This is a genomic window from Parabacteroides sp. AM58-2XD (assembly GCF_003463685.1).
Classification (GTDB): Bacteria; Bacteroidota; Bacteroidia; order Bacteroidales; family Tannerellaceae; genus Parabacteroides; species Parabacteroides segnis.
Genome location: NZ_QSDP01000015.1, coordinates 1 through 57671, shown reverse-complemented (window position 1 = coordinate 57671; position 57671 = coordinate 1). Strand labels below are relative to the sequence as shown.

The window sequence follows — 57671 nt, the reverse complement described above, 5'->3', positions numbered from 1 at the left end:
GGTCAACCAGGATAAACAGATAGAGGTGTTCTATAATTTCTCCAAAGACGTACAATCGTCGAAAGACCTGCTCGAGGGGTATCGCTCGGATATCGACCAGTTGGTTGCTAATTATAATCTGCCGTCGGGGGTTGCCGTGGAGGTGTTCCATGAAGAAGATGAGTTTGCAGACTTTAAGTTCCTGATACTGGCAGCTTTCATCCTTATCTTTATGATACTGGCCTCTGTCTTTGAATCGCTGGTGACGCCTTTTGTCCTGCTTTTCTCGATTCCGCTGGCTGCTATCGGTTCTTTGCTGGCGTTGTTGCTGACAAGCAATAGCCTGCTGAATGCGAATACGCTGACCGGTTTCCTGATCCTGTTGGGCGTGGTCGTGAATAATGGTATCATCCTGATAGACTATTCCAATATCCTCCGCAAACGAGGCTACAGGCGTAACAGGGCATTGATGACGGCTGGTTTGTCACGTATCCGACCGATCCTGATTACGTCGATAACGACAATTGTCGCCATGTTCCCGTTGGCGATGGGCGATTCGGAATATGCCGGTGCTATCGGTGCACCGTTTGCCATTACGGTGATCGGCGGGCTGACATTCTCTGCGTTGCTGACGTTGATCCTGATACCGACTGTTTGTATGGGATTGGAGAATACCTTGCAGTGGTATCGGGGCCTGTCTCCTAAAATATGGGTGTTCCATCTGATACTGTTCCTGTTGGGTGTTGTTGGTATCTGGTTGTATGCCGACGGGATGCTGTGGCAGTCTGTTTACATGGTTCTTCTGGTTTTCGGTATTCCGGGAGTGACTTATTTTGCTCAGACCAGTTTGAGGCGTGCCCGTTCGAAAGTAATCGATCCCGGGGAAGATATACATATCTCTGTCCGCAATCTGGTGAAGATATACGACTGGCCGGGACGTATCAGCCGTCAGTGGAATAGCGGCCTGAATATCCGCCGGCATCTGGGATTGAGCAATGAATATCGTTCGCTGAGAGACTTTGTCAACGTTCTGTGGCAGTTCGGTATGTTGCTTTTCGGTATGTATTTCACCTGGTTCTTCATCAATAACAGGCTGTGGATATTCCTGTTGTCGTTTGCCATCTATGCCACGATCCTTTATCTGTGGCGGAAGGTTCGTCAATACCTGTTCTACCGTTTCGGGGAAAATAAGCGGGTGAAATATATAAACCGTTTGATATTCTGGAGTATTCCTCCGATCATTCTGTTTGTTCTGTTCCGGAAGATGGATAATACCGGACTGATTTCCGTTGTGGGCCTTCTGTGGGCCTTCTGTATTGCCGTATATGTTTCTTCGCAATACTTGTATGAAAAGAATGTCAATATAGAACGTATCAAAGGACGGCTGGCCGGACTTCGCCGTTCCTGGTTCCGTATGGTCAAAGGGATTCCGTTGATCGGGAAACAGCGCAGGCCTTTCAAAGCCTTGCGAGGCGTATCTTTTGAGATCCGTACGGGAATGTTCGGTCTGCTGGGACCTAATGGCGCCGGCAAATCAACTCTGATGCGTATTATCTGCGGTATCCTGGAACAGAGTTACGGCAGCATCTGGATCAATGGACTGGATACCCGCATTTACCGGGAGGAATTGCAGAGCCTGATCGGTTTCCTTCCGCAAGAGTTCGGAACTTACGAGAATATGTCTTCCTGGGAGTTTCTCGATTATCAGGCGATCCTGAAAGGGCTTACCGATAATAGGTTGAGGGAAGAACGTCTGGAATATGTATTGAAAGCAGTTCATATGTATGAACGGAAAGACGACAAGATCGGTTCTTTCTCCGGCGGTATGAAACAGCGTATCGGTATAGCCCTCATCCTGCTTCATCTTCCCCGTATTCTGGTGGTGGATGAGCCAACAGCCGGTCTCGACCCGCGTGAACGTATCCGTTTCCGTACCTGCTGGTAGAGTTGAGTAAAGATCGTATCGTGATCTTCTCCACGCATATTATCGAAGATATTTCCAGTTCATGCAGCCAGGTGGTGGTTATCAACAAAGGCGAGCTGAAATACTTCGGCGATCCGACCGATATGGTAGACATGGCTACCGGTAAGGTCTGGCAGTTCCATATCGACCGTGAGTCGTTCGAACAGGTGCTGGATAAAACGATGGTGATTCATCATATACAGGATGGAGATACGATACAGGTGCGTTACTTGTCTGTCGGCTCGCCTTATGAGGGAGCCGTAGAGGTAGAGCCGAACCTGGAAGATGCTTATCTCTGCTTGCTGAAAAATATGGAAGGGAAGAGCGGACAATGAGCCTCATGCTAGTGTCAGGCGGTATGAGACTCAAGTGGTAGATTAATGTTGTAAAAAGATAGTTATGACGATAAAGCAATTGATACCTTTATTACCCAAGGTGGTAAAATATAACCTGAAGATCATCTTCGCCGGCAAGTTCATCTGGTTCTTGCTGGCGGCATTCGCATTCTTTGCCTATTTCATGTTCCAGGCAGCCTGGAATAGGGCAGAGATCAATGAAGGACTGATCTATAACCTTTTGATGTTCCCTTGTGTCCTGCTGGTATTCTATCCTGCCGTATTCGGCATCCAGAATGATGAGGATAACCGGATACTGGAAATCCTTTTCGGTATCCCTGACTACAAATATAAGGTCTGGGGAGTGCGCCTGTTGATGATTTATGTCGCTATATTTTTTATCCTGGTGGCTTTTTCTTATCTGGCTACATTATTGTTGTATCCGGTCAATCCGTTCGAGATGTCTGTCCAGTTGATGTTCCCCCTTGTCTTTTTCGGGAATCTGGCCTTTATGCTCTCCACCATCACCCGTAGCGGTAACGGCACGGCTGTGTTTACGATTATTCTGGCTATTCTCCTTCTGATAACGAGTGAGATGGAAATAATAGAACGTTCATTTTGGAATATTCTCCTGAATCCTTTTAAAGTACCTGATAACTTCCTGCCGGTAATCTGGGAAGGGTTGATCGTAAAGAACCGTATTTTCCTTTTGATAGGTGGCATTGTGTGGATGATGATCGGGTTGCTGAATTTGCAGAAGAGGGAGAGGTTTATATAAATAATCAGGCACGGATCACATGCGATAATAGATCGTGTGATCCGTGCCTGGAATCTTATTTGCCAGTTAACTATATTTGTCTAGCCAACGTTTGCCTGCTGGAGTTTTAACAAAAATAATAATTCCTATGGCAATCGCACCTAAAAGGAGATATAAAAATATAGCAGGTTCCATATTTATTTCTTTTTATAGGTTAATACTAAAAACCCTGCAATACATAAAAGAATTGCTATACTAACAGCTATTGTTATCACCAAAATCTTATCGGTATTGAGTTGTAAAACGGTAGTAATTACAGCACCTCCGATTACTAGTTTCGATATATCCAATAGATATTTTCCAAACTCTTTGAGAATGTTCGCTTCCTCTTTCTGTAGCTGTTGTACCTGTAGAGGTATGGACATTCTTTTTGTTTTACGCCTGTTCTTCATAGTTAAATAATTTTGTTACAGGCAAAGATAGGATATAATATTGAAAGAGTGCAGGAATAACTGCTAAAAATTATATCTCATCCGGCCAGGGGCAAGGTTTGCCGGTTGCCTTAAACGATGGGCGCTGTGCCTCCATCTTTCGTAACTGTTTGCCCAGGTCTTTGGATAGTTTTTTTATTAAGTCGGGACGGGAAGCGGACAAGTCATTCTTTTCGCCTATATCGTCGGGTATATTGAATAACTCTTTCTTTCCTGTCTCATAATAATAGATTAGTTTCCAGTCACCCTGGCGGATTGTGCAGGTGGCTCCGATACCCGGCCCTGTGTTGCCCCAAAGGTTCGGGAAGTTCCAGTATAGGCTGCGTCCTTTGGAGGGATCGCCGGTATTGGTTAGCAGCGGCATGAAGCTGACGCCGTCTATCGGCTGGATAGTCTCGTATTTCTTTATTTCGGCCATTTCAAGGATGGTCGGGAAGAAGTCTTCGATGATCAGGTATTTGTCGCATTTAGTCTGTGGTTGTACCTTGCCCGGCCAACTGACGATCATCGGTTCACGAACGCCGCCTTCGTAAGCGGAGCCTTTACCGCTGTTTAGCGGGGAGTTCTGGGTATGAGGTTTGCCGTCGCGCCATTCCGGTTCGGCAGCCAGACCGCCGTTGTCGGACATGAAGATGATGATCGTGTTATCCGCCAGCTTGTTCTTCTCCAGATAATCCATGATATCGCCCAGACTTTTGTCCATTCCCTCTATCAAAGCGGCATAAGCGGCTTCTTTCTCTCCCAGCCCTTTGTCGATATATTTCTGATAGAAACGCATATCCTTGTCTATCGGGACATGAATGGCATAATGCGACATGTAAAGGAAGAACGGCTGGTCGTATTGTTGCGCCTTATCCAGTGCTTTGGTCGCTTCCCGTGTCAGAGCTTCCGAGATAAAGATATCCTTTCCCCAGTATTTATCCAGGCCCGGAACGGCGAACCAGGGATTCGGCTTACCGTCTGTCCGGTTACCGAAATTGGCTTCTCCTAAATAACTGGCAAGGCCACCGCCGGCATGTCCGGCAATGTTTACTTCGAATCCGAAATGATACGGGTTCTCTCCCGGTGTATCTACCGCTCCCCAATGGGCTTTTCCGCAATGGATGGTATGATAACCGTTATCTTTCAGTATTTGAGCCATAGAGGTAACCTGGTAAGTATGTTCGATGCCTGCGACCTCACAGATACCGTTTACATTCCAGTCCGGCAATTCCAGCACATCGCTTTGCCGGTCTGTCGATTTGTTTTTGGGGTATGTCCAGTTCGTTACCCGGTGACGGCCTGCATTCATGCCGGTATAGAGGCTGCAACGACTCGGCGAGCTGATACTGAAGCATAAGCCTGGGTAAACATCATACCCTGGCGGGCGAGGCGTTCCATGTTAGGCGTTTCGTATACTTCATTATAATGTGTCTTTTCCTTCCAGAAAGGGAGGGAAGTATCTTGCCAGCCATATCATCTACCAAGAAGAGAATAATATTCGGCCGGTCTTGCGGTTTGGCCGCTTCAGCTTGCCCGGCTGTTCCCAATAACGGAAGTGTTGCCAGTGATAGAAATAGTCTCTTGTTCATACTCGTATCATTTTAGTTCATTTGTTTATTTATTGGACGTTGAAAACACTGAAGTTACGTATATCCGGTTGTGCTACCGATTGAGAGATTGTCAGGCGCAAAGCCGAAGCCTCTACCGTCGGGAATTGCTCGATACGCTTGTGCCCTACTGATTCGCCTTCGCAAACGGTTTGCCATTTGCCGTTTACTTTGGCTTCTATTTTATATTGACGGATACGCTCACCGTTCCGGATGTTCTCCTGGATAATGCAATGATTGACCGGTTGCGCCTTATCCAGTTTTAGTATCAGGCTTTTCTTTTGTCCGGAGGTAGAGGCAAGCGGGGAAGAGAAGCGGCGGTTTATCTCGTCGCCCCATTCTTTCAGTCGTTGTACGTCGCCGGATGGAATCAGGCCTGTTGTATCGGGTGTCAGACCGACAATCAGTGTTGCATTCCTGCCGACCGATTTATAATACATATTCATTAAAGATTCAACCGGGTAAACCGTATTTTCGTCATCCGGCTCCCAGAACCATTCATGCCGTCCGTTCATACCCCGCAAGGGAGTATCTGCCATAGCCGGAACCCAGTATTTTCCATCCTTGTCGCCCTGTTTCAACAGGTCGTTATGGTTTCGGCTCCCTTCCGTATTATTGCTGTGTGAGTAAGGGTAGGGGAAAGAAGACCAGCAGGGATAACCGACCGTACCTGTCTCGGAACCGCCCCAGCGGAAATCCGCCCGGTCTACGTTATGATAGAAAAGGCATTCCGGCTGATACTTGCTGACGATGGGTAATACGTCTGGCCCGTCGCCTTTCGGATCGTCTGCGCCACCGTCAAACCAGATCATAAACAAATCACCGTAGCGGCTGCAAAGTTCTTCAACCATGCGTTCGCAGAAATGCTTATACCATTGTTGACGGTTAGCGGCAAACTCTCCTTCTCCCTGTACCTTGAAATTATGAACGCCAAAAAGTGAGTTCCACCGGATACCGACATAGATCCCCGGCATTATATCGTATTTTCTACATGAATTGACAAAGTCGCGGATGATGTCCCCTTTCCCGTCGCGCCATTTCACGGCTTTCAGGCAATAGGGATTGATATCGCTCTGGTAAATGGCAAAGCCCGTCTCATGGGTGGCCGTCAGGACGGCAAACTTGGCCCCGGCTGCTTTTGCCGCCTGTACCCACTGGTCCGTATTTAGTTGGGTAGGGTTGAAGATATTGTAATCTTCTATCGGTTGGACGCGGTTGTTGCCCTGGCCATATTTGATGCCGTCAAAGACATGGAGGTCATAGTGGAAGACAACGCCCATTTCCGATTCGTGCCATTTCAACTGGTGGGGGGCTGGACGGGGGATATCCGCCTCTTGTCCCGTTGCCGGGAAAATACTTGCTATCAGTAAGATTGCCAGATAAAGATGTGTTTTCATGTGTATATAATTTACAGACAGTTCATAAATGGATCGTTAGTCTTCTTCAGCCAGTCTTTCAGCTGGCTTGTAAATTGTTTTATCAGTGCCGGCTGATCGGGGGCGATGTTGTTTCGCTGGAAGGGGTCCTGCTCGCGGTCGAATAATATCCATTCGTCAGTCCGGCCATTTGTGGCGTGTACCACGAATGTATATTTTTTCGTCCGTAACCCTCTGTATCCGGTCATTAAATTTTCAGGGAGAAGATAATAATAAGGCTGTACGACCTCCTGCGCCTTTTCCTGTGAGAGGATGGAAGCAGACAGATCGAAGGTCTGTACCTCTGCTGGTATCTGTTCTTTGAATCCCATTAATGACAAGAGGGAAGGATACAGATCGGCGAAAGCGATCATCAGGGTCGAATCCCGGCGCGGCGCGATCTTTTCCGGCCAGCTTATCATCATCGGAATGCGCATGGCTTCCTCGTAATAAATATTCTTACCGATATGCTCGTGCATCCCCATGCTGTCTCCATGGTCGGAAGTAAACACCACAATCGTATTCTCGAACAATCCCTGTTCTTTCAACTGGCGGATGATACGGCCGACCTGTTCGTCGACACCTGTCATACAGGCATAATAATCCAACACACTCTTGCGGTAGAAATCTCCCATTTTTGTCCCTTTTGGGGCAATGATAGGAGAGTTACATACTGTTTCGACATCTACGTCGCGGTAGATCTCTTTGTATTTATCAGGAACCAGCTCATATCCGGTATGAGGCGGGTTCATGGATACGACCAAAGCAAAAGGTTTGCCTGTGTCGCGAAACTTATTATCTTGATTGGCGATGTAGTCGATGGCCCGGTCGGTTTCATATTCCGGTCCCCATTGGTCGACGAAATAAAATTCGTCGCGCGAAGCTCCGTATCCCAGTACATGGGTTTCAGATGATAATCGTATGTGCCATAGGCGATCCAGTGACTGAAGCCGTGGCGGCGTTCTTTGGGACACCATTCGTTCCAGGCTATTTTTCCTTTGTTGTTACTGGTTTCAATGTAAGGCTGGTAGGGGGAGTCGAGATGCCATTTACCAATGTATCCCAGTTCATATCCCTGGTCTTTGAGGACATCCGACCAGCAACGGGCCGATTCGGGAAGTTCAACCCCGTAAGGAGCTGTTGCCGAATTACAATTTCCGGTAACTTTACTATGCACAGGATACATTCCTGTCATCAGCATACCACGTGCCGGAGAAGATACCGGATAGCTGCTGACTGCATTGGTGAAGTTAACCCCTTCTGATGCCAATTGATCCAGATGAGGTGTTTTTACGGCCTCTTTACCCAGGCATCCTAAAGCATCTCCGCGCCATTGATCAGCCATAATAAAGATCAGGTTTGGAGAAGACTGTTTCTCTTGTGCTTGTATTCCCATTGCTAATATAGGAAATAGCAATAATGTGTGAGTGATAGTTTTTTTCATGGTGCAGTAAAGTTACATAATTATAGTGGAATACAATATCTTTTTTGAAAGAACAAGACCTCCCAAAGAAAATAAGGAGGTCTTGTTTTATCATGAATAGATCATTAATCGCCTTCAGGAAGACTGCTGGTTTCTATCTTCCATCCCGGATTCTGATAAATTGTAGAGGAAGCATAATCAGTGGAACCCTCTGTCTCTGTTGTCAGTCGGAAATGGTCGAAAGCAATCGGATTCAGATATTTATTCTGGTTCCAATTGTAACCGTTGTAAGCAATATTATTCGTATTGATACGGAAAGGACGAAGATACTGGCTTTCTGATTTTGCAGATACGTTCGCATTTGTATTTCCGGATTCTATCAGATTAACGACCGAAAGAGTGACATCTGCTGCCGGAGTGGGAGTTGGTGTTGTATAACGTGCATAATTTTCACTCCATAAATCGAAACCTTCTACGTGATATCCTTGCATCATATCCAATGCACGCCAACGTTTCAGGTCATTCAGACGAAGTCCTTCAGCAGCAAACTCGATGCGGCGTTCGCGACGAATGTTATAGAGAGTCGTTGATACTAATTCAGAGCCGGAATAACGGGCAAAATCCAATTCTTTACTTAAATCCGTTGCATTTATTGTTTTCTGATAGTCAGTATCCATATTGGCACGTGCACGAAGAGCTCTCCAATACTTTCCACTGTTGGCATCCAGCGAACTGTTTAATTCGTAATCAGCTTCCATATAATTCAGATATGCTTCAGCAGCCCGGAATACGACACAAGCTGTGGTAGAAGGCAACGTCGGACCTTGTGCAGCATCTGTTGTCAGACCCTTTTTTACCGAATAACCGGTAGGGCATTTGTTCTCATTCTGGCCCAGCACGATAGGAGCACGATAATAATAACCATATCCGTTCACAAGATATTCAATATTGCTTCCTCCCTCTGATAATAATTCACCTGGTAAGATGGTATTGTATCCTAAACGTGGGTCACGATCGGCTGCTACGTCTTCATAGGTCTTATCACCTTGATAACCGGAGTTGTTCGCATAGATCGGTAATCCGTTTTCCATCAGGTAAGACTGCATCATACTGCGTGTCCATCCGGTATTTCCACCTCCGTTACGTTGTATATAGCCAACTACAAAATGGTTGACAGCAGGAGTAAGACTTGCATCATAGGCTCTCCATAATAATACCTCAGAAGTGCTACTTAACGATTGGCTGTTGAATAGGGACGGATAATCGCTGGATAACGAATATTTATCGGCAACTATTTGAGCAGCTTCTTTGGCTTCCGTCAGGAGAATCTTATTTCAGAATCGATATCGATTGAAAATCTTTCAGATAATCTTTGTTCGCTCCCGGCCATCCCGGACCACCCGGCACGCGTGCTGTCCCTTTGTGGTATTTTTCCCATGTACCTTCAAATAAGGCTACACGGCTTTTCAAAAGGGCGGCACAATCTTTAGTCAGCCGGTTGGTCATGGGCGGAGTTTCTTTCATGTAATAATAGGCCGAGTCCAAGTCTTGCAGGATGAAACGTGCCACTTCATTGCGCGGACGTCTTTTGCTTGCTTCCCTGACGGTCTCATAATCTTCTGTAATCCAGTTTTTCAATATAGGAAAGTCGCCAAGTGCAACTAGTTTGGTATAGTAGATATATGCACGGAAGAAATACATTTCTCCCAAATAATGTTTATTGTTGGCTTCTGTTCCGTTTAATTCCCCATTCTCCAGGCGGGGACGTACTTTGTCGATGAAATAGTTGACATTACGGATTTTTCCGAAATCCCAGGCTCCTCCGCTTTGCGCTACGCGGGTTTCTCCCTTCACAAATGAACTGTTGGGATTGCTTGCGGCCTGATTGTCACTATTGTTGTCGGTGACAAATACCCCCATATTATATTGTCCGGGTGTATGGGAGGGAAGCTGATCGTAGAGATTAGCCGAATAAGCGGCCAAATCACTTTCTGTCAATAAATATTTGTCGGTGGGTACAGCGTCCAACGGTTCTTTGTCAAGAAAATCGTTACAGGAGCATAAAGCACCAACCAATGTTATGATGTATAATAGATTTTTTTTCATTGTTCTTACATTTTAAAGAGTGATATTTAAACCGAATGAAATAGTTTTAGATAGCGGGTATGTCTTACCATTGCTGAATCCGTTGGCAGCAGTTGCTTCGGGATCGAACATATCGGCTATGCCACTGATAGTGAAAAGATTTTCTGCACTAACATAAATACGGAGCTTTTGGATATTCGCTTTATTCATCCAGGCTCGGGGGAATGTATATCCTATTTGCAGGTTCTTCATACGCATATAAGCTCCGTTTTGTAAATAGCGTGTCTGAGTTTTTTTGTTTCCTTTATCACCCAGATATGCTTTGGGGTAGTAGGAATCGAGATTTGCTCCGAATACGGAAGCTGTGTTCTCCGGACGGAAATAGTCAAGATGTTCACTAAAACCAACCGATTGCCACTCTCCGCCATCAGCCCCCCAAAACATAGGACCGCCTAACCAAATGTCACGTTTCATGACTCCCTGGAAAAACATTTGTACGTCGAAACCTTTCCAGTCTGCTCCCAGGCTCAGGCCGAAGCGGAAGCGAGGCGTATTGTTACCGATTACTTTTAAGTCGCCATGATCTATAGCTGTACTGTTCCCACTGTCGACTATTTTGTCACCGTTCAGGTCGCGATACATAATGTCGCCGGCTCCCCAGGCTGAACCGATTTTACTCTGGTCATTGTTGGCCAGCCATTCGGTCATTTGTTCGTCGGATTTAGCGATACCTTCCGTTTCGTATCCCCAGATTTCTCCGATCGTCATTCCGTCGTAATAAAGCGTATTTCCGTCTGCATCCCAGAGAGCTTTAGAAGCATTGGGGTATGAAATAACTTTAGCGCGATAGTCTGAAAGATTGAATCCGGCATTGTAATTCACTTTTCCTATCTGGTCTCTCCAGTTCAGTTGTATTTCCCATCCTTTATTTTTCAGTTCGGCATTGTTTGTGTTCGGAAGAGAGGTTCCCAATATGGCACCCACTTCGGCTGCCGGTCCGACCATGTCTTTGGTTCTGCGGATAAAATACTCGGCAGTTGCATTCAGGCGGTTGTCCAGCATACCGAGGTCGATACCTATATTAGTATTGTAAATTTTCTCCCAGGTAAGTGTGCTGCTGACCATTCCCGGAACTCCTGCCGTTGTCGGTTTGCCGCCATTCATTAACCAGTTGCCGCCATTAGCCGTTACGCTTTGTGTCAGATAGAACGGATAGTATGAGTCAGTATTCTGGTTTCCTAACATACCCCATGAAACACGCGGTTTCAACGTGTTGATGATGTTACTTATCGGTTCGAAGAACGATTCGCGTGCCACATTCCAGCCTAAAGAGAAAGAAGGGAACACGTTCCAGCGCTGGTCTCTGAGGAAACGGGAAGAACCATCGTAACGAACGTTCATTTCCACCATATACCGGTCCTTATATGAATAGTTGATACGTCCGAAGAATCCGGCAGTCGACCAGTCATTATATTTGGAACTGTTGATTTTGTCCTCCCCGGTAGACGCACTGATTTCCGGAACAAGGCTACTGATCACATCGGGACGTTGGGCGCTTAATTCGCGATAGACATATTCTTCGGTATTCATACCAATCAATGCCTTAAAGTAATGATCTTTCAGCTGTAAAGTATAGTCGGTATAAACGCTTGTCGTATAGAAATTACTGTTCAGGTAAGCAGAGCGTGCGAACGAAGCTCCCGGAGAATAACTTCCGCTGAAAGCCAATGCCAGCGGGTTCCCGTTTACATCGTGTTCATAGATCGGATTCAAGTTCGTTTGTTTGTTCTGATTGATAATTCTCATGCCGGCTTCTGCGTAAATATTCCATCCTTTAAGCGGGTGGACAACGAGTTGTCCCTGCATATAAATATTATCGTTATGGGTCTTGGAGCGTCCGCCGTCTGCCAATTGGTTGAGTTTTCCGTTTCTCATATAATAACCGTTCGGGTCTTTAAAAGGCATCATAGGCCACATACGGGCGATGTCGTGGTAAAGCAGTCCGCCTTCTTCCAGATAAACGGGGTTATCGAGGTCAAAACGCACAAACTTTGTGTTGATATTGAAATCTACATATTTGTTTATCTGTGTATTAACCTTAGCAGTTGCATTGTAACGTTTATAATTATCTTCCCCGTAACGCAGGTTACCATTTTGGTTCAGATAACTACCGGATGCATAATATTGTATTTTTTCCGTACCGCCGCTCAGACTGATATTATGTTCGTTCGACCATGCCCACTGGAAGTGCTTTTTCCACCAGTTTACATTATCATTGGCTTTTTCATGAAAATGCCAGTTGTTACCGTTGGCAATAGTCGTTGCCGCTAATTCTCCGGCCATGTATTTTTGTATGCGACCGATGGTCTCTTCGTCAAAAATGACACTACCTCCCTGATTGATAGATGCTTCATTGAAGAAATTGGCAAAACGGTATGAATCGAGTTGATTGGGGAGGTTGGTCGGACCGGAATAACGGACGTTATTGTTGTAGTTTATTTGCATTTTCCCGGCTTTACCTTTTTTTGTTGTTATCATGATTACGCCGAACGCTGCCCGCGAACCATAGATAGAGGAAGAGGAGGCATCTTTCAATACAGAAATGTTTTCAACATCTTCCGGATTCAGGTTGTTCATGTTTCCTTCCATGCCGTCGATCAGGATAAGTGGCTCGCCTTTGGAACCTTTACCGATCGTTCCCGTACCACGAATATTAACATTCATGTTCTGACCCAATTGTCCTCCCAGGTCGGCGGTGGATAAGTTTAATCCGGGAACTGCCCCTTGTAAAGACTGTGAAACGGAAGTTACCGGCCTGGATGCCAACACCTTCTTATCGACAGTCGCTACAGCTCCGGTCAGATTAACTTTCTTTTGGGTACCGAACCCAACTACTACTACTTCGTCCAGTGCCTGAGTATCTTCACTCAATTCTATTTTTAGACTGGATTGTCCGGTAAGTTTGATCTCCTGTGTAGTGTATCCTATGTAGGAGATCACCAGGATATCATCTTTCGAAGCGTTGATAGCGAATTTTCCGTCCAGGTCGGTAATGGTCCCGTTTGTTGTACCCTTTATTTGAATGGAAGCTCCGATAACGGGTTCATTCAGGTTCTTGTCAATGACAGTACCGCTAATGTTTTGCTGTTGCGCGTATATATGAAATATACTAACCATTAGCAGCACAATTAAAAAAGTGACTCTTTTCTTCATCCTTTTTAGTTTTAAGGTTGTTAATACTAATTTTATTAATCTTTGTAAGCAAAAGTATCTGGTCTGCCTGGAAGGGATAACGCGTGTTTTATTCATTAACGATGGGTGTTTTCTTTATTTTTCTTGTTGAAAAACAGGATACTGGGTGTTTTATTCATGAATAGTCGGCAGATTGTTCATGCATTATATTTATGTTGTTTTTCTTTGTCTTGTTTAGAGGTAATATCCTCCTTTTTTTGTTTCTTTGTATATGTTTGAAATATCTAAATGAGGAGCTTTGTTAATTAGATGATGAGGAAATTTATTGCAGCTATACTATTCTCTATTTTTTATAGTTTTTCCGGTTATGCCTTTTTTGAAAAGGATATCAGGGTGCTTACCATGCAAAACGGACTGGCCGATAATACGGTCTTGTGTATTCATAAAGATATGGATGGTTTTATGTGGTTTGGCACAGATAATGGTTTGAGCCGTTATGATGGAAAAAATATAAAGAATTTCGGTTCGGATGGGCTTTATATGAAAGTTTCAAGTATCCATGAGACCGGAAATAATCTGCTTTGGTTGAATGTGAGCGGGCAACTCTTCTGTTTCGATCGCCGTATGGAGCATTTTGTTTCTATTAATGAAAACGGGAAATTTACCGGAGTCCAAGATGAACTCTGTCTGTTTTATCTCGGCAATATGCTTAAAAGACGTGATAACATTCTTAACCAGCACTGATATATCAACTTCTGACAGTTTTAATTGCACCATTCCGGCTTCTATTTTTTGTACATAGAGTAATTGATTTACCAGGGTAGATAATGAGGTCGCATTATTGTAAACCAATGACAACTTATCATATAGAATTTGTGAAAAGCGTTCCGTCTGCAATAACTCCTGTAAAGGAGAAAGGATCAGTGTCAGAGGCGTACGAAGTTCGTGAGAGACGTTCGTAAAGAAATTACTGCGTTCCCGGTTGATTTGCTTCTCTTTCTCACGTTCCAAATTGGCAACAAACAATTCATGTTTTAACCGTTCCTCATGCCTTAGACGTGCCTGCTCCTTTTTTACACGACGCATCAGATAATATATAATAAAACCGATTGTGATAATAATTAGAAGACGGAACCAAATTGCCTCATACCAATGAGGCAGGATGTTGACATCCATGGATGTCAGGTAACCGCTAGAACCGTCTGCCATAATACTTTGTACCTCAAAAACATATTTTCCTTGAGGTAAGTTTGCATACGAGACCTTTTCACCTTCATTGATTGTCAACCAGTTCGATTGAGCCGGACTTAACCGGTAATTATATTTTTGCAGGTCGTCCGAGTAGGTCAGATTACTGAACATCAATGAAAAGCTATTATTAGCAGCCTTTAATGTTAATCCGTGTGTATAGGGAATACCTTGTTTCAAAATGACTTGATTATTTATCTTTTGCCCGATTTCAACTGGTTTATTATCTACTTCCAATTGAGTTATGACTACTTTGCCGGGAATAAAGTGGTTGTTCATTGCTTCATTCGGGAGGAAATAGGTTATGTTTTTATTATTCCCCCAAAACAGAAAATCCTTATAAAACATGACTGAGCGGTTGTTTCCGGATATATAGTAATTATAGAACAATTTCTGATGTCTGCTGTAGTTACAAACACTGGAAGCGGAACCCAGCCAAATACGGCCTTCCTCGTCTTCGCAAATACAACCTATGTAATTACTGCTTAACCCATTATGAGTTGTGTAAAAATTCTCGATTGAATCAGACTGAATATCCATTACTCCAAAACCGTCGGAATAACCGATATATAGCTTTCCGTCTGAAGCGGCATAAAGGGAACGTATATCCCTGACTGGAACATTGGCTGTTTTTTCATAGTCCGATCGAATAGGTTGACCATCCAAAGAACACTTTACTAAGCCGTATGACAATCCTAACAAGAGGTATTTACCGGGTACTTCTACCATTGCCCGTATGGTTCCGGAACCGACAGGGTAATAGGTAAAATCTTTTGTTTGGCGATCAAACAACAATAACCCGTTAGTGGTTCCCACCCATAAACGATTTTGATTATCAATCAATAAAGACCAGATGGAACCGGACCATTCAGGTTTGTTTTTAATGCGGACAGGATAAACGGTAAAGGTTTTATTTTCAGAATCATACTGAATTAGTTCGGACTGGCCGTTTCCGAACCATAAGTTTCCTTTTTTATCGTTGAGCACACATAAAACAGTATTGCTCGAGCCGGCAGGGACCGATTCAAACTCCAAACGGCTTTGAGGATTAAAAGGTTCCGTACTTCTCAAAATTCCCTTATGGAAAGTGGCAAGCCAGATATATTCATTCTTATCCATCGCCATTTCACATATTTCATTATGCGTTTCCTGATGAAAGCGCTGATAAAATTGTTTCCTTAAATCGGAGGCATACACTCCTCCGCCTTGTGTTCCGATCCAGATGATACCTTCCGTATCGTAATAAGCGGAGATCATCCGGGTCTCCAGGTTACGATGAAGTTGAGACGCAGTGTTGTTATAGACCTCTGTTGTATAACGGGTAGGGTCTTCTTTATCAGGAATAAAAACTGTGTAACCATTCCATGTAGCAGCTAAATACCGTCCGTCTCCCAAAGAAACCATCTGATAAATATCTCCGTGGGAAAGAGTTTTTTCCGTATCCTCCGGTTTATAGGTATATTGAGTATAGACACCTGTCTTCGGATTGTAACAAATCGCTCCGTTGGCCCAGGTTCCAATCCAGACAGAACCGTCGGAATAGAGAAGGCGGTGAACATGAATTTTATTGACTCTCGGTAAATCACCCCGGCTTGTCATTTGATGTTTTTGGGGATCGAAAGTGACTATATTTCCCCAATCGGTCGCAATATAAATAATTCCGTCAGGGGATTGGCACATGGCCATATAGTTTGTATTGTTCCCGGCCAATCCTGTAAACTCCATTTCTACTTTTAAGTCCACTTTGTCTATATTCCCCATTTTATCCGTTTGATAAGCGACTGAAACAAGCGAAAGTACATCAGTGGATATCATCCAAAAACTCGTATCATTTTGCATGAGTACATCTTGAACTTTGGCATTCAATCTCTTTATCTCTGGATTGATATCTCAAAAATAGAATCAGCCTTGAAGAACCTCCTTTCGAATGCGCTCAAATATACCCCGAAGGGCGGAAAGATAAGGGTTACGATCGAGGAGAAGGAGGTAGACGGGAAAATGTTCTGTTTATTATCCGTTGCAGACAATGGGCCCGGCATCGCTGAAAATTTGCAGGGACGCATCTTTGAATCCTTTATAACGGGCGAAAATGATCCCTCATTTTCTACCAAGGTGGGTATCGGCCTGCGTATCGTTAAAAACACGATGGACCTCCATCATGGGAAAGTATTGCTGAACAGTGTTCCCGGCAAAGGCTCCGAGTTTATCCTTTATCTTCCGTTGGGGCGCGAGCATTTTAAAGAAGATGTATATCAACTGGTTGAGGATACCCGTGATGAACAGAAGGAGGAAGCATTCATTGCCCCGGAAAAGGTTCGTGAAGAGACATCCCCCGAATCAGGCAAGAAATTGCTGGTCATTGAAGATAACGATGAGATAAGACATTATATCCATACTCTATTCGAGAAGAAATACCGTGTTCTGGAAGCCCGGGACGGTGAAGAGGGCGTGCGGACCGCCCGTGAAGAGATCCCTGACCTGATCATTTCGGATATAATGATGCCGGTCAAAGACGGTTTTACCTGTTGCCAGGAGATCAGGCAGGAGTTGCAGACGGCCCATATCCCGATCATCATGCTGACAGCCAAAGCTGAGGAGGAGGATTTGCTGAAAAGTACCCGGATCGGTGTGGACGACTATATCATGAAGCCTTTCAACCCCGAAGTGCTCAAAGCCAAGGCAGAGAACCTGATCCGCATGCGTGAGCAGTTGAAACGCATCTATACGAAAACCCTGATGCTGAAACATACGGTAGAGAAGCCGGAGGAAGAAGAGCAAGCCGGGCTTTTCATGCAGCAGGTGATCAGTATCGTCGAAGCCAACCTGACGAACCCGGACTTCAGTGCCAAAAGTCTGGCAGGCCTGTTGAATCTTAGCCAGCCTACCTTATACCGTAAGATGAAGCAGTTGAGTAACCTGTCGATTATCGAAGTGATCCGCAGTATCCGTATCAGCAAGGCTGCTTCCCTGATCATGCAGAAGAAATATTCTGTTCAGGAGGTGGCTGAAATGGTCGGTTATAACGATATAAATACATTCCGCAAGCACTTCACGAATCAGTTTGGTGTATCGCCTTCCCGTTATAATGCTTTATAGTCTCCGTTACCCTTGGGATAGAGCCGGTTACAAGGGAGAGACTGCCGTTAACCCGGCGTATCGTTTCCCTTGCCATTACATTCTCTTTGCATATCACAGCTGTGAAACAAAAGAAATCCATCTGTGAAACAAACGGAATCCAACTGTGATATGAAAGGAATGCAGTTGTGATAAGCAATAGGAATATTAAAAAAGAATTATTGCCAATGGGTGTTGACTATTATGGAATAAATCTTATTTTTGTATGGTATTGAGATAAATGGAGTGAGCCTTCTTTATATTCTACAGGAGATGAGTAATATAAGTTTCAGCGATATATATACAAACTACTACAAACGTTCGTTTTTGTTTGTGAAGTCATATGTCAGAGATGACATGGCGGCAGAGGATATTGTATCTGAATCTTTGATTAATTTGTGGGAGACCAGTAAAAAGGAGAAAGTTGAATATCCACTGGCACTGCTTGTCCAGATGTTGAAAAACGGTTCCCTGAACTATTTGAAGCATCAGGACGTGAAACAGGCTGTCTCTGAATCCATCTCTTCTAAAATGGACCGTGACCTGTATTATCGCATCTCGACTTTACAAGCTTGTGACCTGGAAGAAATATTCTCGTCAGAAATAACCCGTATCGTCAATGATACCTTACAGGCTTTGCCCGAACAGACCCGCCGCGTTTTTGAAATGAGCCGTTACGAATGCCGTACGGTCAAGGAAATATCGGAAGAATTGTCTATAAGCCCAAAAGGGGTCGAATATCATATAACCAGATCGTTAAAGGTTTTGAGGGTCGCTTTGAAAGATTATCTGCCTGTTTTCTATCTCTTGTTTCTAAGATAACAGATTGTTGTTATCTGATAGTATACATCCGATAAAACAATCTGCTAACTCAACTATTCCGCTACTATCTTACCAGCGGAAATTCAGAAATCCTGAGAGTCGTACATCCGAAAGGATGAGTGTGATCTCTTCTACAGGCTGTTTGCTTCTCCCTGTAGAGAAAGGTAACGGACCGGCCATTTCGTTGTACAATTGCCAGGAAGTTATTTCTTTCGCTTTTACTTTGATCCAGATGGGGGCATTCTCTACATTCCAGAAATAATTGCCGGCCTGCTTGCTCTTGTCGATCGTTACCTGGAAATTCTCCTGCATATTATCAGGATCGAAAGCAACTATGCCATAATTCCATTTGGTTGGTGAAGTCACTTCATAATAAGACTTTCCGAACTGGGTAACTTCATCTCCCTTAAATTCTTTCTTTTCCCATTTCTCATCCATTTTCAGGGCATATACCAATGGTCCGCGTTCAACGGCAACAGAGTTCTCATACCATTTGCTTGTTGAAACCTCCATGGGCAAATGTAAAAGAACCTGGTCTCCACTTTTCCATGTCCGCCGTATGATAGCCACGCTGTTTCCTTTGGCCGTTGATTCCGGGACGCCGTTGACTGTCACGGTTGCTTCCTTGCACCATCCGGGAATACGCAAATGGAGCGGAAATGCTATTTCTTTCGTTTTGTTAAGTAGCCGGACTGTCAGTTGGATTTTATCGTCCATCGGGTAACAGGTTTCTTCCGTAATTTTAATTTTACATCCGTTACCCACTTTTGCTGTTACTTCAGAAGGCGAGTAGGCCAATGCGGCAATACCGTTATCCGGGGTTGCATACCAAAGGCTTTGGGTGAACTTGGGCCATCCCTGGTGCATATTGGAGAAACAGCATGGATATCCGGTCCGTGTCCCGTATATAATATCTGTTTCTGCATGATTGGCATCTTCATAGAAATTGTGGGCGTGGCGGGTTATCATGACCTGGTTGGCTTGCTGGAAATATTGTTTGTTTATAAAGTCATCAGTGACCTGGGTCGGGAGGGCATTGAAGGCGATCCGTTCCAGATGATCTGTAAAAGCCAGGTCCCCTGTTATTTCCATAATCTTTTCCAGTGAATACATTAATTCGACGGCAGAACACAGTTCGGAACCTTGCGTAGGATTATTACCGTGTAATCCTTCGTCTCCGCCATACATCCCCTGCGGTTGGCCGTTGTATTGCCGGATATCGGCAAATCCTTTCTTTACGGCATCCAGGTATTTTTTGTCAGGATCTTGTTGATAGTAAATAACCGGCTCTTTGATACCTTGGGCCAGATTGACACAATGGATGGTGTTGAAGCGGGTCAGGTCATCCCGGTTGAGGAACATGTCGACGAAGTCATAGCTCTGTTTATGTAATAAATGACCTAAATCGAGTAGGAAGGCATCTCCGGTTATGTTGTAAAGCCAGTATACGGCCTGGAGATTGTCGCAGGCACGGTATTCAGCCCAGAAAGTCCAGTTTCCCAGCGGGGTGGACGGAAGGGTTTTCAGCTGGTAGCGGAAATACCGGGTCATAAAGTCTGTCACCCGCTTATCTCCGGTTGCCGAATAATATTGCTGCATGATCTTCAACAGAACCATTCGGGGCCACCAGTCGGCAGAGTTGTCCCGTTGAAGTCCGGGTTCTGGCGCATAGTCTTTGGCCGGTCCGAAGAAACCGTCCTCACGCTGGCTCTTCAAAGCCCATTCTATCCAGGGTTGTACCTTTTGTTTCAGTTCTTTATCATCGAGGATATAAGCCAGGGGCAACAATCCGTCTATCCAGTAAGGACCTCTTTCCCATTGGTCGCCGTCGCCTCCCAGCCATCCGTTACGTGCCCCCATTACTTCCGGATACAGGATGTCCATCTGGCTGGATGCCCCTTTTTTCTGCCGTTCCAGCATTTCAAGGAGCCAGCCTTTAGGTTTGATACTGCCTAACGGTAGTTCTATATAAGGTTTTCTTATAAGCGGATAGCGGTTATTGGGATAATCCGGATTATCGGCCTTCCCTGAAAAGGGAAGGCTATTCAATGCTGCTGCAATTAATAAGGATAGAATGACTTTATGTTTCATGACTCATTGTTTGTTTATTTTTCAATTGAAAGGGTTACCGGTCCCATAAGGCCGCTTTCTCTCAAGGGTTCATTCTTATCCGGCCATCTTAACACCCATGTCTTCCGGTTACTTTCCGGCTGTCCTGCGTCATAGACAAGACGGTTGAGCCAGGTGCTGGTTACTTTTACCTGAAGTGTGTTTTTTCCGGGACGAACGGCTTTTGTTACATCGGCTTTGTAAGGTGTGGTCCAGACTGTCCGGACAGGTTCGCCGTTGATGATTATTTCTGCAATCATATCCACTTTTCCCAGATCAAGAATAAACCGGTTGCCGGATGTATTATCTATATTGAAGGTCGAAGAATATTCGACTGTTCCGGAAAATGCTTTCGCTTCTGTTGAAGTATCCAGATCTTTCCACGGTTTCAGTTCAAATATCTGAAGAGATGCAGGTGCTCCCCAGCCGTCCGGGAATTTGAGTTCCCATGGCTGGCTGAGAGGAATCGTTGCTATGACTTGCTTTTCCACAGCACTTTTTGCAGGTATTTCGGGGTTGTCTTTGCGGAATACGACAAAATAAGATCCGGCCTGGGGTAAACTGATCTTTACAGATGTCCGGTCTCCCTTTTTTTCATATATGGCAGGAAGAACATCTCCTGTCAGAGGGTCCCATATCTCGGCATGTCCGCTATTTCGGAAATCCAACTCTCCCTGAAAACTTTTGTCTTTCGGTACTGTAACAAAATACCAGTCGGCATTCTCTGTCTTTCTGTGCAGCCACAGGGGACCTGAACCTTTTACATCCGGGGCGATATCCAGTTGTTCCAAAGCATCAGCCAAAGTTATACCGGAAATGATACGGCCTTTTCCTATCTGCCGGATACCTGTTTCCGACGCATTTCCCCATATTTTCTTTATGGTCCTGTCGAATCTTTTCTGTGCATCTTTTCCTCCTGAAAGTGTGGCAAGTCCGGATGGCACTTCTCCGACGACAGTCGCTCCTTCATAAATGAGTTCATATAATTTTTCGACTGTCTCCGGGCGCATGCGCGGTACCTCCGGTAGCCAGAGGAGACGGTAACGTAAACCTTCCGGAGTCACCAGGTCACCGTTGTTTACGGAAAGCCGGTTCAACAGTACATCCGGATTGCAATAGTCATATTTGAATCCTTCCGGGAACGGTGCTTTCTGGTCTGGTTTATGATCGGTCTCGTCTCCCAGATACCAAAGCACATCGGAGACTGGTTTCCCTCTTTCCAACAGATAGTTGCATCGGGCTAAATAAGTCGTAAACTCAGGCATGTATTTCCACCAGGTCTGTCCGCGTAAGAACGGTGTACCGATGCCTGCTCCGGAGAAAGAAGTTCCGGGAGGGGGAAAACCTACTTGCGGATTATGTGTATATGTATGGAATACCAGGTGGGTAACTCCTTCCGTAGAATTGACATTGGCTACTTCTTTCAGCATTTGCCAATGTTCGTCCCAGGTATGGCTAAAGGAAGTGAATGCTTCTGCCGCAACGCGGGGTTTCCCATATATGCGGGTTGCGGAGGCCGCCGGTTTGATCGGTTTGAAATTGATTGAACCTACGAAATTCTCCGTCATCGGTTGCCAGAACTCGCACATAGGGACATCGGCAAATTTGTAATATTCCAGGATATCCGTGGGGAAACCGTCGCCGGCACTGGTCTCGTATGTCAGGGAGAGATTATTCTCTTTGGCCAGCCTGGCTATATTCCCATAAAAGTTATTGACAAAAAGAGTATTGAGTACCCTGCGCCAATCGCATAAAAAGCGAAAAGTGGTTTCTTGATCTTCCACTATATAGCCGAAGAGTGCCGGAATCCATTTTTTCAGCGGATAACCTGTGATTTGTTCAAACTCTTTGTCGAGTCCGGCTGTCCAGGTCTGTGTGTAACACTCCCAGCTATCCATTAACAAGCCGTTGAGCAACCCTCCGGCTAAAGGACCGTTTTCTCCCGAGAGCCGTCCGATATATCCGGCGAACTGTGCACTGGAACCTTCTACGGAGAGTTTGTTGCATTCCCATCCTGTACCTTCCGGTGGTGCTGGAGAATTACGTCGTCCGGTATTCACATGGCCGATGCGTAAAACAGTCCATTTCCCTTTCGGTGCTTTCCATTTCAGATTGCCTTGTGCATCCATAAAGGTGGTTATATCCTTGATTTGTTTCGCATTCAGGTAGGTTTCCGGGTCATGCTGTTTCAGATCGCCTGTCCGTTCGATGCTTCTTGATACCCATGCGGCCTGTGACTCCCAACTGTTTTTGCGGGCAGCAGTGAATAAACGTAACGATTTAAGGGTGATATTGTGTCGGTTAATGAGGGTGATACGATATTTCTTTGCCCCTTTTGTCTCTGCACAGGCTAAAGAGATAGGGTAATTATCTTGTGTATTGCTCTGGGGAAGGTTTGTATTCAGAACTTCCCAGGTTGTTCCGTCAGGTAGACAGGCCTCCAGCTTCACACGCATATCAGGCTCAAAGCACCACGGGTGGTTCATTTCGTTACTGGAAGGAAGTTCCAGTGTACGGATAATCTCGTTTTCCGGGAATTCGACTTCGATCCAGTACGGGTTCTCGGCAGTAGTTGCGGTGAGCTGTACCGGGTTTTCACTTTTTTCCTGCCATAAATGTTCCCATGCCGCCTCTTTATTGCTTTTGAACGAGACTGGTATCAATGGCTTTCCGTCATCATCCACGGGCGTTGGGAATGCTATTACCATTAAGTCTTCATAATCCCTCCAATCTTCTTCACTGGGCTGGGGGAGAGGTAACTTTTGCATTATCTCATCCGAGTTCCCCTCTATGTCCGTGCGGCTCCAGGCCAGATGGCGCATGGCATTAGACGGTTTTATCCAGGGACCGCCCGCCATTGCCCATCCCGGGCAATTCTGCATTGTGAACCGTAACCCTAAACGCCGGCATTCTTCTGCCGTATGTTTCACCATTCCATCCCATAGCGGACTAAGGCAGGCTATTTGCGGATCGACCCCCGGCCAGGGGCCGCCGAACTGTCCGTGAAACAGATGTATCCCGGAGAATCCGGCATCCGCAATTGCTTCTAAGTCAGCAGTAATACCTTTGATGGATACGTTACCCCCGATGTAGTGGAACCAGGTTTCGGGGTAGAAGACTTTGGGCGGTGATTTAAATTTATCTGCGTCCGCATTCTCAAAAGGACTATATAGTTCTTTATCAGACGGCACGACCGGCACCTGTGCATTTGCAAATAAAATATTTGCAAAAAGCCCTGTTATGAAGCAGGACAATAGAATGAGCGAATCCGTATGTTTCATGATATAAAGAATTGAGTTTGTAAATTTAGAAGAATTTAAACGATGTTGTTCTCAAAAAAAGATTAAAATGCGGACAAATATCCTCATAATCGGAGATATCCTATCTTTTAATCGTGACAGGTCCTATAAGCCCTGAAGGCATCAGCTTGTATGCTGGCGAAAAACCAATATTCGTTTTGGTAATCCTTTTTTCTTCAGGCTGTGAAGCGTCATAGACCAACCGGTTCCACCAAGTATTGGTTACTGCTATTTCAAGAATATTTCCTTTCGGTTTGCAATATTGAGAAATTTCAAGTCTCCATGGAGCGCACCATACAGTACCCAGGTCATTCCCATTTAAACGGACAGTTGCCAGGTCGTGAACTGTTCCTAAATCAAGGAAAAGATTTTCTTCGGATAATATATCAAGATCAAATTCTTTACGATAAACCACTGTACCGGAATAATATTTGATTTCGGGTATATTGTTTGTTGTCAGATCCTGTAATGAATTGTAAATTACGGGCTCGCCAGGGCCTCCGGATTTAGGATCGAAATGCAGGCTCCATAAAGTATCAAGTGTTTTGACTACCGTATGCTCCGTGTAGTTAACTCCATCCTGCCGGGTATCAGAAGTAGGTTTACGGAAAACAACAAAAAGACCTTGGTAAGGTGCTAGCTGCATAGGTACGGTTGTTATCGAATCAGTGATTGAAAAGGCTTTTGCCGAACTTGTTGAACCATCAACCGGGTTCCAAAATTCCGGTACTTTTCCTGTCATACGAAACCTGGCATTTATATTTTCAGTTGTATTCCTTCGGTTAATAACAAAATATATATCAGTTTCTCCTTCTCTGCGATGGATAAAATCTATTTTTACGGGTGCTATTCCATAGCTGGCTATTTCATTCTCATTCATGTATGAGAAATCTCTTTCAATAGCATTTTTCTTTAATACGTCTGCAATTTTGAATCCACTGATAACACGTCCTTTGCCTACAATGCGATCAACTGGTTCATCCGTTTCGCCCCATAGTTTTTGGGTAATTTCACGAAGTATTTTTTCACTTTGGGGGAAATCTTTTAATCCTGGGGTTTTAACGAATCGCGGACCTATAACTGTTGCTCCTTCCTGAACTAATTCGAGAATCTTATGAGCAACTTCAACTGGAACAATCCCGGATTCAGGAAGAACAAGTACCTGATAATTCATTCCGTCAGGCAGGTAAATCCGACCATCCCGGACGGATAAACGGGTCATTATGATTTCTGTATTGCACACATCATAGTCGTATCCAAAGCCACGGTCAGGATCTATATTCTTCGGGGATACGAAACAGGGAACAAGATCTCCTTCATAATAAAGTACATCTGCAACGAAATGTCCGCGTCGAAGCATGTATTGGCAGCGTGCCAGATAGTCCGTAAATGATTTTGCCTGATTCCACCATGTAATCCGGTTATTGAAATGAATTCCGGCAGCAAATACAGTTCCCGGAGTTCCATTTGCAGGGCCGGATGTTGCAGAACCATGAAATGTTATATCGTTGATACCTTCACAAAAAGCGACATTGGCCCGTGGTAACAAAGTGGCAGGAGAACTTACCCAATGGGTAAAACTGGTAAATGCTTCCGAAGCCGTTCTCTTTTTCCCGTATAAATGAGAAGCACTGGCTGCTTGTTTGGTATTGACATTCTGGCGTCCCTCGTACCATTCTTCCGGGAGTGATCCGCTGTGATGTACTGCCTGTATCCATTGGTTTTCACTCCAATGGCCGCTATACCAGAATTCTCCGACCGGAACATCCAATCTTCCCAGATTCTTCAAACCGTCATTCATCATCAGTCGGGGAAGATGTTGTCCGCCGGCTTCCGCACGTACCATAACACCTTTTTCATGTGCGCGGTCTGCCCATACTTTATAATGTCCATCTGCAACACAATCTGCAATCGTCCGGCGTACGTCATTCAAAAAACGTTCTGTGATATCTGTATTTTCAATTATTTCGCCGGCCATAGCTGCAAGATAGGGTTTTGGATCATAACCCCGGCGATTACGGAACTCTTCCAGCATTTTTTTTGTCCATGAATAGATACCATGAATTTCTACATTATCTTCATGCAGATATTTAAAAGTTATTCCCTCATGTTTTTCAGCTTCACTGATTAGTATTCCACTACTATGATCAAAATCAAAGGATGTAGACTCTACTGATAAATAATCAGGCAGTAAACCGCCACCGACCGGAATCTTAACAAAAGCGGTTCCAACCCTGATGACTTTCCATTTTCCTTCCGGGACTTTCCAGTTTAAATTTCCATCCGGTGATATTTTATTGGTCAAGTCAATCGCATCCTTTGTACGGAGTGGCAACTTTTCAGAAGAAGCCCGTAATGGCTCGAGAGGGAAAGCCTGTTCCACCTGTAGTTTTGATGTGCCGATGGGAGTCAATGGATTCATCAGGCCGCGTTTGGCATTCATTAAAGCAACCTGGTGAACGTCCTCTTTGGTTCCAAGAGATACCATACGAACAGATTCGTTTGTCCCTTTCTTCAGGATAAGCCGGAAAAAACGAGCAGTGCATTCGGGTACGGACTGATAAACGTTTTGATAAACAATGCCGACTGAATGAAGCGTGTCGACTGGTTGATATGTTTTTCCGTCTTCCGAAAACTCAAGTATTGTTGTTCCCTCCCGTTCAAGATATACAAAATCGACTTTTTGGGGATGTTTATAATCAAATAGAATCCATGATTCTTCCGTCTCATTTTTCGGATTCCAAACGGTGTTGTAATCGCCATCCAGCATATTGTTGATATCTTTGGCATTACTACTAACTGAAATAGAGGGTTTAAATGATACAGGATCATGGACAGGATAAGCTAGAACAACATCATCCTTATATAGTCCGCTAACTCCGGATGGCATATTTAATTTCCCGGAAAATTGGGATTGCCCTTCAAGAATCGTTTCGCTGCATGCTACTCGTTTTGCCCCGTTTTCCTGATTGACCCAGGGACCACCGGAAGGCCATCCGCTACTTACATTAGCCCCACATTCCAGACCCAGACGGGCGCATTCCTGTACGGTATGGCGATATAACTCAAGCCAGGATTCACTTAAAAAAGGAACATCCGGCATTCCCCCATGATAGAACACGACAACTCCACCTATTCCCTTTTTACTTAATTCTTCCAAATGTTCTGTTATAGCAGGTTTATCTACATTATCATACCACCACATAAATACCCACGGACGATATTCTTTAGGTGGATTCAGAAAATGATCGATTGCTGTATTAGATCTCTCTGCAGCATGAATGGGACCTGATAATAAACCGGCAAAGAGTAGGATCGCAATAATTACAGATATTATTTTTTTACTCATCATTCTATTTTGATAAACTGTTTTTATAATATTACATTAGTCTTCCTGATATAGGTGTAGAGATTTGTATATTTCACATGTTCAATACACTTATAAAGTTCTAAGGACTGTATTGGTGTTTTACAGTCCTTAGATTAAGTCTATTTCAGAGTCGAAACAGAACTAATTTATCTCATATCCCGGGTTCTGCTCCAGGCTATTGTTACTTTTCTGGATTTCAGAGAAAGCTATAGGCAGGCGGTAAAATGCATCTTTCCATTCATTCTTCCGAGAATCCTGAGTCAATTTATATCGATTATAAGTAAATGTTCCATCATTATTCTTTATAATCTCATGGCCCATTATATGTGTAGTCTCTGTTTTTTCTGCTATCTTCCAGCGACGTACATCAAAATAACGATGTCCTTCGAAAGCCAATTCAATCATACGTTCATGGTATATTTTATTCAGTAATTCCTCTCCGGAGGCTGTTACAGGAGGCATTTTAACTCCTTCACGATCTCTTATTTTATTTATGTATTTACGTGCAAGATCTTCATTTCCCAAATGATATTGGGCTTCTGCATAATTGAGATACATTTCTGACAACCGGAATAGCGGAAAAGGTCCCGTATAATGTCTTGTTTCTGAAATGCCTTTATCCTCTTCTATAAACTTCCTTATATAGTAACCTGTCATGGTGGCATCCTGATTTGTGGCATCATAACCTCCTATATAAGTTTCTATTTTGCGATTCACAAAATCGGAACCGTTATAATAGATCGATGCATAGAAACGAGGGTCTCTGTTTGCATAAGGGTCGGATGGGTCGTACATTGATTTAGGGTTGACTGTTCCCAATTCACTATCGGTAACCGGAATTTCACCATCTATTGTTTCGTAAGCATCTACTATATTCAGGGAGGGAGCTACCCATGCACGTCCGTTATCTCCTGCGGTGCCAAGAAAAAAGGTTAATCGGCTGTAGTAGGTCTCATTGAATTCTTTTGTGAAGATAAATTCGCTACAGTTTACATCCAGAAACATTTTCTGATAATCTGTTGCCAGTGTATATCCTTTGTCGAAAAGAGCAGCAGCAGCTTCGGCTGCTTTTTGCCATTTCTGTTTATCGTTGGACGGATTATTCAATATACTTGCATCATAGAGTAATACTCGTGATTTAAGCGCGCGAGCAGCATTTCCACTAGCCCTGTTTCTTACTGAAGGTTTATCTGGGAGGTCGGTTATTGCCTCATCCAGATTTTTTACTATATAAGTAACACATTCATCCCATGAGCTTCTTTTTACTTGCGACCAGTCGCTATTGATATCATAAGCCTCCTCTATAATGGGAACACCTCCATATGACCAGATCAATTTGGCATAAATATAAGCACGTATGAATTTCATCTCTGCAATAAGCTCTTTTTTTACAGACTCATTAACCGATGATTCCTCTATGTTTTTAAAGAATACATTGATATTGTGTATGAATTTATACGAATTATCCCATACATATAATATGTTGCTTAGAGAGCCAACATTGTCGGCTGTCAATATGTTTTCCCGGACAAGATTACAACTACCGTTATTGTATTTACTGAAATTATCATCTCCGAAAAACATTATCTCATAATAATTATCCTTCGTACAAATACCACTATATTGTTCATTTACAAACATTTTTAGCAGGTTTTCGTCCTGCCAGACTAAAGGATCAGGATATCTGTCGGTTGGTGTTATGTCAAGCACATCACTACAGGAAGATAATAACATGATCCATGTTATGCTTACTAAATATATTATCTTTTTCATCATGTGTATTTTTAAAATGAAACGTTTACACCCAGATTTATCAATCGCATCGGATTCAGGTCCCATCCTCCGTTGGCAACTTCCGGATCTATACCGAATTTGCTGGTATGGTCAATAGAGAATAGGTTTGTCCCGCTCACATATACCCGGGCTCTTGACAAACCCACTTTAGATATGATCTCTTTAGGAATTCTGTATCCTATCTCTGCATTTTTGAGTTTGAAGAAATTAGCACTGATCTGAGTGAAAGTTGTTCCACCTATACCATATGCTGTACCTAACCGTGGTTTTGTACCATTCGGATTATCAGGGGTCATAGTATCTTCTGTCCACCATTGCAATATATTAGCACCACCGTTTGAAGTTGCGGGGTTAACCCAGTCTTCACGAAGGTAAAAGACTGCACGTGCTTGTCCTTGGAAGCCTAACGTCAGATCGAATTGTTTCCAACTTAGATTGATGTTGATACCATAAGTGATATCAGGTATATTAGTCAGATCCTGGCGTACCTGGTCCAGTGAATTGATTTCACCGTCTCCGTTGACGTCTCTGATTTTGATATCTCCGGCTACTGTTCCCGGTCTTTTGGGTACATTCGGGTCTGCAATGTCTGCTTCGTTATATATTCCGATCGCTTCGTATCTTAATGCTGCACCGATAGGTTTTCCTTCTTCTTTCTGGTATATTTCCGCCATGGGCGTTTCATCTTTAAATATTACTTTATTCCGGGCGTAAGTCAGGTTGCCGGATATTGAATAAGAAAAATCTTTGGTAGGGTCATCCCTGAAACCAAGCATCATTTCAACTCCTTTATTTTCGGTTTCTCCGATGTTTTCGTCAGGTAAACTCAAGCCTGTGAATGTAGGGATTGATGCATTACGTTTTGTCAGGATATCCTTTCTGTTTGTTTTGAACCAATCGAATTCAAAAGTCAAACGGTTATTCAAGAATCCAGTTTCCAATCCGATATCATACGTTTCGGCTTTTTCCCAGGTAATATTAGGATTGGGTACATTTGCCTGAGATATGCCTGAGTACTGTGTTCCGTTAAAAACTGAGCCGTCTGCCAACGTATACATCGTTAGATATTGGAATGAGTCTTTGAGATAATCATTACCCATTTTTCCCCATGAACCACGTGCTTTCAAATTGCTTAACCAGGTAATATCCTTCATGAAGTTTTCTTTGGATATTGTCCAGCCTCCTGAAACTCCGGGGAAGAATCCAAAACGATTTCCTGAAGGGAAGTTATGGGAACCATCGTATCTGAACTGGAATTGTAGCATGTATTTATGATCATAGTCATATAATACTCGTCCGAAGTAGTTTCTTCTGGCTGTTTTTGCTGAACTACTGTGATTTGTCTGTGTATTGGCATCTCCGGCATTCAATTCTCCCAATGCACTTGTAGGGAAATTAGTACGTTTGCCGTCCAATGCAGTACTTTTGGTTTGATTCTGTTCGAAACCGACAAAGGCATCCACCGTATGTACGTCAGCAAATGTGTTCAAATAATTGACACGTACATTTCCGTTTATATACTCAGTCCGCTTTTCCTCAATAAATAGCTGAGGAGCAGTTGTATGACCCATTAATTTTTCATAAGTATTGCTACTTTCATCATAGCTATATACATAATATACATCTTCGAATTGTTTGTAGTTCTGACCAAAATAGTCATATGCTATACTGCCTTTTAACGACAGACCTTTCACCCAGGGTATCGAGATGTCGATGGTGGATTGTCCGTTAAATACCCATGTTTTTGAAGCAGTACTACCGGCATCTCCTGTAGAGATAACCAAGGGATTATAATTACCCCATCCCTGATTTGTCGGATAATCTGTTCCAGGCCAGTATGCATGAGCTGTTGGTGCACTCAAACCGACCCAACTGTACATCCCGTTACCACTGGCTTGCCCATTATACGGTAAAGTCCGGTCTGTGTTTTTACCAAACAAGTCAAAAGTAAGTTTTATATAGTCGTTTATTTTTGCATCTATGTTTGACCGGACATTGTACATGCGGTTCTTCATAGAGCTTTCTCTGTAAGGAGAACCTTGATCCAGGAACCCTGCGGATACAAGATAAGTTAAGTTATCCATACCTCCTGTAAGTTGTATATTTGCTTTGTCCTGACCAGACCAGTTCTTTTGTACTACGTCATACCAGTTGGTATTAGGATAATGTTGTGGATCTGATCCGTCGGCGAATTTCTGTATCTCATCTTCTGTCCATCGAGCGCTGAGTCCTCTGACTTCATTTGCCAGGTTCTGAGCTCTTGCATATGAAGCTGAGTTTGCCATTTTTACAGTCCGGGTAGGCTGTGTAAATGAATGATTATAAGAGACTGAAATGGTCGGTTTTCCTACTTTACCACGTTTGGTGGTAATCAATATAACTCCATTTGCTGCACGAGAACCATATATTGCGGCTGAAGCATCCTTCAATACAGTGATTGATTCAATATCTTCCGGATCAAACCGACTGAATATACCTCCTTCTTCAGAACGAACAACACCGTCGATTACATAAAGCGGATCGTTGGATACCAAGGAATTCTGACCTCTGATACGTATGGTTGACTCGTCTGCCCCTGGTTCACCATTTCGGTGTTAATAATAACACCCGAAAGACGTCCTGCTAATCCGGAGGCCATATTGGCTGTTGGGCTGAGTGAAATATCTTTAGATTTTAAAGAAGTGATAGCACCTGTAACCACTTCCTTTTTTTGAGTTCCGTATCCTACGACTACAACTTCATCCAATGCTTGCAAGTCTTCTTTCATGATAACATCCAATGATGTTTTATTCTGTACCCGGATTTCTTGTGTAAGATATCCGATATAGGATATTTGTAACATTGAAGAAGGAGAAACCGTTAAGGTATAATTACCATTTATATCTGTCATGGTGCCGTTTACAGTTCCTACTTCTATAACATTTGCTCCAATGATGGCTTCACCGTTTGAATCGGTTACCTTACCGGATATTCTTTTGCCACTTTGTTGCTTTTTTTCCGTTGTATTTTTCATTAACAGGATATTGTTACCTTCTACAGCATATACTACATCCGAGTTCTTAAAAAGAATTTTCAGAACTTCTGCTACGGAGATATCTGAAGCCTTTAATGATACTTTTTGTGACAGATCTACATTTTCATAATTGTAAACAAATAGATAATCCGTTTGTGACTCGATCTGACTGATAATATCCTTCATGTGCATATTTTCGGCTTGGATATTTACTTTAGTCGTCTGAGAATTGGCATTATTTGCCCAAACACTTGAAATACATAACAGAAATAATAAAAAGGTTAACTTCATAAGTCTGAATATGTGTTTAAAATTTGATAATAATAGGGCATACTTCTTCCCTATAGGTTTTTTTTTCATAACTTTGAAAAATCTAGAAAGTTAGTACTAAAATCAATTTGCTGTTGTGTCAGAGTACTGACTGTGATAACCGGGTTATGTTGGAGCATGATCCGGTTAATTTTTACATTCCATTTTTTATCTCATAGGCATTCTATTTTATAGTTATTAGATTTAAATCGTTATTTTTGGTATAACTGAATTTATGTTCTATCTGCAAGACTTTTAATACTTGCTCGATACCATCTTTTGTTCTGAACTTACCGGAATACCGACTGTTTAAAAATTTCTTATTGTGAGTCTCTATATTAATGTCGTAGTATAGTTTGAGTTTCTCAATAATTGTTGCAACCGATTCATTGTTGAAACAGATGAGTCCCTCTTTCCATCTGAAATAATCATAATCGGTAATATTGTTTATAATCAGTTTGTTGTTTTTTAATTTGATGTGTTCTTTCTCTTTCATCCGATAGGTGGATGAGAGGTTGGGCGAAGATAATTCTATACATCCTCTTAATAATGATACTTCAAAATCAGAAGAATAGGAAGTTACATTGAATTCTGTGCCTAAGACCTGTATGTCCATTTGACGAGTTTTTACAATAAAAGGTTGTTTTTCATTATGAACAACGTCAAAATAGGCTTCCCCGTTTAATTCTACCTGACGGTTTCCTTTTCCAAAACTGACAGGATATATAAGCTTACTATGTGCATTGAGCCATACTCGTGTACTATCCGGTAAAATTAACTCGGCACGTTGTCCGGCAGGTACATATAGTGTCTGATAGGTAATAATACTTTCTTCGGTAGTGTTTGTTTCGAATAATTTCGTGCCTCCCCAGAATATGATCAGTATAGCGGCTATTTTGGCCAATTCATAGCCTATTTTCCGGAAAGAGACAGTCCTTTTCTTCTTTTGGTTATCGGCCCGATTATCCGCTTGATTCAGTAGAGAGATATCATTTAGTTTATGTAATGCCATAAATTCCCGGACGTTATTTTCATCTGCATCTAACCAGTCGACTACGGCAATGATTTCTTCCGGGTTGACATTTCCTTCTACGTATCTTTGTAATATCTCTTTATCCATATAGGCTTACTAGTGTGTATTATTTTTGTCTTGTATAGAAAAGACAACACAAGTTCAGAAATCCCTAGTAGGAAAATGAAATATTTTAAACAAAAAGAGCATCCCGTGAATCAGAGATGCTCTTTTTTGTTTTACTGTTCCTTCTTTACCGGCGGATAATCCAACGTATAATGCAATCCGCGGCTCTCTTTTCGTTCGATGGCCTGGCGCATGATTAAATAACCTACATTAATCATATTACGCAGTTCGCAGATATCTTTCGAAGCTACCGAGCGTTTGAACAGGCTCTCCGTTTCTTCATAAATGATATCCAGACGGTCCCAGGCACGTTTCAGGCGCAGGTCGGAGCGGACGATGCCGACGTATGTACTCATGATTTGTCCCACTTCTTTCACACTTTGGGTGATAAGGACCATTTCTTCCAGAGAGGTCGTGCCCTCGTCGTTCCATTCCGGGATGTTTTCCTGATACTTCAATGAATCAATGATTCCTAAACTGTGTTTGGCTGCTGCATCGGCATAGACAACGGCTTCGATTAGTGAGTTGGATGCCAAACGGTTGCCACCATGTAAACCGGTGCAGGAACATTCGCCTACCGCATAGAGACGGTCGATAGAAGAACGTGCATCCAAATCTACCTTGATACCTCCGCATAGATAATGGGCGGCAGGAGCTACCGGGATATAATCCTTGGTAATGTCGATGCCCAGGCTCAGGCATTTCTCATAAATATTCGGGAAATGTTTCTTTGTCTCTTCCGGGTCTTTGTGTGTAACGTCCAGATATACATGGTCATCTCCACGGGTATCCATTTCGTTTTTGATGGCGCGTGCCACAATATCGCGGGGAGCCAGTGAAAGACGTTTATCATATTTCTGCATGAACTCTTTTCCGTCCAGCGTACGCAAAACGCCGCCGTAACCACGCATCGCTTCCGTAATCAGGAAGGAAGGGCGGTCGCCCGGATGGTACAAGGCCGTTGGATGGAACTGTACAAACTCCATGTCCTTAACGGTCCCTTTTGCACGGTAAACCATCGCTATGCCGTCGCCTGTGGCTACCAACGGATTGGTCGTTGTCTGGTAAACGGCACCTACACCGCCGGTTGCAATCAGCGTTACCTTGGAAAGGAAGGTGTCGATTCGTCCGTCCGGGTCCATGATATAGGCGCCGTAGCATTCTATATCCGGTGTCTGGCGGGTGACAGTGACACCCAGATGGTGTTGCGTCAGTATTTCGATTGCGAAATGATTCTCAAATACGGTGATGTTGGGGTGTTTTTGGATGGCCTGAATCAGGCTATCCTGTATTTCGGCACCTGTATTGTCTTTATGGTGCAGGATGCGGAATTCGGAATGTCCCCCTTCACGATGCAGGTCGAAGTTGCCTTTCTCGTCCTTGTCGAAGTCTACACCCCAGCTGATTAGCTCTTTGATTTGCTGAGGGGCGTTGCGCACGACCTTTTCCACGGCATCGCGGTAGCTGAGCCAGTCGCCGGCTATCATTGTATCTTCAATATGTTTGTCGAAATTATCAACAATCAGGTTCGTTACCGAGGCGATGCCTCCCTGAGCGAAATATGTGTTAGCTTCTTCCAGATTAGTTTTGCATACCAGGGCTACTTTTCCCTTGCTGGCAACTTTAAGTGCGAAACTCATTCCTGCAATACCGGAACCTATCACTAAGAAATCGAATCTTTGTACCATAAGACATTACTGTTTAGACCGCCAAAGTTAGGAATTAACTTTTATGGTTGTACCCTTCGATGCCCCTTTCCTTATAAATAAGGGCGAAATAGGCATTCTTTTGCTATTTTTAAAAGAAAAGCCATAAACATTCGCTGACTTCCCCTGTTTTAACTACGCATTGGATATCCGGCTTATTATTAATACTTAAACGTTTTGAAATATGAAATCTAAAGTTTTACTGTTAGCTTTGGCCGCTATGTTGGCAGGCGGGGCTATGGCACAAGATTGTACATTCTTTTTCCCTACGACAAAAGGTACTAAACTGGTGAAAAAGAGTTATGACGGCAAAGGAAACCTGTCAGGTGTAATGACTTATGTAGTGGATGAGGTGGAAAGTAAACAATCCGGCCTGGAAGTCGAAGCCGGCTACGTGTTCGTCAATAATGGCGGAACAGTTATCGACAAAGGCGAACTGGAGGCTTTTTGCCAGGATGGCGAATTCTTTATGGATATGAAAGAGGTGCTGTCCAATCCATCTTTTGTTACTACAACGAATACCGCAGTGGCGGCTACCGATGCCGTAATCAATTATCCGAGCGTAGCGCAAGGAGCATCTTCGGATGATGTCTATTTCGACGATGCAGTCATCAACATTTATTCAAAGAAGAATCGTAAAGACAGGAAGAACATTTCGATTTACGACCGCGAATATGTGAAAACCGAAGAGATTACCACTCCGGCAGGAACGTTCGATTGCACGAAGGTAAAATTTAAAATCAAATCACGTTCCCCGAAAGAAACAATCGAGGTTACGGATATGAATGGTATGCTCCCAATATCGGGGTAGTCCGCACGGAACAATACAATAATAATAATGTATTGCAATCTTATTCCGTACTCGAAGAAGTAAAATAAGTAAAATATATTCCTTTTTGGAATTGTTTGACCGGTTTAAGTGGATACGCTGTTGCTGTGAAGCGGCGGCGTATTTTCTTTTCCCCTGTCAACTCTCTTTCCTTCTGTTTTTTTCTTTAAATTGGGTTGGAGTCATTCCTTTGACTTGTTTAAATATGGTACTGAAATACCGTTGATAAGTGAAACCTACTTCATAAGATATTTCCGATATGGTCAAATCCGTTTGTATAAGCATCAAAGAGGCTTTCTCTATCCGGATTTTATTGATGTAATCGTTAACGCCCATACCGGTAAGAACCTTTACCTTATTATATAAGGAAGCACGGCTCATAGTCATCTTTTTCATCAGATAGCTTACATCGAGGTCCGGGTTGGCCAGGTTATTATCTATCAGTTCATTCATCTTCGACATGAAATGTTCGTCTGCATTGCTGATTGTGGCCTCCTGTGGCAGGAGCAGGGTAGAGGATTCTTTATATTTTTGTTTGATGGCTTCCCGGCTTTTTAGCAAGTTAAGAATGATAGTCAGCAGGAAGTCTAACTCAAACGGTTTCGGGATATAAAAATCTGCACCGAGCTTATACCCTTGTTCGGTACTTTCCTGGTCGCATTTGGCTGTCAGCAGAATGATGGGGATATGGCTGATTTCAATATCGTTCTTTATATTCTTACAGAGTTCATAGCCGTCCATTTGGGGCATCATGACGTCGCTGACGATGATATCCGGTTGTTTAGCTTTCGTTATTTCCAGGGCGGCAAGACCATTTTCTGCGGTATAAACCTGCTTGAATATATCTTTGAACGAATCTTTCAGGAAAAGCCGAAGTTCATCTTTATCTTCTACGATGAGTAAAGAATATCCTGCACAAGAAATTCCGGTCGCGGACAAGTCTAACGGTATAGATAAATTTTCTTTGTTTTCTGTTTCCTGTGTTTCCTGTTGTCCGGACGTTGTATTTTCGGGCGATATGGGTAACTCATAATAGAAGGTTGCGCCTTTATCCGGATTATTATATGCACCTATGTGTCCTCCGTGCATTTCAATCAATACTTTGGCATAAGACAGACCGATTCCGCTACCGCTTTTATTGTGTTTGCCCTGATAAAAACGGTTGAAGAGCTTCCGGGGGTCGACATTCTGTAAGCCGATACCCTGGTCTGCGACGGCGACTCTGACATAGTTACCCATCAGTTGGGTCGATACTGTTATTTGTGTTTCCGGTTCGCAGAATTTAAGGGCATTCATCAGAATATTGGAAAAAATAGTCTGGCATTTCCATTCGTCGAACCAGATTGACTCAATCTGAGTATCCAGCTGATATATCAGCTGGATACTCTTTTCCTCTAATTCAGTTTTGAAATCTTCGGAGACGGAGACTATCCATTTATTTAACGGGTGAGGCTGTTTTTGTAAAGACTTCTGCTCCGTTTTGATGCGGTTTAGGTCGAGAACCATGTTAATCAGGTTTTTCATTTTTCTCGACTGTTTGTAAATAGTATTTAACTGGCCGTGAATAACTTCGGGATTCAGATTTTCATGGCTGGTGTCGATAAGTCTTTTCAACGGAGCGTAAATGAGTGTAAGGGGAGTCCTGAGTTCATGGCTTATATTGACCAGGAACTGTATCTTTTCTTCGTTCATGGCCTGCTCATGTTCTTTCATCTCCCATTTCAGTCGGTTTTCTTTTTTCTTCAGGATAGTATATACCGTAGCAGTAATGATTCCTATGATTAACAGGATTGCGCTGACAATAAAAAGATTGCTTTTATACCAGGGCGGGGTGATATGGAGTGTGAGTATCTTTTTGGGCTGGCTCCATATCCCGCTTTTCGTATTGTAGGATGCAATAATCGAATAACTTCCCGGGAGTAGTACCGGCAGATTTAATTTGTTGTTATAAGATTCGATGTATTGTTCGTTTGCCCCTTCTATTTTGTAGCGGAACATTGTTTTTCTGAATATATCTTTCTGGTTTATATTGAACACGACCGATAGAGATGTGTAATTCCAGGGAACCGTAATTGACCGTTGGGTTGCATCGAACTCTTTCAGATAAGTGCTTCCGTTGAATAGAATATCGGATAAATTTATTTCCGGTTGGAGGTCATTATTGTATGAGATATTCTTATCTATTTTTACCAGTCCGTCGGTTCCTGCCAGGTAAATGTTATTTGTTTTGGACTGTTCCTGATACATAAACAGGATTTCATTCGGCGAAAATCCATCGGATTCGCTCCAGATAATAAATCTCCCTTCATCGATAACATACGAAAAGAGCATATTCTGTGCACCTATCCAGAGACGCCCTTTATCGTCGAGGAAAAGATAAGACACGTTATTGAAAAGCCGGGTATTGATCCGGTGCAATACTTTCTCATTCAGATTGTAATAGCTGAGTCCCTGGTCGCTTCCTATCCAGACGGTCCCTTTTTTATCATAACAAAGGGTATGGATAGTTTCGCTTGGTTCAGTGGTGAATAGAAGGGACAGGCTGTCGTTCTTCTGTAATGTCTGTAAGACATAATTCTCTTTTATCATAAAAATAAGTGAATCGTCCGCATAGGTCAGGTTCAGCGCTTCCAGGGAGAAATCGGTTTCTTTTGTTTTTATGGTAGAGAAGGTCTTTGTCTCAGGATAGTAGATACGTGCACTGAGCGACAGAATATATATTTTGTCGTTGCTGACTTTATGCGCCAGGGGCATAAAGCCGTAATAACATTCTTCTGTATTGATCTGGTTGTTGACAATGGTAAATGGGGTGTATTTCCCCGTTTTTTTGTTGAAAACAACTATTCCCTGATTGAATAACGAGACCAGAAGCTCCGTGTCGGATAAGCCGGTAATGGAAGTCACCTTATCGCCGTAGGTGGAAGTAAATTGTTTGAATGTATCGGTAAATGGGTTGTATACATTGATTCCTCCGCCGTCTGTCCCTATCCATAAAAGACTGTCATTGTCTTCGTACAGGCTGGTGATGGCTTTTTCACTTAATCCGTTGGTGTTGTTTAAGGCAACGTCTTTATACGTCCTGATATAAGTTTCCTTGATTCCGAATATGCCGCCTCTCACACTACCGGCCCAGAGATTCTTTTCATTATCCATATAAAGGACAGTAATGGAATTGACGGGAAGCGAATTTGCATCTCCCGGAATATGTTGTAAGACGGTAAAATCTTTTGTGCTGGGATGATATATATTGATACCTCCGCCGTCGGTTCCTATCCATATATCCCCGTCTTTCTCCAGGATGCTGAGAATGATATTATTACTGAGTTTGGAGTTTTCGCTTTTGTAGTGGGCTATCAGTTTCCCTTTCGGGTCGTAGCAGAAAAGTCCCTGCCTGTAAGGGGATAGGTAAATATATCCTTCGGCGTTGATAAAAATGGCGGATACTGTATTGGTAAACGGCAACGAGTCGTCTTTATAAATCTCGTTTGTCGTATAATTATAGGTGAGAAGCCCATGCTTTTTTGTGTTCAGCAATACCTTATCCCCTTCTATGTTTAATATGCTGAGGATGGAATATTCTCCGGCTTCCCGTAAGTGATTTTCTGTATTGAGATGAGTACGTTCAATATTTTTGTTCTGATAATCAAAACGATAAAGTGTTTTTTCTCCTCCGAAAAGAATTCCTCCGGGTATACAGAGATAAGAAAATATCTTTTCTTTTATAATCGGGTCGAAATTGTTGTAGTCGGGATTATATTTAACCAATCCCTTATTGGTGGAAACCCAAAGATTATTGAGCGAATCTTCTGCAACAAATTGTATATAGTTGCCGGGAAGTGAATATTTATTGTCTTTTTCGTTGAAGAAACTTTTCAGTTCATGCTGGTCGTAGCAGTTTAATCCAGACTTTGTTCCTATCCATAGTATTCCTTTATGGTCGCATAAAATGGAGTTGATGCTCGATTGTGATAATCCCTGCTCGATTGCTATTTGTTTGAAATAATAGCTGGCATTGTTGCTCCGTCCGGTACCGGGTAAAAGACAGAGTAAAATAATGTATGCGATATGTGGAAAAAACTTCATAATCTAATTTTACTTTTTTTACAAATATACAGCTAAACAATGAATTCCCCAATAGGTAAAATAGTATAGGATCCAAAATCATATTCAAAAGGTTTGATTGTTATTTTCTGATAATTAGGTGTTTGTACAATAGAGGAATACTTTTAGACAGGATTTGACGCCCTTCTTGAAAGCAGACTATACATTTGTCAGCATATCTTAAATTTAAAATCAGATGAAAAAAAATGTAATTATTATGCAGAAAGGACCGCCTCCGGATAATAAACGGACTCTTAGAAAAATGATTGGTGATTTTGACTTTAAACTAAAAATACGATTAAACTTATGAATCAAGTACAGGCTAAGTATAAGCTGGTAGGTAGTCCCCTTCAAAAGGTTGGCGTACTGTTGCTGCTTATTTTGTTTATACGACCAGATGTACAGGCTGAGGCTAACAGTCCAGCTCTTGCTTCCGGTCCGGATAGTAATGTTCCGTCTATAACCCAGCAAAGAGAACAGAAAAAGCTGGTGAAGGGAACAGTCAGTGACGACACAGGCGAATTGATGATAGGAGCCACGATTTCTATCAAAGGAACGACTCAGGGAGTTCTTTCTGATATAAATGGAAATTATGAAATTGAATGTACGGATAATGATATTCTTCAGGTATCTTATCTGGGCTATACGCCTCAGGATATAAAGGTTGGTAACCGAAAAGTCATAGATGTTATTTTGACTTCCGATAATGTATTGCTGGAAGAGGTGCAAATTATCGCTTATGGAACCCAGAAGAAGTTGACTGTGACCGGCTCTGTTTCTTCGATAGACACAAAAGATTTGTTGAAATCGCCCACGTCCAGTATCGGTAATATGCTGGCCGGCTCTGTTTCGGGTATTTCAACCGTTCAGTATAGCGGACAGCCCGGAGCTGAAGACCCGGAAATATTTGTCAGAGGTATTGCTTCTTTGGATGGCGCCCGCTCACAACCATTGATTCTGGTGGATGGGGTGGAACGTTCTTTCTTCCGCATGGACCCTAATGAAATAGAGAATATTACTGTTTTGAAGGATGCTTCGGCAACGGCCGTATTCGGTGTACGGGGTGCGAATGGAGTTATCCTGGTAACGACACGTAGAGGAAAAGAAGGACGTACGGAAATATCGCTGTCTTCTTCTGTCGGTATCAGTGAAGCGATGCGTGTTCCGGAAATGATGGGGAGTTATGACCATGCCAAATATTTCAATGAGATGCAATTGAGCGACAATCCCAATTTAGGTCCCAACGATTTGAGATTCTCGCCTTATGTATTGGATATGTTCCGGACGAATGCCGATCCGATCATGTTCCCGAATACGAACTGGGAAGATTTGATGTTTAAGAAAGCATCTTTACAAACACAGCATAACCTGAATATTTCGGGGGGAACGAAAGATGTGAAGTTTTTTATTTCCCTGGGTTATCTGTATCAGGATGGTTTGCTGAAGAGATTTTATGAAAGTTATAATCCGAACTATAAAACAACCGTTATAATTACCGGGCGAATCTCGACATTAACGTAACTAAGAGTACTACTTTGAAATTGGGGTTGGGCGGACGTCTGGAAACAAAGAAAGATCCTAAGTTCGGCGAACAAAACAATTTATGGATGGAGATTCTCCGTGTGCAGCCATTCTCCAGTCCGGGCTTTGTAGATGGAAATCTGGTTCAGATTAAAAACCGTTATATCCCGATGACAATGCGTAACCTGTTCTCCATGTATTATGGAAAAGGATATACAGAGGCTTCGCAAAATACGATGAATCTGGATATGGATTTAACGCAGAAACTGGATTTTATCACCAAAGGTCTTTCTTTTAATATTAAAGGAGCTTACAATACCTCTTATACGGGAAGTAAATTATGGAATGGCTCGATGGAATCGTATACTCCGGTCTATAAATCCAGTCTGACCGATCCGGGATTGGCCATTGATGATCCTAATTTTGATCATACGATTGTGTATCAACTTGAAGGTACAGCGAGTGCTTTGTCTGCGTCGGAAGACTGGAGTACCAAGACGCGCGACTGGTATGTAGAGGCCAGTTTGCGTTACGACCGTACTTTCGGGGATCATAAAGTCGGCGGCTTGCTTTTGTATAATATGACCAAACAGTATTATCCCAAGGCTAATACGGATATCCCGAAAGGATATTTGGGATTGGTTGGGCGCGTCACTTATGCTTATAAAGATCGTTATCTGGTCGATTTCAATGCCGGTTATAACGGTTCGGAAAACTTTGCACCGGGTAAACGGTACGGATTTTTTCCGGCGGCCTCACTCGGTTGGGTGATATCGGAAGAGAAGTTTATGAAGCAGGTAGATTTTATCAGCTTCCTTAAATTAAGAGCTTCTTACGGTCTGGTTGGTAATGATATATTGAATGAATATAAACGTTTCTTGTATTTGCCGGACTCATATTCTGCCAGTTCGGGCGGATATTATTGGGGAGTGAATACGCCGCAGGCTTATCCGGGTGCATCGGAACTGATTCTGGGAAATCCGGATGTTACCTGGGAGAAGGCTGCCAAACAAAACTACGGCTTGGATATGAACCTGCTGGATCAGCGTTTGAGTTTCTCTCTGGATGTATTTTTTGAGAAACGTAAAGATATTCTTATTCAGCAAAATACAGTTCCGGGATTCGTTGCAGCCGACCTGCCTGCTGTCAATTTGGGCAAAGTGAACAATAAAGGGTATGAAATCTCTTTGGGATGGAACGATAAAATTGGCAGCAAGTTTCGCTACTGGTTGAAAGGAAATATCTCTTTCTCCAGAAATGAGATTGTCTATAAAGATGAAATTCCACAGAATGAACCTTATATGTATGAAACAGGACGTTCTATCGGTTTGAATTACGGATATGTCTTCGACCGTTTCTTTGAAGCGAAAGACTTTAATGAGGATGGTTCGACTATTACCGGAATCCCAGCACAATCGGGAACATTTAAGCCTGGTGATATTTTGTTCAAAGACCTGAATAATGACGGAGTAATCGACGGGGATGATAAAACTTATTTTGGTTATGGAGAAAATCCCGAATATATATTTGGCTTGAATGCCGGATTCGAATATAAAGGTTTTGACTTCTCGATGAATTGGACAGGGGCAACTAACGTTTCCAGACGTTTGGAAGAAGACTTTACCCGTCCGTTCAATACCGGTGACGCTCCCCTGATGAAATGGATGGTTGAGGAACGTTGGACAGAAGAGAAAGGACAATCGGCCCAATTCCCGCGCTTTACCCAAACCAACAGAATGCATAACTCGCAAATGTCGGATTTCTGGGTGAGAGATGCTTCTTATCTGCGTCTGAAGAACCTGGAGGTAGGATATACGTTGAATGCGGATGTGTTGAAGAAAGTCGGTATCCAGAAACTCAGGGTGTTTGCCAATGGGTATAACCTGCTGACATTTGACCATCTGGGATTTATCGACCCGGAATCAAAAATCAGTAATAAGAACAAGTATCCCAATACGCGTATTTACAATTTTGGAGTGAATGTAAATTTCTAATGATACAAATAGTATGAAAAGATTATTAATACCAATATCTATAATAGCCGCCTCTTTCTATTTCGGTTCATGTAACGACTTGAAGATAGGCGATGATTTTCTGGAAAAAGCCCCGGGAGCTGATGTTACCCTGGATACGATTTTTGCATCCAAGCAGTATGCCGAACGTGCTTTGGCTGCGGCTTACAGGCATTTGCCCTATGGGGTTATGTACAGTTGGGATGCTGCCGAAGACAAACTGGGAGTAGACTTGCTTGAATCGACAACCGATCTTTGCCAATCTTACCTGGGATGGGGATGTGGTGCGGAACGCCATTATTATAACGGACAATATAATGCTTCGGTTGCCGACACCTATGATGTGATGTATGCTTACACAAAAGAACGTAGTTGGGAAGCTATCCGTAAAGCGTATATTTTCTTGGAAAATGTAGACCGGGTACCGGATATGACGGCAGAGGAAAAGGCCATCCGTAAGGGTGAAGCCAAGATGGTGATAGCAGTACAGTACACTCAAATGATGCGTCATTTTGGTGGCTTGCCTTTGATTGATAAAGCTATTTATCCGGGCGATGACTATAATTATCCGCGTGAAACCATTGAAAAGACGGTCAATTTTATCGTCAACTTGTGTAATGAAGCCGCAGCTGTACTTCCCTGGCAGGTATCGGTGGAAGAAGACGGGCGTTTCACCAAAGCTGCTGCACTCGGATTGAAGGTGCGTGTGCTATTATTTGCAGCCAGTCCTTTATTCAATGACAGCCAGCCTTATCTGGATGGCGAAGCCAGTACGAACCTGATGGTTTGGTATGGAAATAAATCCGATCAACGCTGGCAGGATGTTGTGGATGCCTGTAAAGAATTCGAACAGGCAAACAACTCGGGTTCTTATTACTATCAGTTGGTTGAAACGGGCGATTACCGGCAGGATTTTCAGGATGCATGGTATAAAAGAAGAAACGGTGAAGTGTTGATATCTACACGTGTAGCCTATACTTGTCCGGATATTTGGGATGGAAACTTTTATTTTATGCAGTCGGCCGGTTGGTATGGTTGTAGCTGTCCGACATTGAATTATATCGATATGTTCGGTAATGCCGACGGTACGTCTTTTAATATAGACTGGGATAATATACCGCAGGGCGTCAATCCGTTCGAAGGCAGAGACCCCCGGTTGTATGAGACTCTTGTTATTAACGGTGACAGATGGCAGGGGCGTACAGCTGAAACCTATATCGGTGGGCAAGAACAGAAAACGGAAAATGATACGCGTTGCCGTACCGGTTCCGTTATGCGTAAGTTCCTTCGTGAACATGATTATGCCACTCTGACCGGTTCGGTTATTCACTGGCCTTATTTGCGTCTGGCTGAGATTTATTTGAGTTATGCAGAGGCTTTGAATGAACTCGGACGTACGGGCGAAGCTTATGAGTGGGTAGACAAAGTCCGTGGACGGGTCGGTTTACCGAAGTTGCAGCGTAATCTGTCACAGGAGCAATTCCGTGAAATGGTACTGAATGAACGTGCCGTGGAATTTGGTTTTGAGGAGATCAGATGGTTTGACCTGGTCCGTTGGAAACGTGCGGAAGATTTTACCAAACCTCTGTACGGTGTAAAAACCTGGCGTCAGGCAGACGGTTCTTATAAATATGAAAAATGGCAGTTGGCCGAACGTTACTGGAAGAAGAACTGGTCACCTAAATGGTATTTGTGTGCATTCCCGCCTGAAGAAATTAATAAAGGTTATGGATTGGTCCAGAATCCGGGATGGTAATTCATTTGATAAATCATAAAAGCAGGTTATGAAAATAATAAAAGAAATATATGTAGCTGCATTTTTGTCTGTGTCTGTTTTCTCGTATGCACAGGATACAAAAATGGTAAACCGTGGATTTAATCTGTCTGTTCCCAGTGAAGAAAGTACGGCAGCTGTTTCCACAATATATATGGATGCCTCTAAAACGTCTGATATTAATCCAGCAAATTCCTTGTATGGAAGACTTCCCGGATTGATCAGTCTGCAAGGCTCGACTGTAGCATGGGATAATGATCCGACAATGTATGTGAGAGGTCTTGCCACGATGGGGACAGGAACTCCTTTGGTTCTAATCGACGGTTTTGAACGTCCCCTCAGTTCCTTGTCACAGGATGAGATAGAGAGTGTTACGGTTCTGAAAGATGCTGCATCACAGGCCTTGTATGGTGTGCGGGGGGCAAACGGTGTCATTCTGGTGACTACCAAACGCGGTATTTTGGAAGGTATGAAAGTGCATGCAAGCTATCAGTTCGGGATAAATACTCCATTCCGTCTCCCTGATATGGCGGACGGATATACGTATGCATTGGCAATGAACGAAGCTTTACGGATGGACGGACTGTCCGCTTTGTATAGCAACTCTGATCTGGAAGCTTTCCGTACGGGTTCCAACCCGGAACTTTTCCCGAATGTGAACTGGAAGGATGAAGCCTTGAGAAATAAAGGGACGACTCATCAGTTTAATGCTTCTTTTACCGGGGGAGGAAAGAATGTGAGTTATTTTGCCGCAATCAATTACATCGGTGATAACGGTTTTATGAATGAGAACTATTTCAGCCCGGATTATTCCAGTCAGATGTCGTGGGATAAACTGAGTGCCAGGGCGAACCTCGATATTAATGCGACAAAACTCACGCTGGTAAAATTGAACTTGTTGGGTGAATTGTCGCAACATAATCGTCCGGCAACAGAGTATTCGACTTTGTTCCCGATGATTTATGATGTTCCGGCAGCGGCTTTTCCGGTAAAGACGAGTACTGGTGTATGGGGCGGCGATAATGTGCGCAAAAATCCTGTTGCAGAATCGGTGGCTAAAGGTTTTTCCGTTGGAAATGACCGAGCTTTATATGCCGACTTGCGGATTATCCAGGACCTGTCGGTTCTTACTTCCGGTTTGAGTGCAGAGCTTGCTATTGCTTATGATAACCGGGCCAGCTATTGGGATAATAAAACAAAGAATTATCTGTATGAAAGTTTGCAGCCGGTCAGGGATAACGGAGGTACTATTATCGATATAACCCGTACACGTTACGGACAGGAAACGGATTTGTCTTTCAGTTCCAGCCTGGGATATCAGAACCGTGTAACAACGTTTGAGGCAAAAGTCAATTACGAAAAAAACTGGCAGGATATGCATCAACTGAATGCTGCGGTCATTTACCATCAGGAAGAAAATTCCCTGAAAGGAATTAATAATACGTATAGACGGCAGAGTTATATAGGAAATGCAAGCTATGCTTATAAAAGCAAGTATCTGGCTGATCTAGTGTTGACTTATTCCGGGTCGAGTGTGTTGGGAAGTTCTGATAAGTATGCATTTTTTCCTGCTATTTCTGCTGGTTGGGTCATTTCTTCCGAAGACTTTATGAAAGAAGTTACAGCGATAGATTATCTGAAAGCAAGAGCTTCGTGGGGTATTACCGGAAGTGATCGCTTTGCTTATGATTATGATAAATATTATTTCAAAACGGGCATCAGCTCCTATTTTTTTGGAGATAATAATAACTCTGTATCCGGTAATGGCGAGTTCCGTTTGCCTAATTTGAAATTGAAGCCGGAAACAGCCTATAAGTTTAACTTCGGCATCGATATGGAAGTATTCAAGCGGTTGTCTTTATCAGCGGATGTCTTTTATGAAAAGCGGACGAATATTCTGGTGAACTCATCTGCTATTTACTCTTCCGTGTTGGGAGTCAGCACACCGATTTTGAATGATGGCGAAGTTAAGAACTATGGATTTGAAGCCGGTCTTTCCTGGCGTGACCGTATCGGAGATTTCACCTATATGCTGGCTGGTAATTTCACTTTTGCCCGTAATGAGATTGTAAATATGGACGAAGGATATAAACCGTATGATTACCTGAAAAATACAGGAAACCGGATCGGGCAGTATTATGGTTTGGAGGCAATCGGCTTCTTTCAGGATGAGGCAGATATAGCGGGCAGTCCTGTACAATCTTTTTCCAATGTGGTTCCGGGCGATGTAAAGTATAAAGATCAGAATGGTGATAAGGTGATCGATGATTATGATAAGGTGGCTATCGGTTACAGTACTGTTTTGCCGGAAATTATGTACGGGTTTTCAATTGGATTAGGATATAAGAATGTGAGTTTGAAAGCAGATTTCCAGGGAGTAGCTAACTATACGTTAGTTAGAAATATGTCAAGTATGTACCGTCCTTTGGTCGGTAATAAGAACGTCTCTCAACATTATCTGGAAAATCGCTGGACACCGGAGAATACCAATGCCCGGTATCCGCGTCTGACAACTAAACAGAATGATAATAATTTCAGGGAAAGTTCTATCTGGGCTGAAAACGGCAATTTCCTGAAACTGAGAAATGTGGAGTTGGCCTATACTTTACCTAAATCATGGGTAAACAAGATCAGACTCAGCAATATCAACCTGTTTGCCAGAGGTATGAATCTGTTTCATTTGACCATGTGAAAGATATGGACCCGGAGCAAATGTATGCTACTTATCCATCTTTCAGATCATATAACATTGGATTAACTCTTGATTTTTAAAAATAGACATTATGAATAAGAAAATATTATCTGCCATATTTGCTTTTGCAGTGTGTATGTCTTCCTGCAATTATCTGGATTATAATGAATCGTCCGGATTTGACAAAGAAGATATGTTCACCTATTTTGAAAGAGCAAAAGGTATGCTTACCACCGTATATTCATATTTACCCGCCGATTTCGGTAATTTTGACGGAGCGACCCGGGCAGCGGCGACCGATGAAGCGGAATATGCTTGGAATACATCGGGCATCATCCGGTATAATAACGGTTCGTGGAGTCCTATCCTGACAATCGATAATGTGTGGGGCACTTACTATACCGCAATCCGTTCTGCTAATATGTTTCTGAATAATTATCAGGAAGACTTTACCAATATTGAATGGAATGATAATTATGAGACTTTGATGCAGCAATATCAGTATTATCCGTATGAAGCTCGTTTTTTACGTGCCTTCTATTATTTCGAGTTGGCCAAACGGTATAAGAACGTCCCGCTGATTACGGAATGCCTGGAACTCGATGAGGCGAATAGCGTGACTCCTTCTGATTTTGATAAAGTGATTGATTTTATTGTCAGTGAATGCGATGAGATCATGGATAAGCTGCCTGTATCCTATAAAGATGTGCCGGGATATGAAACGGGCCGTATCACCCAGGGAGCCGTGATGGCCTTGAAATCAAGAACGTTACTGTATGCAGCCAGCCCTTTATATGCCGGGACGGCTGGTCAGGAAAAATGGATTGCAGCGGCTAAAGCGGCCAAACAACTGATCGATAAGGTTGAATCGGACGGGCGGTATCAACTGGTAGATGAACAAATATGGAATAATCTGGCTTCCAAAGAACTGATTCTGGAAACGCGCAGAGGTAATTCAAATGATTTCGAAAAACTGAATTTCCCTATCGGTTATGAGGGAGGAAACTCCGGAACCTGTCCTACACAAAATTTAGTGGATGCTTTTGAAATGAAGGATGGAAGCCGGTTCGACTGGGGAAACCAGGAACATATCGATAATATGTACAATCCGGAAAAGAGGGATCCCCGCTTGTTTAAGACTGTTCTGACGAATGGCTCTACTTTCAAGAATGCGGCTGTTGAGACTTTTATAGGCGGTAAAAACGGAGCGCCTTTGGATGGTGCGACACCGACAGGCTATTATTTGAAGAAATATGTTGTCGAAACAATCAGTTTGAATCCGAACAATACGACTACCGAGCGTCATGTCTGGGTACTTTTCAGATATGCGGAGATTTTATTGAACTATGCGGAAGCTCTTTATGAGGCCTACGGCAATCCGGACTATACGGATAATACGTTTACGTTATCCCCACGGGCAGCCATCGACAAAGTCAGGGCGCGTGCCGGAATGCCGGGAGTTGCTTCGGATGATTTTCTTGAACGGATCAGGAATGAGCGCCGGGTAGAACTTGCTTTTGAAGACCATCGGTTCTGGGATGTCAGAAGATGGAAAATCGCTCCTCAGACAATGGATATTTATGGGGTGAAGATTGAGAAACAAGACGACGGGTTGATTTATACACGTCAGCTTGTTGACAAGCGCACATGGAGTGACAAGATGTATCTGTATCCTGTATCCAATGAAGAATTGTTTAAAAATCCACTTTTGAAACAAAATCCTGATTGGTAAGAATAAAATGAGCAGAGAAGCCACTCTAAACCTGTTTGCGGTGGCTTCTCTTTATAATACCTCGATTTAGAAACAATAGAACTTTAGAAAATGAAAATGTACACTTTCGTACTGGCATTGTTATTATGTGCCTGTACCTCAACACAGCGAACCTTTTATGTGGATAGCATAACCGGAGATGACACGAATAAAGGATCTTCACCGACAGAAGCCTGGAAGAGTCTCGATAAATTGAACAAACAAGTCTTTGAACCGGGTGATAAGATTTTATTTAAATCGGGGACTGAATATGTCGGTCAGTTTGAACCGAAAGGTAGCGGGAGCGAAGGAAAACCGGTGATGGTCGATAAATATGGAGACGGAGGGAAGCCTATCTTGCATGGAGACGGTCAGAAACAACATACGATACTGCTGGAAGGACTTGAGTATTGGGAACTGAATAATCTGGAGGTTACCAATAAAGGGGAAAAACCGGATCCCGGTAGAAATGGTATTATTATTTATGCTTGGGATAAAGGCGATGTGCATCATATCCATTTGAAGAATCTGACTGTCAGGGATGTGAACGGGAGCTGTATAAAGAATGAAGGAGCCGGAAACGGAATTTACTGGCATAACGGGGGAGATGAAGTGCCGACCCGTTTTGTTGATTTACTGATAGAGAACTGCCATATTTACCGTTGCCAACGGAATGGAATAACCGGTAATGGTAATAGTGACCGTGATAAATGGTTTCCCAGTCTGAATGTCGTTATCAGGGGGAACTGATCGAGCAGGTTCCGGGAGACGGGATTGTTCCTATAGCCTGCGACGGTGCATTGGTAGAACATAATATAGTAAGGGATAGTCCGGATCTTCTGCGGATAGAAGATGCCGCTGCCGGTATCTGGCCCTGGGGTTGTGATAACACGATTATCCAGTTTAATGAGGTAAGCGGACAGAATGCCAAATGGGACGGGCAGGCTTTCGATTCGGATTACAATTGCCGTAATACCGTTATCCAATACAATTTCAGCCATGATAATGCCGGAGGTTTTGTGATGGTGTGTAACGAGGGTAATACTTTGGGTAAACCTTATAATATAGGAACGGAAAATACGATAATCCGTCATAATGTAAGTATCAACGACGGTTTGCGTGCTTATCCGACACGTCCCGGCTGGTTCTCTCCGGTTATACATATTTCCGGACCGGCTAAACAGACCGCTATTGAAGAAAATGTGATTGTTATTATGAAAAAGCCTTCACCGGAGATAGACCGTTCGGTACTTATCATGGATAACTGGGGAGGGCCCTGGCCGGAAAATACGGTGTTCAATAAAAATATTTTTTATGTAATAAACGATGATCTGGAATATAAGTTCATAACAGGTGGTAGTAAAGCCACTCAGTTTGATGGAAATGTCTTTTACGGTAATTTTATAAATAAACCGGATGATCGGAATGCTATCGAAAAAGAACCGGATTTTACTTCCGGATTTCCTTTTCATGAGAATTTCCCTGACTACTTGAGGGAGAAAGTGATTAAAAGGTTAAAACAACAATAGGGAGTGTTGTTTAAAAGAGAGTGTGTCAAAATCTTGTTTTGTCATGGCGGTCCCGGATCAAGTCCGCCATGACAAAAACTGGGCGTCAAAGGATCTCCAACGTAACAAATTTCTCTGTCTGAAACCTTCTCCGATAAATTCGCAACGACGCTCACGGCGTATATTATATAAGGTTTATTTCTTGCAAATGCTTGTATTACAGCGGATTGTTTTTTTTCTTTTGGGATACTCCTTCTAATGTGATCATATAGGGAAGAGATTATGTGCAGGCCTCTATCGGATAAGTTCTAAGCTAAAATACACTATGAAGATAATTAGAGCATCAGTGAGGTAAATGTCTTTTTGTTATTCATGCTTTTTCATGCAATAATATTGAAGGCCAATAAACTTTTTAATGTGAGCAAAAATTCGTAATATTGCTTATTACTAACTTTAATACATAAGATTATGGAAAAGAAGACGTTTGGAAAGAGAATAGTGACCCCGAAGCATGTTGCGATAGCGGTCAGCATAGTAATCCTGTTTGGATTGTTCTATTTGAACCAGATACAGTTGATTGCTTATATTTTGATACTGATTTTCATTATACCGGTATTTTATCCTTATAAGATCGATAAAGGTTATCTGACGCAAGGTAATTTTGTGGCGATCCCTATCAAGGATATAGAGAAGTTATTTGTAAAAGAGTCTGGTAGTGTCGTGATTTATTACACTAAACCTTATAAAGACAAGGAGTACACCAACACGGTCTATCCGGTCGATACCGAAGGATTTGTGGCTGCTTTACAACAAGTAAATGAAGAAATGACTATCTTGCGCGAAAATTCGTAAAATGGATAGAGTCTTTAAATCTAAGATCGGCTGGTGGTATCATTTATTGATCATTGTGCTGGCAGTATTGTGTGTAATATCTGTGTTACATCAGAATGTAGCGGCTATTGTTACATCGTTGGTTGCCAGCGCATTGACGTTGCATGTATTTTTTAATACCTATTATGTGATTACGGCAGACGGAATGTTGCTGCTCCGTTGCGGCTTCTTTCCTAAAAAAGAGATTGCCATCGCTGATATAGAGGCGTTACAACCTTCCATTCAGCCTGTATTTAGTTATTCCTTATCGTTGGACAGAATCGTTATCTGGAAAGAAGGAAAAATGTGGATGTTGATATCTCCGCAAAACGAGAAAGAGTTTGTAAAGCTGTTGAAGAAGATTAATCCGGATATCGAGATTAAGAGTAATGAAGGAATCCAAATATAAAACTTAATTAAATCTGAAAACATGAAATACGACGTTGCTATAATCGGGGGAGGACCTGCCGGTTATACGGCTGCTGAGAGAGCGGCTGCCAGTGGACTATCCACTGTGTTGTTTGAAAAAAATGCCTTGGGAGGTGTCTGCCTCAATGAAGGCTGTGTTCCCACAAAAACATTGCTTTATTCGGCTAAAGTGTATGATACTATTAAACATGCACAGAAATATGCCGTTAAAGCGGAGAATCCTACATTTGATTTTCCTAAAATTATTGCCCGTAAAAATAAGGTGGTGAAAAAGCTGACTGCCGGTATCCGGATGAAAATGACGGAACATGGAGTCGTTGTTGTCAGCGGAGAGGCTGAAATTAAAGGGCGTGCCGCCGACGGAACTATCACTGTCGCCTGTGGTGAAGAAACTTATGAGGCAGCCAACCTGTTACTGTGTACCGGCTCTGAAACGGTGATCCCACCGATCCCCGGCCTGGCAGAAACTGAGTACTGGACGAGCCGTGAAGCATTGCAGACAAAAGAGCTTCCCGCATCCCTCGTTATTATCGGTGGCGGCGTGATTGGTATGGAGTTTGCCTCTTTCTTCAATAGCATGGGAACGGAGGTACATGTGGTAGAAATGCTGGACAAAATATTAGGTCCGATGGATAAGGAATTATCCGATATGCTTCAGGCTGAATATGCCAAAAGAGGCATCAAATTCTATCTGAGTCATAAAGTGACAGCTGTTCATAATGGCGAAGTCACCGTTGAGAAAGACGGGGAGAGCTTTGTCATCAACGGAGAAAAAGTATTGTTAAGCGTTGGCCGCCGTCCGGTAACCAAAGGTTTCGGACTGGAAACGTTGGGTGTCGAGCCTTTCCGGAACGGTATAAAAGTGAATCAATATATGCAGACTTCTTTGCCGAACGTATATGCTTGTGGTGATATCACCGCCTTCTCTTTGCTTGCCCATACCGCTGTAAGTGAGGCGGAAGTCGCCGTGAAACATATTCAGGGAAAAGCCGGTGGCGGAATGAGCTATAAAGCAATACCGGGTGTGGTCTATACAAATCCCGAGATAGCCGGTGTAGGTAAAACTGAAGAAGAATTGCAGGCGGAAGGAATTCCTTATACGGTAAAGAAGTTGCCGATGGCTTTTTCCGGTCGTTTCGTGGCAGAAAACGAGCAAGGAAACGGTGTATGCAAGCTGATCCTGGCCGAAGATGAAACGGTGATTGGCGCTCATTTGCTGGGAAATCCAGCTTCTGAACTGATCGTGATAGCAGGTCTTGCCATCGAGAAAGGCATGAAAGCCGAAGAACTTAAATCAATCGTATTCCCGCATCCTACTGTCGGAGAGATAATCAAAGAAGCACTTTATTGATTTAAATCTCTATCTTTGCAAAGCTAAATCGCAGCGCATGGATATGTTTGAAGGGTATGTAGGCATTCGTTTATGGGACGGGCAGCTGGTGGATGATGTGATCTTCTCGCAGCTCTTGTCCCTGCTGATTGCCTTTGCTATTATATTTCGCTCTAATTTTCAGCATTTTGTAAAGATGCTGAAAGATGTCGTGTATCTGAAGGAGCGGCAAAACCTGTTTGACGAAACCATCGGTAAAAGTGGTTCTTTCTTCCGTAATTTTATGACTTTTCAGGCTTTGTTTCTTTGCAGTATTGCCTTGTTTGCAATTGCCCGGGCAAGAGGGATGGTCAATCATTTGGAAGAAAAGGAGGTACTCTTTGCCATTCTGATTATTTTTTCAGTATTATTTCTGTTTTACCAGTTCAAACAGTTGAGTTATTATCTGTTAGGCTTTGTCTTTTCGCCCCCCGATAAATATAAATTCTGGAAGAAGAATTATAATGCAATTATGGGGTCCTGGGGGATGTTATTATATATTCCGGTCGTATGGTTGATGTTCGTAGGAAGTAAAACATTAGCTCCCGTAATATTGTTTTGTATTTTCTATTTTTTGTGTCGTTTTGTAATAATTTATAAGACAATACGGATATTTCACAAGAATAATGTCGGTTTTTTATATATTAGTTTGTACCTTTGCACCCAAGAAATCCTACCCCTCATATTTTTGTATGAAGGTATGATTTTTTTGTATAACTTTATTGAGACGAGTACTCTATGGCATTGAACATCAAAAAGTTGCTGGTATCACAACCGAAGCCTGCATCCGAGAAGTCACCGTATTTCGACATTGCGGAGAAATATGGGGTCGAGATCGACTTCCGTCCTTTTATCAAAGTAGAAGCTCTTTCTTCCAAAGAGTTTAGACAGCAGAGAATTTCTATTCTGGACTATACGGCAGTAATTTTTACCGCCCGTACAGCTATTGACCACTTTTTTCATTTATGTGAAGAACTACGTGTAGCCATTCCGGAAACAATGAAATATTTCTGTATGACAGAAGCTGTTGCAGTTTATCTTCAGAAGTATATCGTGTACAGAAAACGTAAAATCTTTTTTAGCCAGACCGGAAAGCCTGAAGATCTGGTGACTGTTATCGGAAAGCATGCGAAAGAAAAATATCTGGTGCCTGTATCCGATGTGCACAAAGATGATCTGTTGGCTATGTTGGAAGCTAAGAAAATCAACTATACAAAAGCTGTAATGTATAGAACGGTTAGTAACGAATTTGCGAAAGACGAGAAATTCGATTACGATATGTTAGTATTCTTCAGCCCTTCAGGAATCTCTTCATTACTGAAGAACTTCCCGAACTTTAAACAGGAAGATATAAAGATCGGCTGCTTTGGTCCTACGACAGCGAAGGCTGTGAAGGACGCCGGACTCCGGTTGGATGTGGAAGCACCTACTCCCGAGGCTCCGTCGATGACGGCTGCCCTGGATTTGTATCTGAAGAAAGAGTTGGGTGGAAACAAAAAGAATGGAAAATAAAAGGTATACCCTTTCTAAAGAAGAGCGCCTGTCGTGGAAACGTTACATTGACCTGTTATTTGAAAAAGGACAATCGTTTGTGGCGTTTCCACTGCGGGTTGTTTATTTACCGCTGGAGGAAGAGATGTCTGCTCCTGTCTCTATCCTGATCAGCGTCCCCAAGAAGAAATTCAAACGCGCCGTAAAACGGAACCTGATCAAGCGTCAGGTGCGTGAAGCCTACCGGGTGCGTAAATACGATCTGATCGATCCGTTGACAGAAAAAAACAAGCGCATGCTTATTGCTTTCCTCTATCTGGATAAGGAAATCCATCCTTTTACCGATATGGAGAAAGCGATGACAAAAGCAATCAGGATATTGCGCGACAAGGAATAATGAAGAAATTCTTTACAACACTTCTCCTGTTGCCGGTTTATTTCTATAAATATTGTATCTCACCTATGACACCGGCTTCGTGCAGGTACACACCTACTTGTTCCGAATATGCTGTGCAGGCACTGAAAAAACACGGTCCCATAAAAGGTCTTTATCTGGCTGTCAAACGGCTGCTCCGATGCCATCCCTGGGGCGGAAGCGGATATGATCCGGTGCCGTAAATCGTTTTCCTCTTTCTTATTTTACTTCAAAATCTTTGTTTACAAGATATTCTTCCGTCTATTTGTTATATTTGTCGTTCATTATGAATGAATTGAAAAGACAGATAAATACTGTATATTATGATATACATGCTCACTCGGTGCAGACTTCTGTGGTGGAGGATGTAGTGGTCTGTTACAATGTAATTGTAGGAAAAGGCACTCTTTCAGATGTATCTTCCGGGCAACCTGTATCCTGTGGTATCCATCCGTGGTATATCCGGGAGGAGGCGGTGGTAGAGCAACTGGCGCGGTTCCGGGAATTGGCCCTGAATGAGCAGGTGATAATGATAGGAGAAGCCGGGTTGGATAAGCAAATATCCATACCGCTTGATTTGCAGGTCAAGGTATTTGAAGAACAGATTCGTGTTTCTGAAGAGTTGAAGAAACCCTTGATCATCCATTGCGTCAGGGCGTGGGAAGAGTTGATAGCCATCCGTAAGAAATGCGCTCCGTCTATGCCCTGGATCATTCACGGCTTCCGTAAGAAAGGAGAGCAGGCTGAGCAATTATTGAAACAAGGCTTTTACCTCTCTTTTGGGGAGCACTTCCAGGAATCGGCTTTGCGCAAAGCCTGGCCGGAACGTTTGTTGATTGAAACAGACGAATCCTCCTGTCCTATACAGGAAATCTATCAGCATATCGCTGCTGCCCTTCAAATATCTGTTGATGAGTTGGGTAACCAGGTTGAACAAACAGTACATCGTTTATGTTCCGGGGCAACCGCATCATAATCTTTTGTCTGTATCGTCTAATAGTTATTCCGACATGTATCCAATGACTTTTCATTTAGAGGTAGGTGTAAATCAATTTATACCTACCTCTAAATGAAAATAGACCTACCTCTAAATCTGTTTACACCTACCTCTAAGTAAAAAGACATTGAGAACTCTTCTCCCGTTCATTGGAATAAAATGATCGGATCAATGGGATGAGAGATTATTTTCGCTTCTTATCAAAATTGAGCTATCTAATTATAGACTGGTTGTAACTGGCTCCCCTCTGGAGAGGGGGAAGGTGGTGTGTCATATCTTCACATATATAACTTGTCTTATCACAACCACTTAGCCATTACAGGTTTATTTGCCGTCTGCTTCAGCTGACGGTTTACAAGTTGTTTCTCTCTTTTGGCTTCAGCCACATTTCTCTTAGATATAGACCTGTAAAAAATGTGACTAAAGTCCAGAGAAATAGATTATTTACCAATCCGTCAGCTGAAGCAGACGGCAAATAAACCTGTAACAAGGTCTGTTTTTATTGACTGGCTTAACACCCCCCCTGCCCCCTCTCCAGAGGGGAGCCAGTTACAACCAGTCGCCATAGCAACACACTAAATAGCTCATATTCTTTTCTATTTTATCGAAATCCTATGCGCCAAAACTAAGGTTTATTTCTATAATTGGGAAATAGCTATTCCCGGAATCAAATACAAGAGCGTAAATATAAGCCTGTTTGTTATCTGATTCGCTCTCCTTATGAATTGCATGTTATTGCTTTCAGCTTTCAGATGCCCTGGA

General features: G+C 42.9%; 30 protein-coding genes and 8 pseudogenes (1 of these 38 running past the window's edge). 21 read left to right on the top strand and 17 right to left on the bottom strand.

Annotated features, from left to right (window positions below; genetic code table 11):
• Positions 1 to 2277, top strand: a pseudogene (locus DXA15_RS05595) (efflux RND transporter permease subunit); it begins 2465 nt to the left of the window's first position.
• A 64-nt stretch (positions 2278 to 2341) separates the two neighbouring features.
• Entirely contained in the window at positions 2342 to 3055 is a 714-nt protein-coding gene (locus DXA15_RS05590; RefSeq protein ID WP_009860435.1) for a hypothetical protein, read from the top strand.
• A 176-nt stretch (positions 3056 to 3231) separates the two neighbouring features.
• Here the strand turns inward: DXA15_RS05590 and DXA15_RS05585 are convergent, their stop codons facing one another.
• The 6 genes and pseudogenes from DXA15_RS05585 to DXA15_RS05560 form a co-directional block, all read right to left on the bottom strand.
• Positions 3232 to 3486, bottom strand: a complete 255-nt coding sequence (locus DXA15_RS05585; protein WP_128133381.1) for a DUF6722 family protein — start codon at positions 3484 to 3486, stop codon at positions 3232 to 3234.
• Positions 3487 to 3556: 70 nt separating this feature from the next.
• Positions 3557 to 5096: pseudogene (locus tag DXA15_RS05580) on the bottom strand (sulfatase).
• Positions 5097 to 5125: 29 nt separating this feature from the next.
• Positions 5126 to 6511, bottom strand: coding sequence for an alpha-L-fucosidase (locus DXA15_RS05575; protein WP_128133380.1), 1386 nt, complete (start codon positions 6509 to 6511; stop codon positions 5126 to 5128).
• An 11-nt stretch (positions 6512 to 6522) separates the two neighbouring features.
• Positions 6523 to 7973: pseudogene (locus DXA15_RS05570) on the bottom strand (sulfatase).
• A 104-nt stretch (positions 7974 to 8077) separates the two neighbouring features.
• A pseudogene (locus DXA15_RS05565) lies at positions 8078 to 10058 on the bottom strand (RagB/SusD family nutrient uptake outer membrane protein).
• 12 nt (positions 10059 to 10070) lie between these two features.
• A complete protein-coding gene (locus DXA15_RS05560) occupies positions 10071 to 13250 on the bottom strand; it encodes a TonB-dependent receptor (RefSeq protein WP_128133379.1) in 3180 nt (1059 codons plus the stop codon).
• Positions 13251 to 13538: 288 nt separating this feature from the next.
• Between DXA15_RS05560 and DXA15_RS27890 the strand changes: the two are divergent.
• Positions 13539 to 13703 (top strand): annotated as a pseudogene (locus DXA15_RS27890) (two-component regulator propeller domain-containing protein); the annotation flags it as partial.
• 75 nt (positions 13704 to 13778) lie between these two features.
• Here the strand turns inward: DXA15_RS27890 and DXA15_RS05550 are convergent.
• On the bottom strand, positions 13779 to 16292 hold the full coding sequence (locus DXA15_RS05550) for a two-component regulator propeller domain-containing protein (RefSeq protein ID WP_233566901.1): 2514 nt from the start codon (positions 16290 to 16292) through the stop codon (positions 13779 to 13781).
• Positions 16293 to 16325: 33 nt separating this feature from the next.
• Here DXA15_RS05550 and DXA15_RS05545 point away from each other — a divergent pair.
• Positions 16326 to 17573 (top strand): annotated as a pseudogene (locus DXA15_RS05545) (response regulator); the annotation flags it as partial.
• A gap of 291 nt (positions 17574 to 17864) precedes the next feature.
• Complete coding sequence (locus DXA15_RS05540; protein WP_009860425.1) at positions 17865 to 18413, top strand: RNA polymerase sigma-70 factor; 549 nt, start codon at positions 17865 to 17867, stop codon at positions 18411 to 18413.
• A gap of 64 nt (positions 18414 to 18477) precedes the next feature.
• Here DXA15_RS05540 and DXA15_RS05535 read toward each other — a convergent pair.
• The 8 genes and pseudogenes from DXA15_RS05535 to nadB form a co-directional block, all read right to left on the bottom strand.
• A pseudogene (locus tag DXA15_RS05535) lies at positions 18478 to 20504 on the bottom strand (beta-L-arabinofuranosidase domain-containing protein).
• 14 nt (positions 20505 to 20518) lie between these two features.
• Complete coding sequence (locus DXA15_RS05530; protein ID WP_233566899.1) at positions 20519 to 23803, bottom strand: glycosyl hydrolase; 3285 nt, start codon at positions 23801 to 23803, stop codon at positions 20519 to 20521.
• A 100-nt stretch (positions 23804 to 23903) separates the two neighbouring features.
• Positions 23904 to 27170, bottom strand: coding sequence for a glycosyl hydrolase (locus tag DXA15_RS05525; RefSeq protein ID WP_233566892.1), 3267 nt, complete (start codon positions 27168 to 27170; stop codon positions 23904 to 23906).
• Between the two features lie 162 nt (positions 27171 to 27332).
• Positions 27333 to 28964 carry a RagB/SusD family nutrient uptake outer membrane protein gene (locus tag DXA15_RS05520; protein WP_233566890.1) on the bottom strand — a complete coding sequence of 544 codons (1632 nt, stop codon included), beginning with the start codon at positions 28962 to 28964 and terminating at the stop codon, positions 27333 to 27335.
• Between the two features lie 11 nt (positions 28965 to 28975).
• The gene (locus DXA15_RS05515; protein WP_233566888.1) at positions 28976 to 31519 is read right to left on the bottom strand and encodes a TonB-dependent receptor; all 2544 of its coding nucleotides are present in this window, start codon (positions 31517 to 31519) and stop codon (positions 28976 to 28978) included.
• Positions 31492 to 32358 (bottom strand): SusC/RagA family TonB-linked outer membrane protein, encoded by an 867-nt coding sequence (locus DXA15_RS26050; protein ID WP_233566886.1) that lies wholly within the window; start codon positions 32356 to 32358, stop codon positions 31492 to 31494. The genes DXA15_RS05515 and DXA15_RS26050 overlap by 28 nt, the downstream gene beginning before the upstream one ends.
• Before the next feature lie 133 nt (positions 32359 to 32491).
• Entirely contained in the window at positions 32492 to 33427 is a 936-nt protein-coding gene (locus tag DXA15_RS05510; protein WP_128133374.1) for a FecR family protein, read from the bottom strand.
• Positions 33428 to 33558: 131 nt separating this feature from the next.
• Complete coding sequence (gene nadB / locus DXA15_RS05505) at positions 33559 to 35133, bottom strand: L-aspartate oxidase (RefSeq protein WP_128133373.1); 1575 nt, start codon at positions 35131 to 35133, stop codon at positions 33559 to 33561.
• Positions 35134 to 35335: 202 nt separating this feature from the next.
• Here nadB and DXA15_RS05500 point away from each other — a divergent pair.
• Positions 35336 to 36030, top strand: a pseudogene (locus tag DXA15_RS05500) (hypothetical protein).
• A gap of 88 nt (positions 36031 to 36118) precedes the next feature.
• Here the strand turns inward: DXA15_RS05500 and DXA15_RS05495 are convergent.
• Positions 36119 to 40063 (bottom strand): two-component regulator propeller domain-containing protein, encoded by a 3945-nt coding sequence (locus DXA15_RS05495; RefSeq protein ID WP_128133372.1) that lies wholly within the window; start codon positions 40061 to 40063, stop codon positions 36119 to 36121.
• A 324-nt stretch (positions 40064 to 40387) separates the two neighbouring features.
• Here DXA15_RS05495 and DXA15_RS26045 point away from each other — a divergent pair, with 324 nt between their 5' ends.
• The 7 genes from DXA15_RS26045 (at position 40388) to DXA15_RS26030 (ending at position 51359) form a co-directional block, all read left to right on the top strand.
• Positions 40388 to 41602, top strand: a complete 1215-nt coding sequence (locus tag DXA15_RS26045) for a SusC/RagA family TonB-linked outer membrane protein (RefSeq protein WP_233566882.1) — start codon at positions 40388 to 40390, stop codon at positions 41600 to 41602.
• A 14-nt stretch (positions 41603 to 41616) separates the two neighbouring features.
• Positions 41617 to 43596 carry a SusC/RagA family TonB-linked outer membrane protein gene (locus tag DXA15_RS26040; RefSeq protein WP_233566880.1) on the top strand — a complete coding sequence of 660 codons (1980 nt, stop codon included), beginning with the start codon at positions 41617 to 41619 and terminating at the stop codon, positions 43594 to 43596.
• 13 nt (positions 43597 to 43609) lie between these two features.
• Positions 43610 to 45370: a RagB/SusD family nutrient uptake outer membrane protein gene (locus DXA15_RS05485; RefSeq protein WP_128133371.1), complete on the top strand. Its 1761-nt coding sequence runs from the start codon at positions 43610 to 43612 to the stop codon at positions 45368 to 45370.
• 28 nt (positions 45371 to 45398) lie between these two features.
• Positions 45399 to 48080: a SusC/RagA family TonB-linked outer membrane protein gene (locus DXA15_RS05480; protein WP_233566879.1), complete on the top strand. Its 2682-nt coding sequence runs from the start codon at positions 45399 to 45401 to the stop codon at positions 48078 to 48080.
• 91 nt (positions 48081 to 48171) lie between these two features.
• The gene (locus DXA15_RS05475) at positions 48172 to 49812 is read left to right on the top strand and encodes a RagB/SusD family nutrient uptake outer membrane protein (protein ID WP_128133370.1); all 1641 of its coding nucleotides are present in this window, start codon (positions 48172 to 48174) and stop codon (positions 49810 to 49812) included.
• 90 nt (positions 49813 to 49902) lie between these two features.
• Positions 49903 to 50580, top strand: a complete 678-nt coding sequence (locus tag DXA15_RS26035) for a hypothetical protein (protein WP_233566873.1) — start codon at positions 49903 to 49905, stop codon at positions 50578 to 50580.
• Entirely contained in the window at positions 50541 to 51359 is an 819-nt protein-coding gene (locus DXA15_RS26030; RefSeq protein WP_233566871.1) for a hypothetical protein, read from the top strand. The genes DXA15_RS26035 and DXA15_RS26030 overlap by 40 nt, the downstream gene beginning before the upstream one ends.
• Positions 51360 to 51416: 57 nt before the next feature.
• Here DXA15_RS26030 and DXA15_RS27885 read toward each other — a convergent pair whose 3' ends face one another.
• Positions 51417 to 51521 (bottom strand): RagB/SusD family nutrient uptake outer membrane protein, encoded by a 105-nt coding sequence (locus tag DXA15_RS27885; RefSeq protein ID WP_128133388.1) that lies wholly within the window; start codon positions 51519 to 51521, stop codon positions 51417 to 51419.
• Positions 51522 to 51806: 285 nt separating this feature from the next.
• Here DXA15_RS27885 and DXA15_RS05460 point away from each other — a divergent pair, with 285 nt between their 5' ends.
• The 8 genes from DXA15_RS05460 (at position 51807) to DXA15_RS05425 (ending at position 56888) form a co-directional block, all read left to right on the top strand.
• The gene (locus DXA15_RS05460; protein ID WP_009860409.1) at positions 51807 to 52190 is read left to right on the top strand and encodes a hypothetical protein; all 384 of its coding nucleotides are present in this window, start codon (positions 51807 to 51809) and stop codon (positions 52188 to 52190) included.
• A 1-nt stretch (position 52191) separates the two neighbouring features.
• Positions 52192 to 52617, top strand: coding sequence for a PH domain-containing protein (locus DXA15_RS05455; RefSeq protein WP_128133369.1), 426 nt, complete (start codon positions 52192 to 52194; stop codon positions 52615 to 52617).
• A gap of 21 nt (positions 52618 to 52638) precedes the next feature.
• Complete coding sequence (gene lpdA / locus DXA15_RS05450) at positions 52639 to 53988, top strand: dihydrolipoyl dehydrogenase (RefSeq protein ID WP_128133368.1); 1350 nt, start codon at positions 52639 to 52641, stop codon at positions 53986 to 53988.
• 37 nt (positions 53989 to 54025) lie between these two features.
• Positions 54026 to 54754, top strand: coding sequence for a DUF4271 domain-containing protein (locus DXA15_RS05445; protein WP_199676222.1), 729 nt, complete (start codon positions 54026 to 54028; stop codon positions 54752 to 54754).
• Positions 54751 to 55518, top strand: coding sequence for a uroporphyrinogen-III synthase (locus DXA15_RS05440; RefSeq protein WP_044215119.1), 768 nt, complete (start codon positions 54751 to 54753; stop codon positions 55516 to 55518). Before DXA15_RS05445 ends, DXA15_RS05440 begins: the two co-directional genes overlap by 4 nt.
• Positions 55508 to 55894, top strand: coding sequence for a ribonuclease P protein component (gene rnpA, locus DXA15_RS05435; protein WP_046145890.1), 387 nt, complete (start codon positions 55508 to 55510; stop codon positions 55892 to 55894). The genes DXA15_RS05440 and rnpA overlap by 11 nt, the downstream gene beginning before the upstream one ends.
• Positions 55894 to 56115 carry a membrane protein insertion efficiency factor YidD gene (gene yidD / locus DXA15_RS05430; protein ID WP_009860402.1) on the top strand — a complete coding sequence of 74 codons (222 nt, stop codon included), beginning with the start codon at positions 55894 to 55896 and terminating at the stop codon, positions 56113 to 56115. The genes rnpA and yidD overlap by 1 nt, the downstream gene beginning before the upstream one ends.
• Positions 56116 to 56198: 83 nt before the next feature.
• On the top strand, positions 56199 to 56888 hold the full coding sequence (locus tag DXA15_RS05425; RefSeq protein ID WP_128133367.1) for a TatD family hydrolase: 690 nt from the start codon (positions 56199 to 56201) through the stop codon (positions 56886 to 56888).
• Positions 56889 to 57671: the final 783 nt, after the last annotated feature.

Excerpts from the sequence above, each read along its gene's own strand:
- DXA15_RS05590 (WP_009860435.1), top strand. The coding sequence starts at position 2,342 with ATGACGATAAAGCAATTGATACCTTTATTACCCAAGGTGGTAAAATAT.
- DXA15_RS05585 (WP_128133381.1), bottom strand. The coding sequence starts at position 3,486 with ATGAAGAACAGGCGTAAAACAAAAAGAATGTCCATACCTCTACAGGTA.
- DXA15_RS05575 (WP_128133380.1), bottom strand. The coding sequence starts at position 6,511 with ATGAAAACACATCTTTATCTGGCAATCTTACTGATAGCAAGTATTTTC.
- DXA15_RS05560 (WP_128133379.1), bottom strand. The coding sequence starts at position 13,250 with ATGAAGAAAAGAGTCACTTTTTTAATTGTGCTGCTAATGGTTAGTATA.
- DXA15_RS05550 (WP_233566901.1), bottom strand. The coding sequence starts at position 16,292 with ATGATATCCACTGATGTACTTTCGCTTGTTTCAGTCGCTTATCAAACG.
- DXA15_RS05540 (WP_009860425.1), top strand. The coding sequence starts at position 17,865 with ATGAGTAATATAAGTTTCAGCGATATATATACAAACTACTACAAACGT.
- DXA15_RS05530 (WP_233566899.1), bottom strand. The coding sequence starts at position 23,803 with ATGAAACATACGGATTCGCTCATTCTATTGTCCTGCTTCATAACAGGG.
- DXA15_RS05525 (WP_233566892.1), bottom strand. The coding sequence starts at position 27,170 with ATGAGTAAAAAAATAATATCTGTAATTATTGCGATCCTACTCTTTGCC.
- DXA15_RS05520 (WP_233566890.1), bottom strand. The coding sequence starts at position 28,964 with ATGAAAAAGATAATATATTTAGTAAGCATAACATGGATCATGTTATTA.
- DXA15_RS26050 (WP_233566886.1), bottom strand. The coding sequence starts at position 32,358 with ATGAAAAAAAAACCTATAGGGAAGAAGTATGCCCTATTATTATCAAAT.
- DXA15_RS05510 (WP_128133374.1), bottom strand. The coding sequence starts at position 33,427 with ATGGATAAAGAGATATTACAAAGATACGTAGAAGGAAATGTCAACCCG.
- nadB (WP_128133373.1), bottom strand. The coding sequence starts at position 35,133 with ATGGTACAAAGATTCGATTTCTTAGTGATAGGTTCCGGTATTGCAGGA.
- DXA15_RS05495 (WP_128133372.1), bottom strand. The coding sequence starts at position 40,063 with ATGAAGTTTTTTCCACATATCGCATACATTATTTTACTCTGTCTTTTA.
- DXA15_RS26045 (WP_233566882.1), top strand. The coding sequence starts at position 40,388 with ATGAATCAAGTACAGGCTAAGTATAAGCTGGTAGGTAGTCCCCTTCAA.
- DXA15_RS05485 (WP_128133371.1), top strand. The coding sequence starts at position 43,610 with ATGAAAAGATTATTAATACCAATATCTATAATAGCCGCCTCTTTCTAT.
- DXA15_RS05480 (WP_233566879.1), top strand. The coding sequence starts at position 45,399 with ATGAAAATAATAAAAGAAATATATGTAGCTGCATTTTTGTCTGTGTCT.
- DXA15_RS05475 (WP_128133370.1), top strand. The coding sequence starts at position 48,172 with ATGAATAAGAAAATATTATCTGCCATATTTGCTTTTGCAGTGTGTATG.
- DXA15_RS26035 (WP_233566873.1), top strand. The coding sequence starts at position 49,903 with ATGAAAATGTACACTTTCGTACTGGCATTGTTATTATGTGCCTGTACC.
- DXA15_RS26030 (WP_233566871.1), top strand. The coding sequence starts at position 50,541 with ATGGTTTCCCAGTCTGAATGTCGTTATCAGGGGGAACTGATCGAGCAG.
- DXA15_RS05460 (WP_009860409.1), top strand. The coding sequence starts at position 51,807 with ATGGAAAAGAAGACGTTTGGAAAGAGAATAGTGACCCCGAAGCATGTT.
- DXA15_RS05455 (WP_128133369.1), top strand. The coding sequence starts at position 52,192 with ATGGATAGAGTCTTTAAATCTAAGATCGGCTGGTGGTATCATTTATTG.
- lpdA (WP_128133368.1), top strand. The coding sequence starts at position 52,639 with ATGAAATACGACGTTGCTATAATCGGGGGAGGACCTGCCGGTTATACG.
- DXA15_RS05445 (WP_199676222.1), top strand. The coding sequence starts at position 54,026 with ATGGATATGTTTGAAGGGTATGTAGGCATTCGTTTATGGGACGGGCAG.
- rnpA (WP_046145890.1), top strand. The coding sequence starts at position 55,508 with ATGGAAAATAAAAGGTATACCCTTTCTAAAGAAGAGCGCCTGTCGTGG.
- yidD (WP_009860402.1), top strand. The coding sequence starts at position 55,894 with ATGAAGAAATTCTTTACAACACTTCTCCTGTTGCCGGTTTATTTCTAT.
- DXA15_RS05425 (WP_128133367.1), top strand. The coding sequence starts at position 56,199 with ATGAATGAATTGAAAAGACAGATAAATACTGTATATTATGATATACAT.